General features: G+C 69.5%; 41 protein-coding genes. 17 read left to right on the plus strand and 24 right to left on the minus strand.

Going from position 1 to position 46,154, the window contains the following annotated elements; genetic code table 11:
• Positions 1 to 330: 330 nt before the first annotated feature.
• From tyrS to NA8_RS11805, 5 genes are all read right to left on the minus strand, one after another.
• A complete protein-coding gene (gene tyrS / locus NA8_RS11780) occupies positions 331 to 1,617 on the minus strand; it encodes a tyrosine--tRNA ligase (RefSeq protein ID WP_063050433.1) in 1,287 nt (428 codons plus the stop codon).
• Positions 1,618 to 2,074: 457 nt separating this feature from the next.
• A complete protein-coding gene (locus NA8_RS11790) occupies positions 2,075 to 2,716 on the minus strand; it encodes a DNA-3-methyladenine glycosylase (protein WP_063050435.1) in 642 nt (213 codons plus the stop codon).
• A 191-nt stretch (positions 2,717 to 2,907) separates the two neighbouring features.
• Positions 2,908 to 4,053: a low temperature requirement protein A gene (locus NA8_RS11795; protein ID WP_063050436.1), complete on the minus strand. Its 1,146-nt coding sequence runs from the start codon at positions 4,051 to 4,053 to the stop codon at positions 2,908 to 2,910.
• A gap of 24 nt (positions 4,054 to 4,077) precedes the next feature.
• Complete coding sequence (locus NA8_RS11800) at positions 4,078 to 4,968, minus strand: RNA polymerase sigma-70 factor (protein WP_063050437.1); 891 nt, start codon at positions 4,966 to 4,968, stop codon at positions 4,078 to 4,080.
• 2 nt (positions 4,969 to 4,970) lie between these two features.
• Positions 4,971 to 6,143 carry an NAD(P)/FAD-dependent oxidoreductase gene (locus NA8_RS11805; protein WP_063050438.1) on the minus strand — a complete coding sequence of 391 codons (1,173 nt, stop codon included), beginning with the start codon at positions 6,141 to 6,143 and terminating at the stop codon, positions 4,971 to 4,973.
• Positions 6,144 to 6,387: 244 nt separating this feature from the next.
• Here NA8_RS11805 and NA8_RS11810 point away from each other — a divergent pair, with 244 nt between their 5' ends.
• The 4 genes from NA8_RS11810 to NA8_RS11825 all read left to right on the plus strand — a co-directional run bounded on the left by NA8_RS11810 (position 6,388) and on the right by NA8_RS11825 (position 10,156).
• Positions 6,388 to 7,905, plus strand: coding sequence for a multicopper oxidase family protein (locus NA8_RS11810; RefSeq protein WP_063050439.1), 1,518 nt, complete (start codon positions 6,388 to 6,390; stop codon positions 7,903 to 7,905).
• Between the two features lie 87 nt (positions 7,906 to 7,992).
• Positions 7,993 to 8,724 (plus strand): ABC transporter ATP-binding protein, encoded by a 732-nt coding sequence (locus tag NA8_RS11815; RefSeq protein WP_063050440.1) that lies wholly within the window; start codon positions 7,993 to 7,995, stop codon positions 8,722 to 8,724.
• Positions 8,721 to 9,515 (plus strand): ABC transporter permease, encoded by a 795-nt coding sequence (locus tag NA8_RS11820; RefSeq protein ID WP_084466715.1) that lies wholly within the window; start codon positions 8,721 to 8,723, stop codon positions 9,513 to 9,515. Before NA8_RS11815 ends, NA8_RS11820 begins: the two co-directional genes overlap by 4 nt.
• Positions 9,512 to 10,156, plus strand: a complete 645-nt coding sequence (locus NA8_RS11825) for a TetR/AcrR family transcriptional regulator (RefSeq protein ID WP_063050441.1) — start codon at positions 9,512 to 9,514, stop codon at positions 10,154 to 10,156. The genes NA8_RS11820 and NA8_RS11825 overlap by 4 nt, the downstream gene beginning before the upstream one ends.
• A gap of 31 nt (positions 10,157 to 10,187) precedes the next feature.
• Here the strand turns inward: NA8_RS11825 and NA8_RS11830 are convergent, their stop codons facing one another.
• The 6 genes from NA8_RS11830 to NA8_RS11855 all read right to left on the minus strand — a co-directional run bounded on the left by NA8_RS11830 (position 10,188) and on the right by NA8_RS11855 (position 16,701).
• Positions 10,188 to 10,697 carry a L,D-transpeptidase gene (locus NA8_RS11830; protein ID WP_063050442.1) on the minus strand — a complete coding sequence of 170 codons (510 nt, stop codon included), beginning with the start codon at positions 10,695 to 10,697 and terminating at the stop codon, positions 10,188 to 10,190.
• 199 nt (positions 10,698 to 10,896) lie between these two features.
• Complete coding sequence (locus tag NA8_RS11835) at positions 10,897 to 11,127, minus strand: Trm112 family protein (RefSeq protein WP_040866139.1); 231 nt, start codon at positions 11,125 to 11,127, stop codon at positions 10,897 to 10,899.
• 9 nt (positions 11,128 to 11,136) lie between these two features.
• A complete protein-coding gene (locus NA8_RS11840; RefSeq protein WP_084466716.1) occupies positions 11,137 to 11,721 on the minus strand; it encodes a GtrA family protein in 585 nt (194 codons plus the stop codon).
• Positions 11,718 to 13,970 carry a hypothetical protein gene (locus tag NA8_RS11845; protein WP_063050443.1) on the minus strand — a complete coding sequence of 751 codons (2,253 nt, stop codon included), beginning with the start codon at positions 13,968 to 13,970 and terminating at the stop codon, positions 11,718 to 11,720. The genes NA8_RS11840 and NA8_RS11845 overlap by 4 nt, the downstream gene beginning before the upstream one ends.
• Before the next feature lie 71 nt (positions 13,971 to 14,041).
• Entirely contained in the window at positions 14,042 to 14,533 is a 492-nt protein-coding gene (locus tag NA8_RS11850) for a GtrA family protein (RefSeq protein WP_369690251.1), read from the minus strand.
• Entirely contained in the window at positions 14,530 to 16,701 is a 2,172-nt protein-coding gene (locus tag NA8_RS11855) for a YfhO family protein (protein ID WP_245663788.1), read from the minus strand. The genes NA8_RS11850 and NA8_RS11855 overlap by 4 nt, the downstream gene beginning before the upstream one ends.
• Before the next feature lie 269 nt (positions 16,702 to 16,970).
• On the opposite strand from NA8_RS11855, the gene NA8_RS11860 reads away from it, so the two are divergent.
• Positions 16,971 to 18,071: a glycosyltransferase gene (locus NA8_RS11860; RefSeq protein ID WP_063050444.1), complete on the plus strand. Its 1,101-nt coding sequence runs from the start codon at positions 16,971 to 16,973 to the stop codon at positions 18,069 to 18,071.
• The gene (gene rffA, locus NA8_RS11865) at positions 18,061 to 19,200 is read left to right on the plus strand and encodes a dTDP-4-amino-4,6-dideoxygalactose transaminase (RefSeq protein ID WP_063050445.1); all 1,140 of its coding nucleotides are present in this window, start codon (positions 18,061 to 18,063) and stop codon (positions 19,198 to 19,200) included. Before NA8_RS11860 ends, rffA begins: the two co-directional genes overlap by 11 nt.
• A 31-nt stretch (positions 19,201 to 19,231) precedes the next feature.
• Here rffA and NA8_RS11870 read toward each other — a convergent pair whose 3' ends face one another.
• Both NA8_RS11870 and NA8_RS11875 read right to left on the minus strand, forming a co-directional pair.
• Complete coding sequence (locus NA8_RS11870) at positions 19,232 to 19,831, minus strand: class I SAM-dependent methyltransferase (RefSeq protein ID WP_063050446.1); 600 nt, start codon at positions 19,829 to 19,831, stop codon at positions 19,232 to 19,234.
• Between the two features lie 56 nt (positions 19,832 to 19,887).
• On the minus strand, positions 19,888 to 22,839 hold the full coding sequence (locus NA8_RS11875; protein WP_063050447.1) for an acyl-CoA synthetase: 2,952 nt from the start codon (positions 22,837 to 22,839) through the stop codon (positions 19,888 to 19,890).
• Positions 22,840 to 23,549: 710 nt separating this feature from the next.
• Between NA8_RS11875 and NA8_RS11880 the strand changes: the two genes are divergently transcribed.
• The 6 genes from NA8_RS11880 (at position 23,550) to ilvA (ending at position 30,249) form a co-directional block, all read left to right on the plus strand.
• Positions 23,550 to 24,956, plus strand: coding sequence for a family 2B encapsulin nanocompartment shell protein (locus NA8_RS11880; RefSeq protein ID WP_063050448.1), 1,407 nt, complete (start codon positions 23,550 to 23,552; stop codon positions 24,954 to 24,956).
• A gap of 14 nt (positions 24,957 to 24,970) precedes the next feature.
• Positions 24,971 to 26,530 carry a family 2 encapsulin nanocompartment cargo protein terpene cyclase gene (locus NA8_RS11885; protein WP_157106655.1) on the plus strand — a complete coding sequence of 520 codons (1,560 nt, stop codon included), beginning with the start codon at positions 24,971 to 24,973 and terminating at the stop codon, positions 26,528 to 26,530.
• A 41-nt stretch (positions 26,531 to 26,571) separates the two neighbouring features.
• Positions 26,572 to 27,444 carry a geranyl diphosphate 2-C-methyltransferase gene (locus NA8_RS11890; protein ID WP_063050449.1) on the plus strand — a complete coding sequence of 291 codons (873 nt, stop codon included), beginning with the start codon at positions 26,572 to 26,574 and terminating at the stop codon, positions 27,442 to 27,444.
• Complete coding sequence (gene idi, locus NA8_RS11895) at positions 27,441 to 28,016, plus strand: isopentenyl-diphosphate Delta-isomerase (protein WP_245663787.1); 576 nt, start codon at positions 27,441 to 27,443, stop codon at positions 28,014 to 28,016. The genes NA8_RS11890 and idi overlap by 4 nt, the downstream gene beginning before the upstream one ends.
• Positions 28,017 to 28,308: 292 nt before the next feature.
• Positions 28,309 to 28,659 carry a hypothetical protein gene (locus NA8_RS11900; protein ID WP_063050451.1) on the plus strand — a complete coding sequence of 117 codons (351 nt, stop codon included), beginning with the start codon at positions 28,309 to 28,311 and terminating at the stop codon, positions 28,657 to 28,659.
• A gap of 369 nt (positions 28,660 to 29,028) precedes the next feature.
• On the plus strand, positions 29,029 to 30,249 hold the full coding sequence (ilvA, locus tag NA8_RS11905; RefSeq protein WP_063050452.1) for a threonine ammonia-lyase: 1,221 nt from the start codon (positions 29,029 to 29,031) through the stop codon (positions 30,247 to 30,249).
• 137 nt (positions 30,250 to 30,386) lie between these two features.
• Here the strand turns inward: ilvA and NA8_RS11910 are convergent, their stop codons facing one another.
• Positions 30,387 to 30,710, minus strand: coding sequence for a DMT family transporter (locus tag NA8_RS11910; RefSeq protein WP_040866129.1), 324 nt, complete (start codon positions 30,708 to 30,710; stop codon positions 30,387 to 30,389).
• A 123-nt stretch (positions 30,711 to 30,833) separates the two neighbouring features.
• Between NA8_RS11910 and NA8_RS11915 the strand changes: the two genes are divergently transcribed.
• Positions 30,834 to 32,099, plus strand: coding sequence for a cytochrome P450 family protein (locus tag NA8_RS11915; RefSeq protein WP_157106656.1), 1,266 nt, complete (start codon positions 30,834 to 30,836; stop codon positions 32,097 to 32,099).
• Positions 32,100 to 32,187: 88 nt separating this feature from the next.
• On the opposite strand, the gene argH is transcribed toward NA8_RS11915, so the two are convergent.
• The 9 genes from argH to NA8_RS11960 form a co-directional block, all read right to left on the minus strand.
• A complete protein-coding gene (gene argH / locus NA8_RS11920) occupies positions 32,188 to 33,603 on the minus strand; it encodes an argininosuccinate lyase (RefSeq protein WP_063050454.1) in 1,416 nt (471 codons plus the stop codon).
• A gap of 345 nt (positions 33,604 to 33,948) precedes the next feature.
• Positions 33,949 to 35,151 carry an argininosuccinate synthase gene (locus NA8_RS11925; RefSeq protein ID WP_040866126.1) on the minus strand — a complete coding sequence of 401 codons (1,203 nt, stop codon included), beginning with the start codon at positions 35,149 to 35,151 and terminating at the stop codon, positions 33,949 to 33,951.
• A 339-nt stretch (positions 35,152 to 35,490) separates the two neighbouring features.
• The gene (locus tag NA8_RS11930; RefSeq protein ID WP_063050455.1) at positions 35,491 to 36,006 is read right to left on the minus strand and encodes an arginine repressor; all 516 of its coding nucleotides are present in this window, start codon (positions 36,004 to 36,006) and stop codon (positions 35,491 to 35,493) included.
• Positions 36,007 to 36,127: 121 nt separating this feature from the next.
• Positions 36,128 to 37,072 carry an ornithine carbamoyltransferase gene (gene argF, locus NA8_RS11935; RefSeq protein ID WP_063050456.1) on the minus strand — a complete coding sequence of 315 codons (945 nt, stop codon included), beginning with the start codon at positions 37,070 to 37,072 and terminating at the stop codon, positions 36,128 to 36,130.
• The gene (locus tag NA8_RS11940; protein WP_063050457.1) at positions 37,069 to 38,271 is read right to left on the minus strand and encodes an acetylornithine transaminase; all 1,203 of its coding nucleotides are present in this window, start codon (positions 38,269 to 38,271) and stop codon (positions 37,069 to 37,071) included. The genes argF and NA8_RS11940 overlap by 4 nt, the downstream gene beginning before the upstream one ends.
• A complete protein-coding gene (gene argB / locus NA8_RS11945) occupies positions 38,268 to 39,203 on the minus strand; it encodes an acetylglutamate kinase (protein WP_063050458.1) in 936 nt (311 codons plus the stop codon). The genes NA8_RS11940 and argB overlap by 4 nt, the downstream gene beginning before the upstream one ends.
• Entirely contained in the window at positions 39,200 to 40,417 is a 1,218-nt protein-coding gene (gene argJ, locus NA8_RS11950; RefSeq protein WP_063050459.1) for a bifunctional glutamate N-acetyltransferase/amino-acid acetyltransferase ArgJ, read from the minus strand. The genes argB and argJ overlap by 4 nt, the downstream gene beginning before the upstream one ends.
• Positions 40,414 to 41,472 (minus strand): N-acetyl-gamma-glutamyl-phosphate reductase, encoded by a 1,059-nt coding sequence (gene argC / locus NA8_RS11955; protein ID WP_084466718.1) that lies wholly within the window; start codon positions 41,470 to 41,472, stop codon positions 40,414 to 40,416. Before argC ends, argJ begins: the two co-directional genes overlap by 4 nt.
• Before the next feature lie 136 nt (positions 41,473 to 41,608).
• Positions 41,609 to 42,316, minus strand: a complete 708-nt coding sequence (locus NA8_RS11960; protein ID WP_063050470.1) for an ArsR/SmtB family transcription factor — start codon at positions 42,314 to 42,316, stop codon at positions 41,609 to 41,611.
• A 64-nt stretch (positions 42,317 to 42,380) separates the two neighbouring features.
• On the opposite strand from NA8_RS11960, the gene NA8_RS11965 reads away from it, so the two are divergent.
• From NA8_RS11965 to NA8_RS11980, 4 genes are all read left to right on the plus strand, one after another.
• The gene (locus NA8_RS11965) at positions 42,381 to 43,217 is read left to right on the plus strand and encodes an isocitrate lyase/PEP mutase family protein (protein WP_063050461.1); all 837 of its coding nucleotides are present in this window, start codon (positions 42,381 to 42,383) and stop codon (positions 43,215 to 43,217) included.
• A gap of 91 nt (positions 43,218 to 43,308) precedes the next feature.
• The gene (locus NA8_RS11970; protein ID WP_063050462.1) at positions 43,309 to 43,893 is read left to right on the plus strand and encodes a dihydrofolate reductase family protein; all 585 of its coding nucleotides are present in this window, start codon (positions 43,309 to 43,311) and stop codon (positions 43,891 to 43,893) included.
• A 13-nt stretch (positions 43,894 to 43,906) separates the two neighbouring features.
• A complete protein-coding gene (locus tag NA8_RS11975) occupies positions 43,907 to 44,242 on the plus strand; it encodes a YciI family protein (RefSeq protein WP_063050463.1) in 336 nt (111 codons plus the stop codon).
• Between the two features lie 3 nt (positions 44,243 to 44,245).
• Positions 44,246 to 45,487 carry an RNA polymerase sigma factor gene (locus tag NA8_RS11980; RefSeq protein ID WP_174550070.1) on the plus strand — a complete coding sequence of 414 codons (1,242 nt, stop codon included), beginning with the start codon at positions 44,246 to 44,248 and terminating at the stop codon, positions 45,485 to 45,487.
• A 15-nt stretch (positions 45,488 to 45,502) separates the two neighbouring features.
• On the opposite strand, the gene NA8_RS11985 is transcribed toward NA8_RS11980, so the two are convergent.
• On the minus strand, positions 45,503 to 46,154 hold a 652-nt coding region (locus NA8_RS11985), incomplete at its 5' end, for an SDR family oxidoreductase (protein WP_157106657.1).

Raw genomic sequence — 46,154 nt, forward strand, 5'->3', positions numbered from 1 at the left:
AAACCGGACTGAACCGGACCTTCTGTGAGGCAACTTTTCCAGTCTAAGCAAGTAGTCCACCGAAGTCAAGACCATCGGATGATCTACATTGCACTGATCTACCAGGCGCTCCTCGTCCTACCTCGTTTCCCAGTCCATCCACTCGGCGTCTCCGCCTCGCTTCTCGGCTCCGGGTCGGTGTCCGTGTCGCTCTGACTTGGATAAAGTTACGCGGCGGAAAACGCTACGTCAAATCGCCTGGACAAGCTGGCGTTTCCGCAGGTCAAGAGCATGTGATCGCAGTGATGAGGGGCTTGAATCACACAGATGTGATTCAAGCCACCGCGATCTTCATGCACCTGCCCGCAGAACCCCCGCGAGGTTCTTCTTCCCCCGCCGCAGGACGAGCCAGCGTCCGTGCAGGTAGTCGGCATCCGCCGGGGTCCATTCGATATCGGAGATCTTCACGTTGTTCACCGAGGCGCCGCCTTCGTTCACCGCGCGCCGCGCGGCGCCGCGGCTTTCGGACAAGCCGGTGGCGACGAGCAGATCCACGATGGTGCTCGGCTCGCCTGCTTTGACCTGCGCGACCTCACCGTCGACCGCCGCTTCGCGCAGGGCCGCGCCGAGCGTCGCCTCGTCGAGCTCGCGGAGTTCACCGCGACCGAACAACGCCTGGCTGGCCAGCTGCACCGCGCGGGTATCGGCCTCGCCGTGCACCAGGGTCGTCATCTCGGCGGCGAGCCTGCGCTGAGCTTCCCTGGCATGCGGGCGCTCTGCGGTCGCCCGCTCGAGTTCGTCGAGTTCCTCGCGGGACAGGAAGGTGAACCAGCGCAGGTACCGCACCACATCGGCGTCGGCCGTGTTCACGAAGTACTGGTACCAGGCGTAGGGGCTGGTCATCTCGGGATCGAGCCACAGGCTGCCGCCGCCGGTGGACTTGCCGAACTTCTTGCCGTCCGCGGAGGTCACCAGCGGAACGGTCAGGGCGTGCACGGACGCGCCGTCCACCCGGCGGTTGAGTTCGACGCCCGCGATGATGTTGCCCCACTGGTCGGAGCCGCCTACCTGCAGCGTGCAGCCGTAGTCGCGGCGCAACTGCAAGTAGTCGTTGGCCTGCAGGAGCATGTAGCTGAACTCGGTGTAGGAGATGCCCTCGCCGTCCAGCCGCCGCTTGATGGTGTCGCGCGCCAGCATGACGTTCACCGAGAAGTGCTTGCCGATGTCGCGCAGGAAGTCGACCGCGGTCAGCCGCCCGGTCCAGTCCATATTGTCGACGATGACCGCCCCGGTCGGCGAGTCGTCCAGGTCGACGAAACGCTCCAGCTGGGAGCGGATTCGCTCGGCCCAGCCCGCGACGGTGTCGGTGGAATTCATGGTCCGCTCGCCGACGTCGCGCGGGTCACCGATCAGCCCCGTGGCGCCACCGGCCAGCACGATGGGGCGGTGCCCGGCGCGCTGGAAACGCTTCAGGGCGAGCAACGGCACCAAGTGGCCCGCGTGCAAGCTGGCGGCGGTGGGATCGAAGCCGGCATACAGGGTCAGCGACCCGGCGGCCGCCGCACGCAAGGCGTCCAGGTCGGTGGACTGCGCGATCAGCCCGCGCCAGGTCAGTTCGTCGATGATGTCGCCGCTCACGCTGTCCTATCTTTCCGCACGGGGTCCGTTGCCTCGTGCGCACCTCAGTGTCGTGGCGCGGACGTTCTCAACGCGACAGGATTTCCCGCACCCCGGCGGGGCTGCCGCGCCGCTGGTAGGCGATCCAGGCGAACAACCCGGCAAGCACCAGGGGGAACGGCGCCAAGGCGGGGGCGCCCACCGATCTCGTGGAAGATTCGCACGGCGTCGGACTGGCCGACCAGCTTCGGCAGGCCCGAGGCGATGATCAGGAACAGGCCGAGCAGGATCTGCAGTGTCCACAGGGCGCGATCGAGCCCTTGCCCGGGCGGGCGGCGGCAGGGGCGGTGCTGGTGGCGGCGATGGCGGTCATGTTCCTGTCTTTCAGGTCGGTCGCGCCGCGTCGGTGGCGCGTTCGACCGATAGGACGAGGCGTCGCGTGAACTCATCGCGCCGCGGTGAAACTTGCGGCGAGCGGTCAGGCCGGCTTCGCGGCGGGCAGTGGAGCACGCGGACTGCGCCGGTAGACCGACACCGCCCGCGAGCCCGGAAGCCAAAAACGCCACGGCAGGTCCGCCGCGCTGCTGACGCCGACGCGCGGACCACTCGCGATTTCGGCGGGTTCGACCGGGCTGTGCAGCTCGAGCCGGATCGGCGACGCCGGATCGAACAGCGGGGTTCCGTAGTCGCTCAACGTGATTCCCAGCGCACTGCCGAGATTGCCCGGCCCACGGGCCGAGTCGAGATCGGAGCGGGCGCCGGGGCGGCGCTCGCGCACCGTCTCCAGTCCCTCGATCACCTCGCCGGAGCGGATCAGGGCGGCGCTGGCGATCCCATCCGGTCCGCTCGTCACATTGATACAGGTGTGCATGCCGTAGCTGAGGTAGACGTAGAGCACACCGGCGGGGCCGAACATTACGTCGTTGCGCTTGGTCCGGCCGCGTCCGGAATGCGAAGCCGGGTCCGGCCACGGTCCGGCCGGGTCTCCCCCGTAGGCCTCGACTTCGACTATCCGGACACCGACCGGGCCCGACCACAAGGTCGCCCCGAGCAGACGCCGGGCGGCAGCGGGTGGTTCGACGGCGAGCTCCTCGACAGGCTGGGCACACACAGCCGCCATTGTCCTCGACGGCTACGACAACGGTTCGCCCAGCCGCCCGGCGACCGTACCGCCCTCGGCGCGGGCAATCGCGCGGGTAGAAGCAACGCCGAGTGCGCGGCACGCGCTCGCGCGCGCAGGCCAGGACGCACGGCTACGAGCCGAAAACGCAAGTTCGCCCGAGGAAGCCGGACGGACGGCGACCACGGCACTCAGAAGTACGTACTGTGCTCGCCGGACCGCAGCGTGAGCAGGTCGTCGGCGATGACCGCGGCGTAGCCCACGACGACGATCGCGACCAATTGGGCCCACGACACCCAGAAGACGCCGATCGGCGTTGTCGCCGCCACCGCGAGCGCCGCGAGCAGCCGAGCCCATGGGCGCGGCAGCCGCAGGGTCAGGCGGAAGAAGAACTGGCCGAGGAAGTACAGCGCGACGCCGCCGGAGAGCGCGGCGGCTACGGCGACCGAGGTCGCTTCATCGCCGTGGGCGACGCTCATCTGAATGCCCGCCGCGGCCACGATGACGCCGATCAGCAACGGGTACAGGGAGTAGCCGTAGGCCAGCAGGGCGGGCCGGGAACGTTCCCGGTCGGGCACCGCGGCCAGCGCGTGCTCGCCACGTTCGTCGTCGACACCGAAATACGCCCACCACAGGACGTAGGCCAGGCATAGGCCGAGGCCGACGGTGGCGATCAACTGCGGGGTGATCTTCTCCCCGGCCAGCCCGGCGCCGACGGCGACGATGGATTCGCCGATCGCGACGATCACGACCAGTCCGTGCCGCTCGCAGAAGTGGCCCGCTCGGACCACGAAGTCGCGTGTGTCGACCAGATAGGGGCTGATCACCTGCACCATGAACGCCACGGTCCAGCAGGCGTACTGCATCCAGCCGTGGACGAATCCGCCGGCCAGTACGAGCGCGGCGGCCAGGGCGTTGAGCGGCGCGAGCCGGCGGATCGCGATCGTCGCCGATGCGCCGCCCGCCGAGCCGAACAGCGCGGTGTGAACGGCGGTGACCAGGACGTATCCGAACCCGAACGCGATGCCGGTGCCGTGGAACGCATCCGGGATCGCCAAGGCGAGAACGAAGAACGCGAACATGCCCACCAGCAGCCAGGTCCGCCTGCTGGAACTGTTCGGAGCGACCTCGTTGGTGAGCCAGACGTAGCCGGAATACATCCACCAGACCAGTCCGAACAGCAACGCGACCTGGGCGAGCGCCTGGAAACCCGGATGATGCGTGTAGACGTGCGAGAGCTGGGTGATGGTGAGGACGAAGACGAGATCGAAGAACAGTTCGAGCGTCGAGGCCCGCAACTGCCCGCCGTCGGCGGACAGGGCGCTCTGGTCGGTCACGTGTGGAGCCTAGAACGACCGCCGTCACCCCAGCGTGTCGGTGCCCATGGAGAGACCCTTCAGCTTGTACGGGTTGACCTGGAATCGGAGGTTCTGGATCCGTCCGTCGGCGATGTCGTAGGTGAACACGGCCACGGGATTCCCGTCGATGAGCGCCAGCGCGCCGAGTTCACCGTTGATGTGCGCGGGTTCGAGCACGAATCCGGCGACGATCGGCTTGGCCAGCACGCCGAGTATCCAGCGCGCCACGTGATCGGGGCCGTACAACGGCCGCCGCGCCGCGGTGACCACGCCGCCGCCGTCCGACCACGAGGTGACATCCGGGGCGAGCAGGTCCATCAGCGCGTTGAGGTCGCCGCCGGAACACGCGGCCATGAACCGGGCGGTGACATGGTCGCGCTCGGCCTTGTCGGTGTCGAAACGCGGTCGGCGGGATTGCACGTGCCGCTTGGCGCGGTGCGCGATCTGCCGGATCGCGGGCTCCGGCCGGTCCAGGGTCTCGGCGATCTCGGCGTGCGTGTAGCCGAAGACCTCGCGCAGCAGGAAGACCGCCCGTTCGACGGGACCGAGTGTTTCCAGGACCACCAGCATCGCCGTGGAGACGGTGTCGGCCAATTCGGTCTCCTCGGCGATGTTAGGTGAGGTGAGCAACGGCTCGGGAAGCCAGGGCCCGACATAGCTCTCGCGGGTGGCCCTGGCCGAGGTGAGCCGGTTGAGCGACAGGTTGGTGACCGCGCGCACCAGGTAGGACTTGGGCTGACGCACCATGGAGTGGTCGGTCTCGTTCCACTTCAGCCAGGCGTCTTGAAGGACGTCCTCCGCGTCGGTGACGGTGCCCAGCATCCGGTACGCGGTGGCGAACAACAGACGCCGGTGCTCGAGAAAAGGGTCCTGCTCGGATGTCGGGTCGGCCATGGCTAGATTCTCCTGGTTGCGCGGCCACCTTCGGACAGCGTGACCGACACCGTCATCCGCTTGCTCAGCATGAAGACCGGCACCGGGCTGCTGCTGACGGTCTCCTTGTAGCGGACGGCGGCGCGTCCGGTCAGGTAGCCGCGGCGCGGACGGTCGTCGGCCTTGGTGAACTGGATGATCGCGTCCCCGCGGCCGAGGCTGACCGGCTGGTGGAAATAACCGAAGCGGAACGGCCGCACCCGCTTGCCGCGCAGCTGCCGCGCGATGACGTCCGCGGTGTAGGCGGCGGTCGGCATCCCGCTCTGGCAGGTGCCGTGGATCCGCCCCCACGCCTGGCGGACCGCGGCGGCGTCGCCGATGGCGTGGATCGTCGGGTGCGACACCGACTTCAGGGTCGGGTCGACCACGATCAACCCGTGCGGGTCGGTCTCGATCCCGGCCTGCGCGGCCAATGGGGAGACGCGGACACCGGCCGTCCACAGCGTCAGGTCGGCGTGCACGAGTTCGCCGCCTGCCAGTTCGACCGCGTCAGGCAGCACCTTCACCACGGCCCGGCCGGTCTGCCGGGTGACACCGAGCCGATCGAGTGCCCGATGCAGGTAGGCGCGGGCCTTCGTGCCCATCATGGCGCCGGGCTCACCGTTGCTGATCAGGGTGACGCGCGCATCGGGATGGCTGTCGGCGATCTCGGCTGCCGCCTCGATGCCGGTCAAGCCGCCGCCGCAGACCGCGACCGTGCCGCCGCGCGCCGCCACCTCGGCGAGGCGCTCGGCGAATCGGTGTGCGGTGGCGGGGTTGTCGAGGGTCCACGCATGGTCGGCGGCACCGGGCACGATGCTCGTGTCCGCGGTGCTGCCCAGCGCGTAGATCAAATCGTCATAGGAAAGGCGAGTCGTACCGTCGACGGTCACCTCGCGACCCACCGGATCGATGGCCGTGGCCCAGCCCTGGACGAAGGCGACGCCGGTGCCTTCCAGGAGCGCGGGGATCCGGTGGTCCGCCAGCTCTTGGCCCGCGGCCACCTGGTGCATGCGCAGGCGCTCGGTGAATCGCGCCGAGGGGTTGACCAGCGTGATCCGGACGTCCAGCGCACGGGTGCGCCTGGCCAGCCGCACGGCGGCCAGCATGCCGGTGTAGCCGCCGCCGAGGATGACGATCCTATGTGCGGTGTTCATGACAGTGCTCCAATGGTCGGGTCACCGAAACAGGGTTGGCGGATGGTGACGACCAGGGGACAGCTGACCGCCCCGGAACGTGACACTCCATGATGTGTTCCGAGTCACATTCGACGGGCGCGGCCGGCCGAACGAATCCCGCGCGCACCCTGAGATCGCGGCACGGGTGTCAGGGGCGGGATCGGGGAGGAAATCGGGACGCTTCCGGATGTGTTGCGGCCCCGCGGATTTCTACTGTCGGTCCATGTCTTCGGATTCCCGGCCGCGCAGGCGGTTGTTCCTCGTTCTCGGCTGCCTCGCGGCATTGCCGGTCCTGCTCCTCGGTGGTGTCGCCTGGGTGTACACCGGGGCGGCCGTATCCACCGTGGGCAAGACGGAATTCCGGAACGAACTCGCCGTCCCCGCGCTGGCGCCGTCGCGGGTCGGCGCCGACGGCACGCGCACGTTCGAACTCGACATGCGCGCCGGGCAACGGGAGTTCCTTCCCGGCCGGGCCACGCAGACCTGGGGGTTCAACGGCGACTATCTCGGTCCGACACTGCGGGCGCGGCGCGGGGAGAAGGTGGCGGTGACCGTGCGCAACACCCTGCCGGAGGCCTCCACCGTGCACTGGCACGGCATGCACCTGCCCGCCGCGATGGATGGCGGCCCGCACCAGATGGTGGCGCCGGGCGCCGCTTGGACGCCGCAGTGGACCGTCGATCAACCCGCTGCGACGCTGTGGTACCACCCGCATCCACACGGCGCGACCGAAACCCACGTGCGCCGCGGACTTGCGGGCATGTTCCTGCTCGACGACGACGTATCCACCACCCTGGCGCTCCCCTCCACCTATGGCGTGGACGATCTGCCGGTGATTGTGCAGGACGTGAAGTTCAACGGCGCGGCGCTCGACTCCTCCCACGGGATGTTCCGCGATATCGGTTTCCTCGGCGACCGGACCATGGTCAACGGCACGCTCGCGCCGTACCGGAACGTCGGCGACGAACTCGTCCGGCTGCGCCTGCTCAACGCCTCCACCGCGCGGATCTACACCTTCGAATTCTCCGACGGGCGACCGTTCGCCCTCGTCGCCACCGACGGCGGCTTGACCGAACGGCCGAGCACCCAGGATCGGCTGCGGTTGTCGCCGGGTGAGCGCGCCGAGATCGTGGTGCGGATGCGACCGGGCGAGCGCACCGTTTTGCGCTCCGGCGAACTCGACGCCGGACTCGATTTCTGGACACAGCGTTTCGCCGGGGGCGACGACACCTTCGACATCCTGGAACTGCGCGCGGCCGAGACGCTGCGGCCGTCACCGGAACTGCCCGCGGTGCTGGCTCCTCCCAGCACCCCGGACGGCGGTGATTCGGTCCGGGAACGGAATTTCGACCTGAACCTCGCCGGGATCAACGGCACCCCGATGGTTATGGACCGGATCGATTTCGCGGTGACGCGCGGCACCACGGAGACGTGGGTGGTGCGCAACGGCGACGGCATGCTGCACAACTTCCACATCCACGACGTGCAATTCCGCGTGCTCGCGGTGGACGACGCCCCGCCACCGGCGGCGGCGTTGACCGGCCCGAAGGACACCGTCTTCCTGCCGCCGGGCAGCACGGTGCGATTGGCCATGCGCTTCGACGGCCCGGCCGATCCGGACGCGCCCTACATGTACCACTGCCACCTGCTCTGGCACGAAGACCTCGGAATGATGGGCCAGTTCGTCGTCGTGAACCCGGGCCAGGCACCGGGGACCCCACCGGCGCACCACGGCCACTGACTCCCCGACCGACGCTCTTGCCTGTTCAGTGCGGGCGCGCTAAATTCATCACATAGTGAATTCAACGCTCGATGAATTGAGGCGACCGTGTCGCAAGACATCTCATCCCCCGCCGTCGAGGTACGGAACCTGCGGGTCCGCCGCGGCGGCCGCGAAGTACTGCACGACGTCTCGCTGACCATCCCTCGCGGCTCGATCACCGGGCTGCTCGGCCCGTCGGGATGCGGCAAGACGACGCTGATGCGCAGCATCGTCGGCACTCAGATCATCGACTCGGGCGACGTCAGCGCGCTGGGACGCCCGGCGGGCTCCGCGGCGCTGCGCCACCTGATCGGCTACGTCACCCAGGCGCCGAGCATCTACAACGACATCAGCGTCCGCGAGAACGTCGCGTACTTCGCCGCGCTCTACGGCCGCGACCGCGCCGACGCCGACGATGCGATCACCGCGGTCGGTCTGGCCGATCACGCCCACCAGCGCGGCGACGAGCTCTCCGGCGGGCAGCAGACGCGAGCGTCTCTGGCGTGCGCACTGGTCGCCCAGCCCCAGCTGCTGGTTCTGGACGAACCGACGGTCGGCCTCGATCCCGTGCTGCGCGTCGAGCTGTGGAAGCAGTTCCTCGAGCTGGCCGCGAACGGGACGACGCTGCTGGTGTCCAGCCACGTCATGGACGAGGCCGAGCACTGCGACCGGCTGCTGCTGCTGCGCGAGGGGCAGTTGCTCGCCCAGCTCAGCCCCGACGAGCTGCGCACGCAGACCGGCGAGCAGAACCTGGAGACCGCCTTCCTCACCCTGATCACGATGGGACAGAACGCATGACCGCCACCATGGAAGCCGCGCCCCGGCGGACGCCGACGCTGCGCCCCTACGCCGCTACCACCGGCCGCATCCTGCGTCAGCTGCGCAACGACCACCGCACCGTCGCCATGATCCTGGTGGTCCCCGCGCTGTTGATGGCGCTGCTGTATTTCATCTACAAGAACACCCCGACCAACCCGCTGAATCCCGTCCCGCTGTTCGACCGGGTCGGCATCAGCATGCTGGGCATCCTGCCGTTCATCGTGATGTTCCTGATCACCGCGATCGCCATGCAGCGCGAACGCACCTCGGGCACGCTGGAGCGGCTGCTGTCGACGCCGCTGTCGAAACTCGACCTGCTCGCCGGTTACGGCACCGCGTTCTCGCTGGCCGCGGCCGCGCAGGCAATCGTCGCCTGCCTGGTCTCCTTCGGGCTGCTCGGGCTCGGCGCGGCGGGCAGTCCCAGCTGGGTGGTGCTGATCGCGGTGGTCGACGCGGTGTGCGGGGTGGCGCTGGGACTGCTGGCAAGCGCGTTCGCGCGCACCGAATTCCAGGCCGTACAGTTCATGCCGGTCGTGGTCGCGCCGCAGATCTTCCTGTGCGGCCTGCTCGTTCCCCGCGGCCAGCTGCCCGATTGGCTGGAGGTGATCAGCAACGTGATGCCGTTGAGCTACGCGGTCGACGCCCTGCAGCAGGTGTCGACGCATCCGGAGGTCACCGGCCAGATGTGGCGTGATCTGGCCATCGTCGCCGGGTTCACGATCGTCGCCCTGTGCCTGGGCGCGGCCACGCTACGACGGCGGACCACGTGACGGCAGACAACGGCTCCGGCGGCGCCGAGCGGCCTACCCGCACGGGCCGCAGGCCGGGGCAATCGGGTGCCCGCGAGGCCATCCTCGCGGCCGCCCGCGCGCGTTTCGCCGACGCGGGCTTCGACAAGACCTCGGTGCGCGCGGTCGCCACCGACGCGGGGGTGGATCCGGCCCTGGTGCATCACTATTTCGGCACCAAGCAGCAGCTCTTCGCCGCGGTGGTGGAATTCCCGGTGAATCCCGAGGCGACATTGCGCATCATCGAGGCCGCGCCACTGGACCGCTTGGGCGAGACCATCATTCGCGCGGTGGTCGGGGTGTGGGACTCCCCCGCGGGGCCCGGCGTCGTCGCCGTGGTGCGCAGCATCCTGGCCGGCAGCGACGACCCGTCCCTGGCCAGGAGATTCCTGTTGGAGGTGGTGCTGGAGCGCGTCCGCCTCCGCATCGCCACCCCGGCGGACGACGGCCGGGTCCGCATCGGCCTGGTCGCGTCGCAGATGATCGGCGTGCTGGTGGGCCGCAAGATCGTCGGGGTCGAACCGCTGGCCTCGATGCCCGCGGCCGACCTGGTGACCGCGGTGGGCCCGACGCTGCAGCGCTATCTGACCGGAGACATCGGCCGAGGACCGGCGGACCGATGATCGCGGCGATCACCGGGGCACGCCGAAGCCGTCACTCCACGACTTCGACAACGTCACCGGGCCACAGGTATTCGTAGAACGCCTTGGCTCCCTCGTGGGTCATCCGGACGCAGCCGTGCGACTTCTTCTCGATCGGGCCGACGTGGAAGGCGATGTCGCCGTTGAAGAAGGTCGCGTACGGCATCGGAGCGTTGTGCATGGTGCTCCAATGGAATTCCTTCTTGAACGACACGTGGAAGACTCCGGGCGGCGTCTCGTATCCCGGCATCCCGTGCGAGATCGGCGTGGGGCCATAGACCACCTTGCCCTCGTCCATCAGCCAGGCTTCGTCGGTGGACAGCCGCATACACGCACGGGCGGCCGTGGAGCACGGCGCGACGGGCGGCGGGGGCGGAATCAGCGCGGGCATACCGGGGATGTCCGGGCCGCCCGGCCAGAGCGGTTCGGCCTGGGCGGGCACCGCCATGGTGAATCCCGCCGCCGCGACTCCGCAGGCGATCGCGCATCGAGCCGTCCAGTTACGTAAACGCGAGTCGCTCATTACGTTCCCGACCTCTCTCCCATACGCCACCGGCGCCGCTCATCAGGTCGGCCGTAGCGCCCCTCGTTGGAGCGCGTGGACCGTCTCGAAGTGCAAATGATCATGGCGGACCCGGCTTCAAACGGTCAATGGCCGCAAAACGACCGTGACGCATCCGTTGCCCGGCGGCGGGCGAGTCGTGCGAAGAGAGCTCGGCGAGTCAGGCGTCGGGCTGGGCGGTGAACGCGTCGTGCTCGGCGTCGGTGACGTCCCTGGCCTCGTCGACGAGCAGGACCGGGATACCGTTCTCGATCGGGTATGCCCGGCGCAGGCGCGGGTTGTAGAGCAGCGCGCTGCCGTCGGCGGCGCGGACCAGCCGCAGCGGGCCCTTGTCCTGCGGGCAGGCCAGCAGGCTCAGCAGTGTGGCGTCCAAAGTGGTGTGCTCAGGCATATCAGGAACCTACCTGCCTGCCTTGCCGGACCGGGAACCGTCCGCGTCGAGCGCGGGCGCGCGGCGGAACGAGATGTGGCGATGCCCGAAGAAGCTGGCGCCCGCCACCAGCGCCATCACGGCGACCGCCGACGGAATGCTCGGCAGGTGCAACAGCGACACCCCCAGCTGGAGCAGCACCATGTTCAGCACCAGCCCGCCGGAGTTCACCGCGACGAACGCGGCGAAATCCCGCATCAGCCGCCCGCGCACACGGAACACCAGGGTGCGGTGCAGGACGAACGCCACGACCACGCTGATGCCGTAGGCCAGGGCGGGCGCGATCGCGGCGGGCGCCCGGTTACCGAGCACCGCCAGCCACATCACCGTCAGAGCCATGCCCAGACCCGTGTTCACCACGCCGACGATGGCGAACGCGATCTCCTGGCGACGCACCAAGCGCAGCAGCGGGCCCGGGTCGGCGGGGAGTTCCGCGGCAGGGGGAAGCGGGGCATCCGCCTCGGCTGGCGGTGGCGTGCTCGTCGCGTCCGCGGCATCGGAGCGTCGCACCACCTCCGATGCCGCCCCGGCTCCGTCCGCCGCGCCCGCGCTCATCGGACGGCGTCGGCCGAATCGGTTTCCGGTGTCACCGCGGCATCGGGTGCGGACGGCTCGCCGCTCTCGTCGATCGGCCGGTCGAACCGCCGCCTGCTACGCAGGTGCGCCCACTCCAGCAGACCGAGGCCGAGCAGCCCGAGCAGTGCCGCGGCGAGGCCGATCCACCAGCCCGGCGGCTGCCAGGACAACTCCAGCTCACCGGAGGCGCCGGACGGCAGGTCGACGGCCACGAAGGTTTTCCCTACCAGCGTGGTGGGGATCTCGTGGCCGTCCAGCGTCGCCCGGTAACCGGGCCACCCGAGCCGGGCGAACACGAGCCGCCCACCTTCCGGGGAACTCACCCGCACCCGGCTGGTCGTATCCGATTCGCCGATCGATGTGGCTGTCACGCCTTGGGCGGCCGCCACCCGGCCGTCACGGGTCGAGATCAGGCCGTCGGCGCGTTCCAGCACCGAGATGTACTTCTCGTGCCCCGGATAGTCGACCCATTTCCAGCCGGGGGGCGCGGGCTGGTCGCGCGCGTCCGGGTACAAGGCGCGATGCAGCACCACCCGGTCGACCTTCATCAGATCGACGATCGTCCGGCCGGTGGTCGGCTCGGTCGCGAACGCGCGGCGGTAGGCATCGGGGCAGACGCTGGTGTCCCAGCGCATGCACAACGTCTCGCCGAACCAGTAGTGCCCGTTGGGGGTGTACCCGCTGACGTAGGTCAGCTCGAGATCCTTCGCGTAGTTGCCGAAGACCAGCGATCCGTATGCCCCGGAAAGGTTCCGTTCCGACGGCGGGATGAGCATACGGTCCGCGAGTTGCAGCGTGGTGCCGGGGAAATCCGGGAACGCGGCCTTCATCTCCGACCGCTTCTCCGGCAGATTCCACCCCATCGGGGTCGGTTGCGCGTCCCACACCTGCAGATACGCGATCGGGAACACCGAAACGACGATCAGCGCGCACACCGCGGCCGCGCCACGGTTGCGCCCGAGCCATACCGCGACGGCGCCGAGCGCTGCCACCCCGAGCGCCGCGATGACATGCCTGATCACCTCGTGCGGAGCGGCCGAGAAGGAGCGCACCCACAGCAGACCGATCAGCACCGCGGCCGCGATGCCGCGCCGCCGCCAGTCTCGAACGGTCGCGAAGCGGCCGAGCAGCACACATACGAGCACCAGCAGGCCGAGCGCGACCATAGGCAGCACACGGACGGGCCAGCGCAACGGGCCGATGGCGCCGGGACCGGCCGTCCACATCAGCGCCATCACCGCGAACAGCGCGGGCGCGACGAACTCGCGCGCCGAGCCCAGCGCCCTGCGCCAATCGACGAAGGCCAGCGCCGGAACGAGGAACCACGCGATGTAGACCACCGGCATCGGCTGCACGTAGCCCCACCAGGAATTGAACGCGGGCAATGTGCTGGGCAGGCTGGCGTTCAGCGACTCCGACCACGGCACCGTGAGGAACTGGTCGTTGTTGATCTGCGCGGTGCCGCGCCAGGTCACCTTCGCCGACAGCATGCTCGGCAGGTAGGTCGCCGAGCCGGCCACCGCGGCACACGCCGCGACCGTGAGCAAGCGCAGCGACGGGCGCCACGCCCTCTGATGGACGAGTTCGCCGATCGCGACGGCGCCCACCATCAGACCGGCCTCCACCGCGGGGAAGACGTATTGCACCGAAATGGCCAGATACAAGAAGACGAAGGTGGGAATCGGCCCGCTGCGCCCGCGGGCGTAGCGCACCCCGGAGGCCCACGCGTGCGCCATCCATGCCGTGCCGGTGAACGCCGTCATCCAGCTGGCCTCGTCGAAGAACAGCAGCCATCCGCTGAACGGTATGGCGACGCCCGCCACCGCCGCCCACGGCGCCTTCGCTCCGTAGGCCAGGCAGATCCGGTAGACCCCGAGCGCGAGGATGATCGCGAAGATCAGTTTCACCACGGTGGCGTACAGCGCGAGGTTGTCCACCGAAGGCGCGATCAGGTCGATCAGCAGCTGCGGCGGATTCAGCAGCCCGGCTTCTTCGATGGTGTAGTTGCCCGCCATCCAGTGTTCGGGCACGAGTGCCGGGAAGCGTCCTTCGCGGAGGTATCGCCCCAGCATCACCCACAGCGGCGCGTACTGCGATTCGGTGTCGTCGGTATAGAAGTGCCGGACGTTGGCCACTAGAACCGCACCGTATCCCGCGATCACCCCGAGCGCCGTGATGACGCCCCATGTGCGGACTTCTCGCGAAGAAATGGTGCTACGTTCGGCCACGAGTCCCAGACCCTACCCGCACCTGTCCGCCCGTCCGGCAAGCCAGTGCCGGGATGCGGTCCGCGACCGCGCTATCCGGCCCCGCGCGCGGACCCGGCCTCGGGCCCGCGGCGGAACGAGATGTAGCGATGACCGAAGAAACTGGCGACCGCGACCAGGCCCATCACCACGACCGCCGACGGAATCCGCGGCAGGTGCAGCACCGAGACGGCCAGCGACAGCAGCACCGTATTCATCAGCAACCCACCGGAATTCACCACGACGAAGCCCGCGAAGTCGCGCAACAGCCTGCCGCGGACCCGGAATACGAGGGTCCGATGCAGGACGAAGGCGACGACGATGCCCACGGCGTAGGCCAGCACCACCGCGACGGCGGGCGGCCACGCGTCACCCAGCACCGCCAGCCACGCGACGGTCAGCCCGATGCCGAGCAGGGTGTTGCACGCGCCGACCATGGCGAACGCGACCTCTTGGCGCCGGACCATCCGCAGCAGAAGCCCCGCCGCCGGCTTGTCGCCCATCGCGTCGGAATCCGCGGCGACCGGACACGCGTTCGTCTTCACGAAACGACGTCCGCCAGCTCACGATCCGGCTCGGCGCCCTCGGCGTCGCCGGGCTCCTCCGGCTCGTCACGCCGCCGCGACCGGACCTGGAACCATTGCAGAACGCCGATGCCGAGCACGCCCGCCACCGCGGCGGCGATGCCGATCTTCCACCCGGGCGGGCGCCAGGTCAGCACGAGCTCGGCGTCCTGGGTGCCCGCGGGAACCTCGACCGCGATGAACGATTTGGCGACCGTCGTGATCGGCAGCGACTTCCCGTTCAGCGTGACCCGATATCCCGGCCAGCCCAGCCGGGCGAACACGATCCGGCCGCCCTGGGCCGAGGACACGCGCACGCGGCTGGTGGTGTCGGTTTCGGAGATGGATGTCGCGCGAACCTTCGCCGCATCGGTCACGCGGCCGTTCGTCGTCGAGATGGGGCCGCCCACGCGTTCCAGCACCGCGATGAAACGCTCGTGCCCGGGGTAGTCGACCCACTTCCAGCCCTCGGGCGCCGCCTGGTTCGGCGCGTCCGGGAACAGCGCTCGTTGCAGCACCACGCGATCCAGGTTCATCAGGTCGACCAGCGGCCGCCCGGTGGCGGGCTCCGGTGCGAACATCCGCCGGTAGGCGTCCGGGCAGACGCTGCCGTCCCAGCGCATGCACAGCAGCTCACCGAAGTAGAAGTGGCCGCTGGGGGTGTAGCCGTTGACGTAGTCCAGTTCGAGTCCGCGGGCGTAGTTGCCGAAGACGAGCGATCCGTAGGCGCCCTCGATGCTCTTGTCCTGCGGCTGCAACAGTCCGCGATCGCCCAGCTGAATGGTGTTGCCCGCGAAATCCGGGAACGCCTCTTTCGCCACCGAGCGCTGCACGGGCAGATTCCACGACATCGGCGTGGGTTGCGCGGCTTCGACCTGGAAATAGGCGATCGGGAACATCGCGACGATGGTCAGCGCGCACGCCGCCGCGGTCCCTTTCGCGCGCCCGAGCCACACCGCGCCGGCCACCAGCGCGGCCAGCGCGAACGCCGCGATCACGTGCCAGATCGCGTCGTGCGGGTCGGCGGAGAACGAGCGCACCCACAGCAGCAGGATCAGCACGGCCGCCGCGACGGCGCGGTTCTTCGGATCCCGCACCGTCCCGTAGCGGCCGAGCAGCACGCACACCAGCACGAGCAGACCGATGGCCAGCATCGGGAGCACGCGCGCGGGCCAGCGCAGCGGTCCGATCGAACCGGGGCCCGCCGTCCACATCAGCATCATGATCGCGAAGATCGCGACGGCGCTCAGTTCCCGCCAGGCCGCCCTGGCCCGGCGCCAGTCGACGAACGCCAGCGCGGGGATCAGGAACCAGGCGATGTAGGTGACCGGCAGCGGCTGCACGTAGCCCCACCACGAGCTGAACGCGGGCAACGAACTCGGCAGGCTGGCGTTCAGCGACTCCGACCACGGCACCGTGAGGAACTGGTCGTTGTTGATCTGCGCGGTGCCGCGCCAGGTCACCTTTGCCGACAGCATGCTCGGCAGGAAGGTCAGCAGGCCCGCGAGCCCGGCGCAGCCCGCCGCGACGGTCAGCCGGAGCACGGGCTGCCACTTGCGCTGGTGGACGAGCTCACCCACGGCCACCGCCAGCAGCATCAGCACCGCTTCGACCGCCGGGAAGATGTACTGCGTCGAGATGGTCAGATACAGGTAGACGAAAACCGGGATGGGGCCGCCCTGCCCTCGCGTGTAGCGCACCGAGGCCGCCCAGGCGTGCACCATCCACGCGGTGCCGGTGAGCGCGGTCATCCAGCTGGCTTCGTCGAAGAACAGGAAGAAGCCCGACAGCGGCAGCGCGATACCCGCCACCGCCGACCACGCGGGCCGCCCGCCGTAGACCAGGCAGATCCGGTAGACCCCGAGTGCGGCGATGATCGAGAAGATCAGCTTCACGACAGTGGCGTACAGCGCGACGTTGTCCACCGAGGGCGCGATCAGATCGATCAGCAGCTGCGGCGGGTTGAACAGGCCCGCGTCGTCCATGGTGTTGTTGCCCGACATCCACTGCTCGGGCACCATGACCGGGAACTCACCTGCGCGCAGCGCACGGCCGAGGCCCACCCACAGCGAGGTGTACTGGGATTCGGTGTCGTCGGTGAAGAAATGGCGGGCGTTGGCGAGCAGGACAGCGAGGTAACCCGCGATCACTCCGAGCGCGGTGATGACCCCCCATCGGTAGACCTCTCGCCGCGAATAGACACCCGGCCGCGAGCCGGGCACTGCACTGTCCGTCACGAGTTCCAAACCCTACAGGGCGGCTCTCCGCTTGGCATGGGTCGTGGACGCCACCATGATGAGGGCATGATCAGCTGCTCCGGTAGCCGCATATCGCACCGTGCTAAAGTCCACACCGGTTCGGGCTCCGCAGTTCTGCGACGAGTACCGGCACGCACCGTCATCGAAAGTCGATCCAGCTGATGCCGATTCCCTCCGCCCGCGCACTCCGTTCCGGCGCCCCCGCGACGAACGGTGACCCGGCACGGCCCGGCGTGGACCGGCCGCACCGGTTGTCGGTCGTCGTACCGGTGTACCGGGGCGAGGACACGATCGCCGGTCTGGTCGCCGAGCTGCACGATCTCACCCGCCCCGCCGAGACCCCCGGCGGCACCACATTCGCCGTCACCGAGATCATCCTGGTGCACGACCACGGCCCCGATCGCTCCGATGTGGTCCTGCAGGAGCTGCAACGGACCTATCCCACGGTGCGCGCCGTCTGGCTCAGCCGCAATTTCGGTCAGGACGCCGCGACGATCGCCGGCATGTCGGTCGCGGCCGGTGACTGGATCGTCACCATGGACGAGGACGGCCAGCACGATCCCGGCTTCATCGGCGCGTTCCTGGACACGGCCCTGGCGCAGCGAGCCGATCTGGTCTACTCCAAGCCGACCAACACCAGGCCGCACGGATTCCTGCGCAATCTGACCTCGCGCGGAGCCAAGCTGGTGCTCGCGACGCTGTTCGCCTTCCCGGATTCCACCCGGTTCGAAAGCTACCGGCTGATCCGCGGGGACATCGGCAGGCAGCTGGCCGAGGTCGCCTCCAACGGCGTCTACCTGGACGTCGCGCTGACCTGGGTGGTCGGCGCCGTCGCGCAGGCGCCGGTGACGTTGCGCGCCGAGGGCAGGGAGGAATCCGGTTACAACTACCGCCGCCTGTTCTCCTTGTTCTGGAAGATGGTGCTGTGCAGCGGGACCCGCGGGCTGCGGCTGGTCAGCATGCTCGGCGTCACCCTCGCGCTGGCCGGTGGCGTGATGGCCGCGATCGTCGTGTTCGAAGCGCTGACCACCGACGGCTGGGCGCCCGAAGGCTGGGCGTCCACCATCGTGGTGCTGCTGCTGTGCTCCGGCGCCGTGCTGTTCTCCCTCGGGCTCATCGCCGAGTACTTGGGCGTCGCGTTGCACATCCTGGTGGGCAAACCGCTCTATCTCACCGTCGAGACGCCGACACCGCGTCCGGCCGACACTTCGGAACTGACCGCGACCACCGCCAGCAGGGGGACCGACCGGGTTGAGCACTGACCGCGTCATCTTCAGCCGCCCGTACCGGGCGCGCCGGGAACTAGCGAACCTGGAGGCCGTGCTCGCCTCCGATCACAGCCATGGCGACGGACAGTTCACCGCGTCGGCCACCGCGAAGCTGAAGGCGATCACGGGCGCGCCGCACGCCCTGCTCACCACCTCCTGCACGTCCGCGCTGGAAATGGCGGGACTGCTGCTGGAGCTGGGCCCCGACGACGAAGTGATCGTGCCCAGCTTCGCGTTCACCTCCACCGCCACCTCGATGGCGCTGCGCGGCGCGACCTGCGTTTTCGCCGACATCGATCCGGCCACCGGGAACCTGGACCCGCAGTCGGTGGCGGCCCTGATCACCGAGCGGACGAAGGCCGTGGTGGTGATCCACTACGGTGGCGTCGCCGCCGACATGGCCGGCCTGCTCGACCTGGCCGGCGCGCACGGCTTCGCCGTCGTCGAGGACAACGCGCACGGGCTCGGCGGCAGCTGGCGCGGCAGGAAACTGGGCACCATCGGCACGATGGGCACGCTCAGTTTCCACGACACCAAGAACGTGCACTGCGGCGAGGGCGGCGCGCTGCTGCTCACCGACGAGATCCTGATGGCGCGCGCCGAGATCATCCGGGAGAAGGGCACCGACCGGGCCAGGTTCCTGCGCGGAGCCGTGGACAAGTACTCCTGGCAGGACATCGGCTCGAGCTACCTGCCGAGCGAGTTGAACGCGGCCGTGCTCGACGCGCAGTTGGACGAGTTCGACACCATTCAGGCCGGACGGCACCGGGTGTGGGACGCCTACGCCGCCGCCCTGCCGGATTGGGCCCGGCGCAACGACGTGCGCCTGATGTCCGTGCCCGCCGATCGCGAGCACACCGCCCACCTGTACTACTTGCGGACCCCGACCGAGCGCCGCCGCGACGACCTCATCGCGCATCTCGCCGCACACGGCATCTCCGCGCCGTTCCACTACATCCCGCTGGACTCCAGCCCGGCCGGCTTCAAGCTCGGCCGCACGCCGCGCGCGTGTGTGCGCAGCGCCGAGTTCTCCGGAACGGTCGTACGCCTGCCGCTGTGGCCGGATCTGACCGACGCGCAGGTAGCCCGCGTCGTGGACGCGGTCACCGCGTTCACCGTGTGAGCGCGCCGGTCCGGCGCGCGACACCCCGGCCTCACGCGGTGAGGACGTAGAGCTTCTCCCTGCCGCCCGCGATCAGTGACTGCCGGGCAACCCGCGGCCGGTACGGCGCGAAGAACTCGTCCAGCGTCCGCTCGGTGAAGCGATGCGCCTGCTCGCCGTCGCCCGCGTCGGTGAACCGCTTGCCGATCGTGGCGAGGAACGGATTGGCGCTGCTGGCCAGGTTGCGCACCGGCTCGGCCACGATCACCCGCTCGGTGGCCGCCGCGAGCATCCGATCGAGCAGGGGGCCCGGCTCGGGCAGGAAATGATAGAGGCTGGCCTGCATGACGACATAATCGGCGGCGGGCAGCGCGTCACCGGAACGCAGGTTCCACACTCGCCCGCGCCCGCCCGCTTCGTTCACGCGCGCGACGAAGCGTTCGTTCAGATCGAGCCCGGTGTAGTCGACCGACTTGTGGCGCAGGTAGCGGGTGTAGAGCGTCGCGGGTCCGCAGCACAGATCGACCACGCTCGCACCCTCCGGGACGAGTTCCGCGATAGCGCGATACCGAGCCGCGTAGTGCCTGCCGTACAACCCGCGCATCAGGACCTCGTAGACGGTCCCGTTGCGATAGATGAGGCTCGTTCTCACAGGCACAAACTATGCCATCGGCCGGCGAATCCGGCGTTTCGGCAACAAGAATCGCATCAGCCGCCCAACAGCGTGCTCGCTCGGTCCTCGGTGAGGATCTCGTAGGCGTCCGAGGCGCGGTTGTACCACCAGGTGTCCGGTCCCGGCTCCGGCCGCTCGGCCGCCTGCACCGCACGGGCGGAGGGACGGAACGACGGGCTGCGCGGGATGTCGTCCACCACGTAGACCAGATCGGGCCGCTGGTCCGGTTCCAACACCCGCAACGCCTCGGTGACGTCCTTCGGTTCCAGGCGGAAGCCTTCGCGCACACTCACCGCGGCCACCGCGAGGCAGTGGTCGCCGACATTGAGCCCGTAGGTGACTTCCATGTCGACGGGGGTGATGTCGTTGAGCACGTCGACGATCGGCTGACCGAAGACCGGTCCGCGCCGGGTGTGGATGACCGTGTCCGTGCGGTCGACCAGCCAGTAGTCGCCGTCGCCGTCGCGGCGGAACAGATTCTCCGTCGGCATCCAGGAGTCGCCCGCCGTGAAGACCCCGCGCAGGCCGCCCGCGGAGATGTCGATGCCGTCGGACGCTTTGCCGATCAGCAGGCCCACCTCGTTGTCCGCGCAACGCCGGGCGAAGCCGGAGCCGTCCACCAGGATGCGTTCGGTGAGCGGGTCGTAGGCGACCAGCTCCACCTTCGCGGTGCCGGGAACCGGCCTGCCCTTGCACCCGCGCTTCACTCCGGCCACGTTGGCCAGCACCACGTCGCCCTCGATCGAGGCGTAGAACTCCAGCACGCGGGCCGGGTCGAACTGCTCGACGGTGCGCCGCCACAGCCCGGCGGGCATACCGGAGCCGATGAACAAACGGATCGGATGGCGATGGCCGACCGGGAACACCTCGGCGTCGAGGATGTCGCGCAGCATGGTCCAGGTGTAGGTGACCACGGTGACGCCGTAGCGGTGCACCTCCTCGGCGAAGCGCTGCGGGTCCAGCGACCGGGCCAGCGCGATCCGGCTTCCGCCCGCGACCGCCCCGCCGAGACTGACCAGCAACCCGGACGAATGGTGCAGCGGCGCAAGGCAGTACACCGTGTCCTTGCGATCGAGGTCGGCCGTGGTCGCGGTGCCGAACGCCGACAGCGCCCAGCGATGATTGCTGATGTACTTCGTCTCCAACCGCTCACCGGTGCCGGTGACGAGCACGAACGCCAGCTCCCGCGCCAGGCCGGGATCGGGGCGGTACCACGCGGGCACCCGCACCCGCGCCGGATCGATCTGCTCGAGGTCGATCAAGCGGTCGCTCGTGGGCAGCGCCAGCTCCCGGGTGTCGCCACCGCCGAGCACCAGCACCTTGGCGCCGGTCGCGGCGGCCCGCCGCAGATTCTCCGGATCGGCGATCAGGGTCTCCACGCCGGTCAGCTCGATCGCGCGGCTCAATTCTCCGTTCGGGGCCAGCAGGACCGCCACCGCGCCGAGACGCGACAGCGCCGCGACGGAGGCCAGCGCGCTGGGCCGGGTCTCCATCACCACGCCGACCCGCGTCGCCGGCCGCACGCCGACCGAGATGAGGCCGCGCACCACGTTGTCGATGCGTTGGTTGACCGCCTCGTTGGTGTGCACACGGTCGTCGAACAGGAACAGATCCCGCTGTGGCGCGCGTCGCGCCTGCTCGGCGAGCAACCGGCCGAGCGATACCCGGGTGTGCGGCTGGATCATGCCGAGACGGGTCAACCGGGGCAGTGCCCGCGCCGCTTCGCCTGCCAATTCGATCGAACCGCGCACCGTGCTGTTCGCGATGCCCTCGAGCGCCTTGCCCACGCCGGTGCCCGCCTCCGCCAGCGACGCGGCGGTGTGCACCACCCGGGTCGCCGCCGACCGGGGGCGATTGCTCGCCACGTGCTCGGCCATCGGCACGATCTCGGGGGGCAGCGGCTTGTCGCCGTTCATCCATCCGACCCACTGCCGCACCAGCGGCCAGGTGTGATTGGTGGCCGTGCTCCCGGCCACCAGGCCGAAGTGACCCGCGACCAGCGTCGCCTCGTAGACCTCCGCGTTCGGCGCGGCCCGCACGATGCCGCGCACCGCGGCGGGCTGTCCGATGTCGTCGACTTCGCCGACGAACGCCAGGATCGGGCACTTCAGTTCGGCCAGCGAGATCGGATGATCGCGGATCACGAAACCGCCGAGCATCAGCCGGTTGTGCGCGACGAACTGCTTGAGCAGATCCGCCGCGGCCGGGCCCGCGTAACCGACCCAGCCGTCGCTGTTGAGGAAGCGGCGCTGACGCTCCTTCGGCAGCAGTGCTTCACGATCGTGCAACTGCCGGAGGAAATCGATTCTGGACTTGGCCGTCTTGACCGGGTCGAGCAACTGGAAGCCGATCCGCACCATGGAATCGGTGATCGGCAGCCGGGTGACCACATGATCGGCCAGGAAGTCGGCGAGGTCGGAGACCATGCCGTAGGGCAGCCCGAACGGTATGCCCGCGACGATGTCGACCGGACTGCCGAAGGTCACGATGCTGTCCACGCCCTTGCCGTACCGGTAGGCGGCGGTCTGGTAGGCGAACATGCCACCCTGTGAGTAACCCATCAGGTGCACGCCGGAGCCGGTGGCCTCGTTGACGGTGTCGATGGCGCTGTTGACGGCCAGCACGTGATCGGCGAGGTCGCGCTGCCAGCCGCCCTCCTCGCTCGCGGGCGAGCCGAAGTCCACCACCCAGCAGTCGACTCCGCCGCGGTGCAGGATCCCGACCGCGCCGTCCTCGGCGTTCACATCCCAGATGTCGGCGTTGACCATCAGCGGCGGGACCAGCAGCGCCACCGGCCGCCCCGGGGTCGTGTCGTCGGGGAAGTAATGGCGCAGCCGGTACATGCGTCTGCGTTCGACGACCTCGAACGGCGAGGACGCGACGTCATGGGTCAGCCCGCCGAAGCGGATGACCTCCAGGCCGTTCTGCGCGGTCGCCATCAACCGCTGCACCGAGCCCACCACAACATTCGCGTTCAACTTCACCATCGCTCCTGGCCTACCCTACAACGTGACCCGCATCACACACCGCGAGGTGTTCAGACGAGCTTCCCATACCACCTGTCCATTATGTGTCCGCTGTGACACGTCGCATGCCAGGTTGCCACGGTCGGCTCCCATTCGGCATTCCCCACTCGACCCCGAACACACGTGTCCGTTCGGCACGTAATCGCGTACCCGGCTCGGCAGAGGAGCGACACCGCGCGCCCGGCTTCGGCCGAACATCTCATCGCGCGATCCGGCGGCCGGACGCGACGTCCTCGGCGACCGCCCAGCGTGGCTCCGATGGCTCGCCCCCGGCTTCCGGACCGATCGGCATGAGTATGGGACGAGCACCCTAGCGAGCAGGCCAGTGGACAATGCCGCGCGATAGCTGATTCATCGCTACCAGAATGCAATCGCGGGCTCACTCCGCAACGCCACCCGCCGTTACCGGAATCGACCGCGTGTCGTGATCATCCGCGGGCCACCGGGATAATCTTCGAAATTTTCCTGTGCACAGCCGCTTTCGGCGTCTACCATCGAACACGTCTGGAACGCCTTGGCGCGTAGGCAATTTCGTTCGATGAGCTCTCCGCGGGCATGCCCGCTGCTGTTTGATGTGAACACCCAGCGACTCTGAACTATCGACGACTTCGATTCCCCTGCCCCAAACCCGTCACCATGTCTCGGTGGCCGTCTCGAGGTGAGGACCACGCATGACCATAGAAATGCCAGTCCAAACGGAAAACAACGTGCGCAAGAGCCTGAGCACCAGCTCGGCCGGCCTGCTCGCGCACACCACCAAATCCGAACCGCAGATGCAGGGCATCAGCTCGCGGTGGCTCACGCGCGCGCTGCCATGGACGCAGGTCAACGGCGGTGTGTACCGAGTGAACCGCCGTCTGACCCACACGGTCGGCAACGGCGAGGTGGAATTCGTCATCGACGGATCCACCGCACGGGTCATTCCCCTCGAATTGCGAGAGCTTCCGGCGCTGCGCGGCTTCGGCGACGAGGACGTATTGCGCGGCCTCGCAGACCGTTTCGAACAGCGCGATCTCGAACCGGGCACTGTCGTAGCGGAATTCGGAAATCCGATGGATCAGGTCCTGCTGATCGTGCACGGAAAATTGAGCAAGATCGGGTCGGGTGAGTACGGCGAGCAGACGAAGCTCGGAATCCTGGGGGGCGGCGACTTCTTCGGCGACACGATACTCACCGAGCCATCGGCGATCTGGCCGGTCACGATCAAGACGGTCACGCCGACGACCATGCTGGTCCTCCCGCGGCAATCGCTGACCGAGTTCATCGACAGCGCTCCCGCACTGCGCGAGCAACTCTCCCGCGTCGCCTCCGCGCCCACGCGTCCGCAGAATCACAAAGGCGAGGCGGATATCGAGGTCGCCTCGGGTCACTCCGGCGAGCCGCTGCTGGAAGGCACGTTCGTCGACTACGACACCTCCCCGCGCCAATACGAACTCAGCCTCGCGCAGAGCGTGCTGCGCGTGCACACCCGCGTCGCCGACCTGTTCAACGACCCGATGAACCAGGTCGAGCAGCAGCTGCGCCTGACCATCGAAGCGCTCTACGAACGACGCGAATACGACCTGGTCAACAACCCCGACTTCGGCCTGCTGCACAACTGCGACCTGAAACAGCGCATCTACGCCGAGTCCGGCGCGCCCACCCCGGACGACATGGACGAACTGCTCAGCATGCGGCGCAGTACCAAATTGCTCCTGGCGCATCCGAAGGCGATCGCCGCGTTCGGACGCGAATGCACCAAGCGCGGGCTCTACCCCGACCCGGTCGAGGTGGACGGGCACCGCGTTCCCGCATGGCGGGGCGTGCCGATCTTCCCGTGCGGCAAGATCCCGATCAGCGACACCCAGACCACTTCGATCCTGGCCATGCGCACCGGAGAGAAGGACCAGGGCGTGATCGGCCTGCACCAGACCGGGATCCCGGACGAATACGAGCCGAGTCTCAACGTGCGCTTCAAGGGCATCGACGACCAGTCGATCATCTCCTACCTGGTCAGCTGCTATTACTCGGCGGCCGTCCTGGTACCGGACGCCCTCGGCGTGCTCGGCAACGTCCTGGTCGCCCGGCAGGCCGACTGACCGGGGTGATGAGCATGTCGGTGCTCTCCCGCGCCGCGGCGGCGCATGCCACCGATGAGGTGGCCGCCGCCGTCGTCGCGCTACTCACCAACACCCGGACGACCGCTCCGTCCGAGCTGTTCTCGTCGAAAGCGACCGAGCCGCACGTTATTTCGTCCTCGGACGTACCGCCGGGCGTGACGCCTCGCGGGCTGCTCGGCCCGTCCGGCCTGGGTGCCGCCGCCCTGCTGCTTCCGGGCGGCCCGCACCGTGCCACGACGCCCACCGTCGCAGCGGCCGCTGCTGCCCGCATCGTCGCCCCGGCGGCCGCCACCGACGGCGTGGGGGCAGCGCCGGGCAGCGCGCCGGGACCGATTCCGGCAGCGAGACGGGCACCGTCGCCGACCGCGCCACGCATTCCGGCCGGCCCCACCGGGCTCGGCACGGCGTCGGCGTTTCTCGGACGACACGGCATCGCGGCGCCGCCACGCACGGCCACGCACGCGGCGCCCGCCCCGCGAACCGGGTCGGACACCGCTCGCGGTCCCGCACTTGTTCCGCGGGGACCGAGCGGCCCGGGCACCGCGACGGTGCGCCAGGACCGCCCGGATCCGATTCCGCCGCTGTACTGCCCGCCGCCGCTGCGGGACGATCCGGCGCTCGCAGAGGCGGTCAACACCGGGATCGTGGACTGGGCCGGGGAGATCGGGCTGTACGAGGGCCGGCTGGACGAACTGCGGGACGCCGATTTCGGCCGGTTGATCATGCTCGCCCACCCGGACTGCGACGACGCCGATCGCCTGCTGGCGGCGGCGAAGTGCGCGGTCTCGGAATGGTCGGTCGACGACTACTACTGCGAGGAGGATGCCGACGACCGGGCCCCGGACGGCACCCCCTCCAGCGCCGAGGCGGAGCTGGGTCCCCGGCTCGAATTGGCCGCCGCGGCCATGGATCCGGTCCACCTTCCCGCGCGTTACGTCGTCGAACTCGAGGCGGCCCTCGAGGCCGATCCGATCCTGCGCGCGTTTCGCACGTCCTTCGACCATATGGCTCGCTACGCGCGCCCGGCGCAGCTGGCCCGGCTGCGCACCGAGATAGCGGGCTGGTTCATCGCGCTCGGTGCGGAGGCGGGGTGGCGCGCGGCCGGGCGGATGCCGCCGGTGTGGGAGTACCTCACCAACCGGCAACCGCACAGCTTCCTGCCGTGCATGGCACCGACCGACGTGGTCGGCGGCTACGAGGTGCAGGCCGCGGAGTACACCGCCCCCGCGGTGCGCCGCGTGGTCACCACGGCGGCGCTGGCCAGCCAGATGGTCAACGACCTGTACTCGATGGCTCGCGAGGACCTCTCCAACGGCAGGGAGTTCAATCTGCCGACCGTCCTCGCCGCCGAAGAGCGCTGCTCGCGCCGCGAGGCCGTGCTGCGCACCGCCGAGGTGCACGACGAGCTGGTGCACCGGTTCGAACGGGAGGCCGCGCCGTTGGCCGCGGCGGGGTCGCCCGAACTACGCCGCTTCCTCACCGGCCTGTGGGCGTGGATGGGAGGCAACCGCGCCTGGCACGCCGACAGCAAACGCTATCGCGACCCGCAGTGAAAGCAATGAAGCAGTACCGCACCGAGAGAGGATGATCGCGCATGACCATGCTCAACCCGGAGACCGGGACCGTTTTGCGTACCAGCTACCAGAAGTCCGTCGCCGCGTACTGGAACAACAACCCGAACGACGACCGGGTCAACACCAAACTCGGTGAGGTCGACGGGCTCTACCACCATCACTACGGCATCGGCGACCCGGACCTGTCGGTGCTGACCGGTCCGGAGGACACCCGGGAAGAACGTCTCGTCACCGAACTGCATCGACTGGAGACCGCACAGGCCGATTTCCTGCTCGACCATCTCGGCGACATCCGGCCCGGCGACCGTCTGATGGACGGCGGCTCCGGCCGCGGCGGCACCAGCTTCATGGCCAATCAGCGCTTCGGCTGTCAGGTCGACGGCGTGACCATCTCCGAGTACCAGGTCGGATTCGCCAACGACCAGGCCGTGCATCGCGGAGTCGCGGACAAGGTGAGGTTCCACTTCCGCAACATGCTGGACACCGGATTCGAGTCCGGTTCCATGCGCGGCATCTGGACCAACGAGACCACCATGTACGTGGACCTGGTCGATCTGTTCCGCGAGTTCTCCCGGCTGCTGGAGCCGGGCGGGCGCTATGTGTGCGTCACCGGCTGCTCCAACGACGTGACCGGTGGCCGATCGTCCTCGGTGAGCTGGATCGACGCGCACTACGGCTGCATGATCCATCCGCGTAGCGAGTACTTCCGCGCCATGGCCGAGAACAACCTGGTGCCCATCGCCGTGACCGACCTCACCGCGGCAACCATCCCGTATTGGGAGCTGCGCACGAAATCCGAACTCGCCACGGGTGTCGAGAAGCCGTTCCTGACCGCCTATCGGGAGGGCAGCTTCCAGTACCTGCTCATAGCCGCCGATAAGGTGGGATGGTGACCGACGCCCGCGCCCAACCGCACACCGACCGCGAGGCCCTGCCCGTCGAACTCGTCGACGACGCCGGCCGCGCGGTTGGCGCGTGCTCGGTCGCGGAGGCCCACCTGGCCCCGGGACGACTGCACCGCGCGTTCTCCGTGTTGCTGTTCGATTCGGCGGGCCGAGTGCTGCTGCAGCAGCGCGCGGCGGTGAAGACCCGATTCCCGTCGCTGTGGGCCAATACCTGCTGCGGCCACCCCGCACCGGGTGAACCGGTCGCCACCGCGGCGGGACTGCGGCTGGCCGAGGAGATGGGCCTGACCACCGCGCTCACCGAGGCGGGGATCTACCGCTACCACGCGGCAGACCTCCGCACCGGCCGCGTCGAGTCCGAATGGGACCACGTCCTCATCGGGCGGCTGGACCTCGGCGCGCCTCGGCCGGACCCGGCCGAGGTCGCCGATTTCGCCTGGATCCACCCCGACGCCCTACGCGACGCACTGGCCGACAATCCGGACGCCTACACACCATGGCTGGCCGGTGTCCTCGATGTCGCGGAGCACGCGCACGTCACGAGAACCTCGGCGCCCTGATCGTCGGCGTTCAACGGTTTGCCTGACCCGAGGCAGCCGAGCGCATCATCGACCGCGACGGCGCGGCTGCCTCGGCCCAGCCTCGAGGTCGGGAGGGACTCCCTTCCAGGCCGGCGTTGTCGGACGAGATTCGCCCCGTCACCCCGCCTCGCGGGGCAACATCCATAGATGCGCATATTTCTGTAACACCATGGACGGAAACTGAGAGAACTCAAAGGAACGGCACAGGCTGCGGCCAGGACCGTTCGGCATTGTTGACGCTGTAGGAGTTCTCGGTGAAGTGAGGTGCGTGATGGTGGAATTCGAAGTCACCGGAACGACGGTGACCGTGCACGTACTCGGTACCCATCAACTGCTGGCGCTGCGCGACCAGCTGACCTTCGACCTGTCCGACATCACCGCGCTCGGCGTGGCCGGAGTCGACCGTCGCCCGCCGTGGGTGCGCACACCCGGCACGTTCTTCCCCGGCGTGATCGCGGCCGGGACGTTCCGCGGCAAGGGCCGTAAGGAATTCTGGGACACGCGCTTCGACGGGCACGCCATCCGTATCGACTTGGCGGGCGCTGATGTCACACGGCTCGTGGTCGACGTGGCCGACCCGGACTCCGAGTTGCGCAAGCTCGCCACCGCGGTGGCTGCCTGACCCGTTCGAGCGTCGCATGCTCGCAGAGGGCCGGTGCGCGGTGGGGCGGACTCTCGCTCCGGCTCGCGCAGACGGTGAGCAGTGACGGTCGCTCGGCGTCCTGGCCACACCGTCTACCCACTGTCACACCGACCTCAGCGGGCATCTGCACCCACGGATCCGCCATGTCCGGGCGATTCGGGCCGATCGCGTTCGTCCGCCTCGACCGCTTCCGTGACGATCGCGCACGCGTCCCGCTCGTCCGCCACCGGTACGCGGACTTCAGCAAGTAGCCCCGCGCACAGAAATCGGCGGTGACGCTCCCACACTGCCTTCGAGCGCGTGAGCGGTTGCCTCCGGCCCCCGCCTGCCGGATGGCAGCATGACGGTATGGAGTCGGTCGACATGTCCCGGATCGAGGCGGCCGCGCGGCTGCTCGCCCCGGTGATCCGGCGCACACCGCTGCTGCCCTCGCGGGTGCTGTCCGAACGTACGGGTGCCGAGGTATGGCTGAAATGTGAGAATTTGCAGCGCACCGGTTCGTTCAAGCCGCGCGGCGCCTACAACCGGATCGCGAATCTGCCGCGGGAGGCGCGCGAGCGCGGCGTTGTGGCCGCGAGCGCGGGTAACCATGCGCAAGGGGTCGCATGGTCGGCGTCATCGCTCGGCCTCACGTCGACGGTGTTCATGCCGATCGGGGCGTCACTGCCGAAACTGATGGCCACCAAGGCGTACGGGGCGCAGGTCCGCCAAGTCGGCGAGACCATCGACGAGTCACTGGAAGCGGCGCTGGATTTCGCCGACCGGTCCGGCGCGACGCTCATCCACCCGTTCGACCATCGCGATATCGTGGCCGGTCAGGCCACTGTCGGCACGGAGATCGCGCAGCAGCTGCCGGAGGTGGGCACGGTCCTCGTACCCACCGGCGGCGGTGGGCTCTTGGCCGGAGTCGCGGTCGCGCTGCGACATCTGGCGCCGGACGTGCGCGTCATCGGGGTGCAGGCGGCGGAAGCGGCCGCCTGGCCGGGCTCGCTGGCGGCGGGGCGTCCGGTCCGGGTGGAGCGAATGGCGACGATGGCCGACGGCATCGCCGTCGGACAGCCGGGCGGGGTGCCCTTCTCCTATGTGGCGCAGCATGTTTCGAGCATCGTGACGGTAGACGAGGAAGCCCTGTCGCAGGCGTTGCTGCTGTGTCTGGAACGCGCGAAGCTGATCGTCGAGCCCGCGGGCGCCGCGGCGGTCGCCGCCCTGATGAGTCGCACGCCGGAGGAACTCGGCCTGCGCGGGCCGGTCTGCGCGATCCTGTCCGGCGGCAACATCGATCCGTTGCTGCTGACCAGGGTGATCGGGCACGGGCTGAGCGCGGCAGGCCGCTACCTCGCGGTGCGCGTGACGATTTCCGATCGCCCGGGTGCGCTGGGGGCACTGCTCGCGGTGATCGGCAAGACCAGCGCCAGCGTGGTCGACGTGGCGCACTCGCGCACCGGGACCTGGCTGGCGGTGGACGAGGTCGAGGTAGCGCTCACGCTGGAAACGCGCGGTTGCGACCATCGCGACGACGTACTCACCGCCCTCGCGAACGCCGGATACGCGGTCCGCACCTCGGATTGACCGGACACCACCCCGCAGGGCGACGGGGCGCGTTCGATGCTTAGGCAAGGCACCTCCCCCACCTCCATCGCGTGGCAGACCACCTTCTCGCGAAATGCCGCAGCCATATGCCACCGGTGCGCGCGGCGGGGGGGAAGTCAGTGCGCTCCCCCGAGTTCCAAGGCCAGTACGCCGAGTATCACCAGTGCGATGCCGCCGAGTTGCACGAGGGTGAGCCGCTCCTCCAGGAACAGCACGCCGATCAGCGCGATCGCGGCGACACCGACCGCCGACCAGATGCCGTAGGCCACGCCGATCGGCATGCCCCGCTTCAACGCCTGGGCCAGGAAGAAGAACGCGGCACAATAGCCGACGACCACCACGATCGAGGGGACGAGCTTGGCGAATCCGTCGGATAGTTTCAGCGAAACGGTCGCGGTCACCTCGGAAGCGATGGCCAAGGCGAGCAGGAGCAAGGTCATTTTCGCAGCGTAGTCAGAGTCGCAGGGCAGGCACAGCGGCACTCGGCCACCGGCGCAGCCGCTCCCCAGCCCCGGGGATTCACGGCCCGGTCGCCGTGGCCTGCGCGTCGATACGATCGGCCGATGCGTAGCTCGGGTGTTGCGGTGACCGGTTTTCCGTTCGATGAGGTGACGTGCAACGAGTTGCCGTACGCCGAGCGCGACGAACGGTATCGGCGATTGCACGAGTGGCCCGAGCCGAGCTATGCGCATCGGTCCGGGCTGCGGATGATCTGGAAGTACGCCGACGTGCGCGAAGCGCTGGAGGCGGCCACGCCGGGCATCTCGAATGCGAATTCGCTGGATCCGCTGGTGGGTTACGCGCGGATCGCGGCGACACCGCGAGCCATCCCGCCGTTCGTCCGGCACCTGATTCCGCCGCCCGCGAAGGCCACCGCCAACCTGGCCGACGACCGGTTGCACAGGCGCGTATGGAACACCATGGCCGGGCCGTCGGGACATTTCACCATCTCCCCGGCCGATCGGCCCGCCCGGGCCGCGGAAATGATCGAGCACTTCCACGAGGCTGTGCGAGAGACCGGATTCCGGAACGGTTCTCCGCTGGACGTTACCGCGCTTTCGATCGGCTACGCCGCACGGACCGTCGGTGCGGCGGTAGGCCTGCCCGCGGCGGACTGGCCGCACGTGGCCGCGTGGAGCGGAGCTCAATCGGGGCTGCTCGGTCGGGTGATGCGCGGACGCGAACTGGCCGACGCGGTGAGCGCGCTCGGCTGGTTGTTCACGGTGAGCGGAGCAGCGGTGCGAAAGGGCCGGGGCAGCGAGGCGACCGGATTCGCCCGCAGGCTGCGCGATGCCGGGCTCTCCCATCGGATCGCGGTATCCGCCATGGCGAATTCCCTTGCCGCGGGAGTGCACACGGTCAGCGGCAGCATCCAGCAAGGCGTCCAGCGGTTGCTCGGCGATCCGGACCGCGTGTGGTGGGACCTGCTGACCGAGCCGGACGGCGGCACCCGGGTGGCGGCGAAGATCCTGCAGCTGGATCCCGGGTTGGTGGCGTGGAAACGTCAAGCCAGGACGCCGGTCGTGCTGTCCAGCGGCACGCGGCTACCCGCCGGACCGGTACTCGTGCTGTTCGCCGCGGCCAACCGTGACCCGGAGGCCTTCCCCGACTGCCTGGCCCTGGACGGGACCGGCAAGTTGCCGTTGACCTTCGGCTTCGGCAGACACGTCTGCCCCGGCAAGAGCATGGCGACGTTGGCCGTCGAAGTGTTTCTCCGGCAGTTGCGCGAGCTGGCGCCGGAGGCCGAACTGCTGCCGGATTCCGGTCGCGGTCCCCGGCGGCGCAGCGATCTGTTGTTCAGCGGCGCCGATATCACTGTCACGAGGTAGGTTCGCCCACAGCGATTCCCGACCGGCCGGGCCCGCGCCGACGGCGGCGAACTGCTTCGAATCCGGCGGCCGCCCAGCCCGACCGGTGTCAGCCCAGCCAGTCCCGCGCCGCGGCCGCCGCAGCACGCACCTCGGCGAGCTGCGCCGCGACCCGAACACCGGCCGTGCCGCCCCGGGCGTTGCGGGACGCGATGGACCCCTGCACGGTGAGCACCTCGCGCACCTTCCCGGTCAGCGCCGGGTCGACGGCGGCGAACTCCTCGTCGGTGAGCTCGTCGAGGCCGACGCCGCGGGACTCGGCGGCGCGCACGCACGCGCCGGCCGCCTCGTGCGCGACCCGGAACGGAACGCCTTGGCGCACAAGCCATTCGGCGATATCGGTGGCCAGGGTGAACCCGGCGGGTGCGAGTTCGGCCATCCGGTCGGTGTGGAAGGTGAGCGTCGAGACCAGGCCCGCGATGGCCGGCAGCAGCAGTTCCAGTTGCGCGACCGAGTCGAAGAGGGGTTCTTTGTCTTCTTGCAGATCGCGGTTGTAGGCCAGCGGCTGCGCCTTGAGGGTGGCCAGCAGGCCGGTGAGGTTGCCGATCAACCGGCCCGCCTTGCCGCGGGTCAGCTCGGAGACGTCCGGATTCTTCTTCTGCGGCATGATCGACGAGCCGGTAGACCAAGCGTCGGCCAGCGTGACGTAGCCGAACTCCGGGGTGCTCCAGATGATCACCTCTTCGGCCATCCGGCTCAGGTCGACGCCGATCATGGCGAGCACGAACGCGGCCTCGGCGGCGAAGTCCCGCGCCGAGGTGGCGTCGATGGAGTTGGCGGCCGCCGCGTCGAAATCCAGTTCCGCGGCGATCGCCTCCGGGTCGAGTCCGAGCGAGGAACCCGCGAGCGCGCCGGAACCGTAGGGCGACACCGCCGCCCGGCGGTCGAAGTCGCGCAGCCGGTCGAGGTCGCGCAGCAGCGGATGGGCGTGCGCGAGCAGATGGTGCGCCAGCAGCACCGGCTGCGCCGCCTGCAAGTGCGTCTTGCCCGGCATCACCGCGTCCGGGTGCGCGGCGGCCTGCTCGACCAGTGCGTCGATCACCGCGAGCACGCCAGCGGCCACCCGGCGCACACCGTCGCGCAGCCACATCCGGAACAGCGTGGCCACCTGGTCGTTGCGGGAACGTCCCGCCCGCAGACGTCCACCGAGTTCCGCGCCGACCCGCTCGATCAGGCCGCGTTCGAGCGCGCCGTGCACGTCCTCGTCCGACTCGACGGGGCCGAACGCGCCGGAGGCCACGTCCGCAGCGAGGCGGTCCAGCCCGTCCAGCATGCCGGACAGATCGGTGTCCGACAGCAGGCCCGCTTTGTGCAGAACCCGCGCGTGCGCCTTCGAGGCACGGATGTCGTAGGGGGCCAGCGCCCAGTCGAAATGCGTCGACTTGCTCAGCGCGGCCATGGCCTCGGCCGGGCCGGAGGCGAATCGCCCGCCCCACAGCGCGCCTTGGTTCGTACCGCCACTCATGCTCGTCCGCCTCTCCGAGTTCTCAGGCCGTACCAGTCGGGTGACCGGTGGGTTGTGTTCAGGTCCTGCGTCAGATGTCGCTCTGGTTCTGGGCGTACCCGTCCCTGCGAGATCAATTGTCGTGGTCGTGGTCGTGCGCCCACGGCGGGGGTCGCCACACGCCGAAGGCTGTCGCCGAGCCGCGACCTCGCGCCCGGGCTGCGCCGCGCTGATCTCGGAGACCGACGTCTCCGGGATCGGCGTCGCTGGTATGAGCGGTGTCGCGCACGGCCGATGCCATCTCGAGGCAGCGGGCGCGGGCCGTCGGCGTGCCGGTGCGGGTCAGGGCACCGGCACGCCCGGTGCCTACTTCTGGTTGAGGTCGCGGCGGGCGGCGACCTTGGACGACAGGCCGTGGATCTGCACGAAGCCCTTGGCCAGCGACTGGTCGAAGGTGTCGCCCTCGTCGTAGGTGGCCAGGTTGAAGTCGTAGAGCGACTGCTCCGAGCGGCGGCCGTTGACCACGGCGGAGCCGCCGTGCAGGACCATCCGGATGTCGCCGGACACGTGCTGCTGGGTGTCGCCGATGAAGGCGTCCAGCGCCCGCTTGAGCGGGGAGAACCACAGGCCGTCGTAGGCCAGTTCGCCCCAGCGCTGTTCGACCTGGCGCTTGTAGCGGCCCAGCTCGCGCTCGATGGTGACATGCTCGAGCGCCTGGTGCGCGGTGATCAATGCGAGGGCCCCGGGCGCCTCGTAGATCTCGCGGCTCTTGATGCCGACCAGGCGGTCCTCGACCATATCCAGCCGGCCCACGCCCTGGCGGCCCGCACGCTTGTTCAGTTCGACGATCGCCTCCAGCACGCTCACCTGGCGGCCGTCGATGGCCACCGGCACGCCCTTGTCGAACGTGACGATCAGTTCGTCCGGGGCCTCGAAGTTGACGGTGGGGTCGGAGGTGTAGTCGTAGACGTCCTTGGTCGGGGCGTTCCACAGGTCCTCGAGGAACCCGGTCTCGACCGCGCGGCCCCAGACGTTCTGGTCGATGGAGAACGGCGACTTCTTGGTGACGTTGATCGGCAGCGAGTTCTCCTCGGCGAAGGCGATGGCCTTCTCCCGGGTCCACGCGTAGTCGCGGACCGGGGCGATCACGTTGAGGTCGGGCGCGAGCGCGCCGATGCCGACCTCGAAACGGACCTGATCGTTGCCCTTGCCGGTGCAGCCGTGCGCGACGGTGCTCGCGCCGTGGAACTTCGCGGCCTCGACCAGGTGCTTGACGATCAGCGGGCGGCTGATCGCCGACACCAGCGGATACTGGCCCATGTACAGCGCGTTGGCCTGGATGGTGGGCAGGCAGTACTGCTCGGCGAACTCGTCGCGGGCGTCGATCACGATCGCCTCGACGGCGCCGCAATCGAGGGCGCGCTGGCGCACCACGTTCATGTCCTCGCCACCCTGGCCGAGGTCGATGGCCACCGCCACCACTTCGGCGCCGGTCTCCTTGCCGATCCAGCTGATCGCGACGGAGGTGTCCAGCCCACCGGAGTAGGCGAGTACGACGCGCTCGGACATGTTCTGTGTGCTCCTCGATGGTTCGTGTGCGTGATACGGACCGGCTTCCCGCCACAGCGGCCCGCACGTCCTGCAAATGATTATGCACGACGATGCAAGCCCATTCATAATCGGGTGGGGCGTCGCCCTGTGCAGGGACAACAGCTCCGTCTACACCCTCGCACAGCCGCCGTCCCCCGCGCTCGCGATGCCTACCCGTGGGCGAAAAGGAGCCGAAACCGCACGCCCCGCCGGCAGGTCAGCGCCCGAAATTCAGGCCGAGCGAACCGCGCATCGGACTGCCTATCGCTGCACGTCGCGGACTCAGCGATGTAGGCGAGTCGCACGGACGCGCCCGACTCAGGCTAGTTGTTCGATCTTCGTGGCTACTTCGGCCCCGCTCAGCGGCTCGCGGGCGAAGACGGCGATGGTGTCGTCGCCCGCGATGGTGCCCACGATGTACGGCAGGGCGGCGCGGTCGAGAGCACTGGCCAGGTAGTGCGCGGCGCCGGGCGGAGTGCGCAGGACCGCGATGTTGCCGCTGGCGTCGGTGGAGACCAGCAGGTCGCCGAGCAGCTTGGACAACCGGTCGGTGCCGCCGGTGACGCCGCGGACGGGGCTGCCGTCCTCGGGCACCACGTAGACGCCCGCGCCACCGTCGGCGGCGCGCAGCTTCACCGCGCCCAGTTCGTCCAGGTCCCGCGACAGCGTCGCCTGCGTGGTCTCGATGCCTTCGGCCGCGAGCAGCGCCGCCAGCTCGGTCTGGCTGCGCACCGCGTGCGCCGACAGCAGTTCGATGATGCGCGACTGCCGCCCGGCACGGGTGCGTGCGATGGCCGGGCCGCTTCGTCCCGATTCCGACTGCGAGACGCTCACGACGACGCCTCGCCGGAGTTCGGCGGCATCATCCGCGACCGCGCGCCATCTCCGCAGTGCACCGTCCGGCCCGGTAAGCCGCGACGGGCAGGCGACGCGCCGGTTCGCCCGCCATCCTCGCTCACGCCGCTCCCCCGGATCGTCGCTCGAGCAGCCAGACCAGCAGCGCTTTCTGCGCGTGCAGGCGGTTCTCCGCCTCGTCCCACACCACGCTGTGCGGCCCGTCGAGCACCTCGTCGGTGACCTCTTCACCGCGGTGGGCGGGCAGGCAGTGCAGCACGACGGCGTCCGGCTTGGCGTGCGCGAGCAACTCGGTGTTGAGCTGGAACGGCCGGAACGGACCGACTCGGTCCAGGCCGTCGTTCTCCTGTCCCATGGAGGTCCAGGTATCGGTGACCAGCGCGTCGGCGCCCCACGCGGCGGCGACCGGGTCTCCGGTCACCGTGATGGTGGCACCGGTCTCGGCGGCCCGCTTGCGCGCGGCCTCCACCACCCACGGCTGCGGCTCGAAACCGGCGGGGGCGGCGATGGTCACGTTCAGGCCCGCCGTGACGCCGCCGAGCAGCAGCGAATGCGCCATGTTGTTGGCGCCGTCGCCGAAGTAGGCCAGTTCACGGCCGGTCAGGTCGCCCTTGTGCTCGGCGAGCGTCTGCAGGTCCGCGAGCACCTGGCAGGGATGGAACTCGTCGGACAGCGCGTTGACCACCGGCACCGTCGCGGTGGCGGCCATCTCGTCCAGCCGGGACTGCTCGAAGGTGCGCCACACGATGGCGTCCACGTACCGGGACAGCACCCGGCCGGTGTCGCCGAGCGTCTCCTCCCTGCCCAGCTGGGTGTCGCGGCCGTCGACGACCACCGCGTGCCCGCCGAGCTGGGCGATGCCCATCTCGAAGGAGAACCGGGTGCGGGTGGAGTTCTTCTCGAAGATCACGCCGACGCCGCGCGGGCCTTCGAGCGGGCGCCGCGCGAAGGGTGATTTCTTGAGTTCGGCGGCGAGGGCGAGGATCTCGGCCTGCTCGGCGGGGCTGACATCGTCGTCACGCAGGAAGTGCCTGATAAAACTCATTGCGCCGCAGCCCCTTTCGCGTCCACGAGCGCGGCGTCGAGGATCTCCGGCAGGTCGGCGACGAAGTTGTCCGCCTGGGTCTCGGTGAGCACCAGCGGCGGCGCCAGCCGAATCACGTCGGGCTTGGCCGGGTTGACGAGGTAGCCCGCCTCCCGCGCCCGCGCCTCGACGTGTGCGGAGACCTCGTCGGTGAGCACGATGCCCAGCAGCAGGCCCGCACCGCGCACCTGGCCGATGAGGGGGTGCTGCAGCAGCTCGATCCCGTCGCTGAGCCGCTTGCCGACCGACTCGACGTGCGAGAGCAGATCGGTCTCGTCGATCGTGCGCAGCACCGCGAGCGCCGCCGCCGCGCACACCGGATTGCCGCCGAAGGTGGTGCCGTGCATGCCGGGGGTGAGCAGATCGGCCGCGCGGCCGTTGGCCAGCACCGCGCCGATGGGCAGCCCACCGCCGAGGCCCTTTGCCAGCGTGATCACGTCGGGCACGATGCCGACGGCCTGGTGGGCATAGAACTTCCCGGTCCGGCCGATGCCGGTCTGTACTTCGTCGAGCACCAGCAGCGCTCCGTTGCGCGCGGTGATCTCGCGCGCCTTGGCCAGGTAGTCGAACGGCGGTACCACCACGCCGCTCTCCCCCATGATCGGTTCGAGGAACACCGCGGCGGTGTCCTCGTCGACCGCAGCCTCCAGGGCCGCGGCGTCACCGTAGGGCACATGCACGACGCCGGGGGGCATCGGTTCGAAGGGGGTGCGCTTGGACGGCTGGCCGGTGAGAGCTAGCGCGCCCATGGTGCGGCCGTGGAAGGCCTCTTCGCAGGCGACGATCTTGGGCCGCCCGGTGAGCCGGGCGATCTTGAACGCCGCCTCGACGGCCTCGGTGCCGGAGTTGCAGAAGAACGCCCGGCCCTCGCCGTCGCCGAAGTGCGCGAGCAACCGCTCGGCCAGCTCGACGACCGGCTCGCTGGCGTACAGATTCGACACGTGCCCGAGCGTGCCGAGTTGCTGGGTGACCGCCTCCAGGATCGCCGGGTGGGCGTGGCCGAGACTGTTGACCGCGATGCCGCCGAGGAAGTCGACGTAGCGCTTGCCGTCCGCGTCGTAGACCACGGACCCCGCGCCGCGCACCAGCGCGACCTTCGGCGTGCCGTAGTTGTTCATCAACGCGGCGGACCACCGCTTCTGCAGTTCAGCTGTGCTCATTGTTTCGTTCCGTTCGGTGCGCCGGACCCGTTCGGGATCAGCGGGGCGGGGGTCACCATCGTTCCGATTCCTTCTCCGGTGAACAGTTCCAGCAACACGGCGTGCGGGACCCGGCCGTCGATGACATGCGCGGTCGGCACACCGGCCGATACCGCGCGCAGACAGGCTTCCATTTTGGGCACCATGCCCGCATCCAGGCGCGGGAGCAACTCGGCCAGCGCGGCCGTATCGATGCTGGAGGTGAGCGAGGACCGGTCCGGCCAGTTCGTGTACAGGCCCTCGACGTCGGTGAGCACCACCAGTTTCTCGGCGCCGATGCCCTCGGCGAGCGCCGCGGCGGCGGTGTCGGCGTTGATGTTGTGCACCACGCCCTCGGCGTCGGGCGCGATGGTCGACACCACGGGGATGCGGCCAGCGCCGATCAGGTCCAGCACGGCGTCCGGGTTCACCTCGGTGACGTCGCCGACCAGGCCGATGTCGGTGGGCTCGCCGTCCACCTCGACGGTGCGTCGGGTCGCGGTGAACAGCCCGGCGTCCTCACCGGAGATGCCGACCGCGTACGGGCCGTGCGAGTTGATCAGGCCGACCAGTTCGCGACCGACCTGGCCGAACAGCACCATCCGCACCACGTCCATCACCTCCGGAGTGGTCACCCGGAAGCCGCCGCGGAATTCGCCTTGCAGGCCGAGCTTCTTCAGCATCGCGCTGATCTGCGGGCCGCCGCCGTGCACGACCACCGGGTGCACACCGACCGTGCGCAGGAACGCCATGTCGGCGGCGAAGGCATGCTTGAGGTGATCGTCGATCATGGCGTTGCCGCCGTACTTCACGACGACGATCTTGTCCCGGAACTTCTGCAACCACGGCAGGGCGTCGGCCAGGACGTGCGCCTTGTCCAGCGCGGAGAGCGAATGCAGCACCTGACTGGTCATGAGCTGTAGGCCGAGTTCTCTTCGACGTAACCGTGCGAGAGGTCGGTGGTGCGGATGCTCGCGCTCGCCGATCCGACGTTCAGCTCGATCAGCACCTCGATGTCGGTGCCGGACAGGTCGACCGCGCGGGCGCCGGGCGCGCCGACGCCATCGATGCACACCGGTTTGCCGTTGAACGACACCGAGATCCGGTTCGGGTCGAGGGTGATCGGCGCCATGCCGACCGCCGCGAGCACCCGGCCCCAGTTCGGGTCCGACCCGAACAGCGCCGTCTTGACCAGGCTGTCGCGGGCGACGGTGCGCGCCGCGGCGACGGCCTCGTCCTCGGTGGCCGCGCCCGCGACGGTGACCAGCACCCGTTTGGTGACGCCCTCGGCGTCGGCCATCAGCTGGGCGGCCAGGTCGTCGCAGACCGCGAGCACGGCGGCGTCGAGTTCCTCCTGGCTCGGCGTGACTTCGCTGGCGCCGTTGGCCAGCAGCAGCACGGTGTCGTTGGTGGAGCAGGAGCCGTCGACGTCGAGCCGGTCGAAGGTCCGCGCGGCGGCGTTGCGCAGCGCTTGGTCGAGCTGCTCGGCGGTCACCGCCGCGTCGGTGGTGAGCACCACCAGCATGGTCGCCAGCGAGGGGGCGAGCATGCCCGCGCCCTTCGCCATGCCGCCGACGTTCCACTTGTCGCGGTGGTGGAACGCCGCCTCCTTGGGCACGGTGTCGGTGGTCATGATGGCCCAGGCGGCATCCGAGCCGCCGGACAGTCCGCCGCCCATCTCGTGCACGATCTCGGTGACGGCGGGGAGCAGCTTGTCCATCGGGAGCCGGTCGCCGATCAGTCCGGTCGAGCAGACGGCGATCTCGCCCGCGCCGGTCTCGGTGCCCCAATTGCTCAGCGCGGCGGCGAGTTCCTCGGCGGTCTTGTGGGTGTCCTGGAATCCGCCCGGCCCGGTGCAGGCATTGGCGCCGCCGGAGTTCAGGATCACCGCGCGCAGCCGCTTGCCGGTCAGCACTTGCTGGGACCACTGCACCGGAGCGGCTTTCACCTTGTTGCGGGTGAACACGCCCGCGGCCGGGTACTCCGGCCCCTCGTTGAACACCAGCGCCAGATCGGGCTTGCCGCTGGCCTTGATGCCCGCGGCGATGCCCGCCGCGCGGAAGCCGAGCGGGGCGGTCACGCCCTGCGTCCGGACCAGCTTGCCGTCGGCGATGTCGACTGTCGTCACGGTGCCACTCCTACGGTGGAAAGTCCTTCGGTCTCTTCGAATCCGAGGGCCAGGTTCATCGATTGGACCGCGGCGCCCGCGGTGCCCTTGGTCAAGTTGTCGATCGCGCCGATCACCACGAGCAGGCCCGCGTCGGCGTCCACCGCCACCTGCAGGGTGACGGCGTTGGAGCCGAGCACCGAACCGGTCTGCGGCAGCGTGCCCTCCGGCAGCAGGTGCACGAAAGGCTCGTCGGCATAGGCTTTCTCGTAGACCGCGCGCGCCTGCGCGGCGTCCACGCGGGTCGGCGCGGTGCAGGTGGCGAGGATGCCGCGCGGCATCGGCGCGAGGACCGGTGTGAACGACACCGCGACATCCGTGCCGCTCGCCGCCGTCAGGTTCTGCGCGATCTCCGGTGTGTGCCGGTGCGCGCCCGCGATCCCGTAGGCCCGCGCCGAACCCATCACCTCCGACCCCAGCAGGCCGATGTCCAGCTTGCGGCCCGCGCCGGAGGCGCCGCTCACCGCGACCACGTGCACGGCGGGCTCCACGATGCCCGCGGCGACGGCGGGGGCCAGCGCGAGGCTGGCGACGGTCGGATAGCAGCCGGGGACCGCGATCCGCGTCGCACCGCGCAGTTTCTCCCGGCCGCCGGGCAGCTCGGGCAGACCGTAGGGCCAGCTGCCCGCGTGCGGGCTGCCGTAGTATTTCTCCCAGGCCTTCGGGTCGGTGAGGCGGAAGTCGGCGCCGCAGTCGATGATCACCGTGGACTCGGGGAGTTCGGCGGCGATGGCCGCCGACTGGCCATGCGGCAGGCCGAGGAAGACCACGTCGTGGCCGGCCAGTTCCGCTGTCGTGGTCGGCGTGAGCACCCGGTCGGCCAGCGGCAACAGATGCGGCTGCAACTCCCCCAGCGCGGTGCCGGCGTTCGAGCCCGCGGTCAGCGCCCCGATGACGAGGCGCCCGGTTCGGTAGGCCGGATGCCCCAGCAGCAGACGCAACACTTCGCCGCCCGCGTACCCGCTGGCACCGGCTACCGCGACCCGCACGACGGGTCCGACCGAGGAATCAACCATGTGATGATTATGCATGACTATGCAAGCTCATTCACAGCCTGGTCGCCGCGAGCGTGGTCACGAGAACCTGATACCCGCCCGGTCCGCGCGCAAACGGCACGGCGGACCGCATCCCGCCCGTCCGGGTCGTCGCAGGTCAGCGCAATGCGAGCGGGTCGATGTCCAGCGCTTGCGCTAGTCCGGCTTCGCCGAGCGCGGTGACGCGCACGGCGCGTCCGCTGCCGACGCTCTTGATCCACTCCAGATCTTTCAGGCGGCGGCACAGCTGCGCGCCCGCCGAGCCGCCCAGATGGACCCGGCGTTCGGTCCAATCGAGACAGGGCCGCGCCACCGGGCGGCGCGTGGCGCGCAATGCGGCAGGGTCGACGCCCATCGGCCCGGTCAGCCACGCCGAGCCGGACTCCGTCAGCGCGAAACCACCGTCATCGCTCAGCAGGCCGCGCGCGGTCATGGCGTCGGTGACGGTCACGCCCAGGCGGCCCGCGAGGTGGTCGTAACAAGTGCGGCCACGGACCAGCACGGCCGCGACGGTGGCGGTGCGCAGCCCGGTCACGGGGGCGGCGGGCGGGTCGAGATGAGCGACCATGGTCTCGAGCAGGTCCGCGACCTGCGGGCCGGCCAGTCGCAGATAGCGGTGCCTGCCCTGCCGGTGCTCGACCACCAGCCCTCCGTCGCGCAGGCGATCCAGATGCTCGGTCGCGGTGGACGGCGCGACACCGGTGTGGCGCGCGAGTTCGCCCGCGGTCCAGGCCCGCCCGTCCACCAGTGCAAGGCAGATGTCGGCGCGGGTGCGGTCGGCGAGCAGTGCGGCCAAGCCCGCCAGTTCGGTTCCTCTGGTCGCCACCACACCATCATGGCGGGCCGTCGTTTCGGCGCTCACCGAAATGTCCCGTGGCTACGGTCGCGGCATGACTTCGCCTTCTGCGGCGGCGACCCCGCCGGCCAAGTTCGAGATCTTCCGCGGCCTGCACCACCGCGACCGTCCCCTCGTCCTGCCGAACGCCTGGGACTTCGCCTCGGCCGCCCTGCTGGCCAACGAGGGATTCGCGGCGATCGGCACCACCAGCTTGGGCGTGGCCGCCGCGGCTGGGCGCACCGACGGCGCGGGCGTCACAAAGGCGGAGACGTTCGCCTCGGCCCGGCGCCTCGCGCGGCTGCCGATCCCGGTTACCGTGGACATCGAGGCCGGGTTCGACGAGCGGCCGGGCGCGGTCGCGGATTTCGCCGGACAGCTCGCGGCCTGCGGGATCGCGGGCGTCAACCTGGAAGACGGCCGCCTCGGATCGGCGCTCGCCGCACCCGAGCACCAGGCCGCGCTGATCGCGGCGGTCAAGGAGCGCACACCGGAACTGTTCGTCAACGCTCGCGTCGACAGCTACTGGCTGGGGCTCGATCACCGCTCCACCCACGATCGCGTACGCCGGTATGCCGCGGCCGGAGCCGACGGCGTCTTCGTGCCCGGCCTGACCGACCCGGCACGTATCGAGCAAGTCGTGGCGGCGAGTGAAGTGCCCGTGAACGTCCTCTATTCGGCCGATGGCCCGGGCCTCGCGACGCTGACCGAGCTGGGCGTGCGCCGGATCAGTACCGGGTCGCTGCTGTACCGGGCGGCGCTGTCGGCCGCGCTGGACGTCGCACGCGCCGTGCGGCACGACGCTTCCATTCCGCCGGGAATCGTCAGCTATGGCGAGATCCAACGTCTCTTGCCCGCACCCGTCGAGACTTCTCGCGGCTGTTCATCCTGAGCGAAGATTCTCGGCGACGCTGTCGATCCGCCGGGGGCCCGTTCGTATAGATGGTGCGACCGGCGCCGCGCCGGTCCCGGAAGGAGCGCAGATGAGCAAGATCATCGCGGTGGAGCACCTGACCCTGGACGGCGTCATGCAGGCGCCCGGGCGGACGGACGAGGACACCCGAGACGGATTCGCGCACGGCGGCTGGGCGCACCGGCACGACGACCCGGTGCAGGCCGAGGTCATGGGCAGGCACATGGCCGCGAACCGCGGCGCGCTGCTGCTCGGCAGGCGCACCTACGAGGACTTCGCGGGATACTGGCCGCGACAGGTCGGCAACCCGATGGCCGATGCGCTGGACAAGACCGAGAAGTTCGTCGCTTCCCGCACCGGTAGCGGGCCACTGGCCTGGCAGAACTCGACATGGCTCGGCGGTGACGCGGTGACGGCGGTCCCCGAGTTGCGGCGGCGGGAACCGGACCGGAATCTGGTGGTGCTGGGCAGTGGTGAGCTGTTGCGCTCGCTGATGCGCCACGATCTGGTGGACGAGTACCTCCTGCTGATCCACCCCTTGGTACTCGGTTCGGGCCGCCGATTGTTCGACGGCGTGGCGCTGGGCGGCCTGCGGATGACCGACACGGTGACAACCGGAACCGATGTCGTCATCACCACCTACCGGCGCGGATGAGGAGGACGACGCGATGAAGCACTACTTGCTCAGCATCTACCAGCCCGACACGGGCGTGCCGGAGAACCTGGACGAGATCATGCGCGAACTCGGCGCGCTGAACGACGAGATGCGGGCGGCGGGAACCTGGGTGTTCGCCGCCGGTCTGCACGCGCCCGGCACCGCGACCGTGTTGCACGCCCGCGGCGAGGACGTGCTGATCACCGACGGCCCGTACGTCGAAGGCAAGGAGCACATCGGCGGGTTCACCGTCATCCGCGCCGCCGATCTCGACGAAGCGCTGGAATGGGGCCGCAAGCTCACCGCCGTCGTCGGCCTGCCCGTCGAGGTCCGTCCGATCCAGGACTGACAGATGGGCGAACCCGTGACCGGCTCGGTGATCGAAACGGTCTTCGCGGAGCATTACGGGCGTGCGGTCGCGAGCCTGATCCGCGTCTTCGGCGACATCAACGTCGCCGAGGACGCGGTGCAGGACGCCTTCACCGCCGCCGTCCAGCGTTGGCCCGCCGACGGTCTCCCGCCGAGCCCGCCCGGCTGGATCATCACCACCGCGCGTAACCGGGCCATCGACCGCCTGCGCCGCGAGGCCTCTCGCGCGGACCGGCACGCGCAGGCCGCCCTCCTGCACGCCGAGGACGAGCCGGAGGAGGCGGTGAGCGCCGTGCGCGACGACCGGCTGCGGTTGATCTTCACCTGCTGTCACCCCGCTCTGGCACCGGAGGCGCAGGTGGCGCTGACTCTCCGGCTGCTCGGGGGGTTGAGCACCGCCGAGATCGCCCGCGCGTTCCTGGTCTCCGAAACCACCATGGCGCAGCGCCTCGTTCGCGCCAAAGGCAAGATCCGCGACGCCCGCATCCCGTACCGGGTGCCCGCCGACGCGGACCTGCCCACCCGGCTGCGCGCGGTACTCGCCGTCGTCTACCTGATCTTCACCGAGGGACACACGGCCTCCTCCGGTGCGCGGCTGGTCAAGGCCGATCTCTGCGCCGAGGCGATTCGCCTGGGGCGTCTCACGGCGGAGCTGATGCCGCACGAGCCCGAGGTGGCAGGCCTGCTCGCATTGATGCTGCTCAGCGAGTCCCGCCGGTCCGCGCGCATCGGCTCCGACGGCTCCCTGATCCCCCTCGCGGAACAGGATCGCAGCCGATGGGACCGCGACCTCGTCGCCGAAGGGCACACCCTCGTCCGGCAATGCCTGCGCCGCAACCGGCCGGGGCCGTATCAGCTGCAGGCGGCGATCAACGCGGTGCACGCCGACGCGGCGATCGCGGCGGCCACCGACTGGACCCAGATCCTGCGGCTCTACGACCAGCTCACCGCGTTCACACCGAGCCCGGTCGTCGCCCTCAACCGCGCGGTGGCGGTCGCCGAAGTGGACGGTCCGGCGACGGCATTGGCACTGGTCGACGCCCTCGCTCTCGAGCGATTCCATCTGTTCCACGCCATCCGCGCGAATCTGTTGGCCCGTCTCGGGCGCACCGCCGACGCCGTCGCCGCCTACGACGCCGCCCTCGACCGCACCGACAACGCGGCCGAACGAAATTTCCTGGCGCGTAGGCGCGCCGAACTCGGCAAAGGTGAACCGAACCGGTAGCGATGCGATCCGCGCTCAGGCCAGTCGGCCGCCCCCATCGACGTGCAGGGTCGTTCCGGTCAAGAAGGGATTGGTCAGCGCCAGCAGCGCCGCGGCGGAGATATCGGCGGGGCTGCCGACCCGGCGCGCCGGATTGACAGCCGCAACCTCACCGAAGAAGTGCTCTTTCCGCTCGCCCATGCCGTCCCAGACGCCCGAGTCGACAATGCCCGGCGACAGCGCGTTCACCCGGACCGGCGCCAGCTCGACCGCCAGCGCCTCGGCGAGGAAACTCACCGCGCCATTGGTCGTCGCCATCACCGTCCGTCCCGGCGCGGGCCGCCACGCGGCTACTCCGGAGAACAGCAGCAGCGCTCCGCCCGGCCTGATCCGGGCGCCGAAGTGCTTGCCGAGCAGAATCGGACCGATCACCTTGGCGTCGAAGGCCCGCATGATCGCCGCCCGATCCAGCTCGGCCACGAGCCCGTTCGCGTGGGACGCGGCCACTGACACCAGGTAGTCGAGCTCACCGACTTCCTCGGCTGCCCGGACGATGGAGTCCTCGGTACCGAGGTCGATCCGGATCGCTTCGACCGCCGCGCGGCGATCGCGGGCCGCGCTCATCACTTGCTCCCGCGCCGCGGCCACGGCGTGCTCGTCGCGGCCGGCGAGCACCACGGTCGCGCCC

The organism is Nocardia arthritidis NBRC 100137 (assembly GCF_001612765.1).
Taxonomy (GTDB): domain Bacteria; phylum Actinomycetota; class Actinomycetes; order Mycobacteriales; family Mycobacteriaceae; genus Nocardia; species Nocardia arthritidis.

What these genes read in the sequence shown, in the direction of transcription:
- NA8_RS11790 (WP_063050435.1), bottom strand. Translation starts at nt 2,716, where the DNA reads ATGGCGGCTGTGTGTGCCCAGCCTGTCGAGGAGCTCGCCGTCGAACCA.
- NA8_RS11800 (WP_063050437.1), bottom strand. Translation starts at nt 4,968, where the DNA reads ATGGCCGACCCGACATCCGAGCAGGACCCTTTTCTCGAGCACCGGCGT.
- NA8_RS11805 (WP_063050438.1), bottom strand. Translation starts at nt 6,143, where the DNA reads ATGAACACCGCACATAGGATCGTCATCCTCGGCGGCGGCTACACCGGC.
- NA8_RS11810 (WP_063050439.1), top strand. Translation starts at nt 6,388, where the DNA reads ATGTCTTCGGATTCCCGGCCGCGCAGGCGGTTGTTCCTCGTTCTCGGC.
- NA8_RS11820 (WP_084466715.1), top strand. Translation starts at nt 8,721, where the DNA reads ATGACCGCCACCATGGAAGCCGCGCCCCGGCGGACGCCGACGCTGCGC.
- NA8_RS11830 (WP_063050442.1), bottom strand. Translation starts at nt 10,697, where the DNA reads ATGAGCGACTCGCGTTTACGTAACTGGACGGCTCGATGCGCGATCGCC.
- NA8_RS11835 (WP_040866139.1), bottom strand. Translation starts at nt 11,127, where the DNA reads ATGCCTGAGCACACCACTTTGGACGCCACACTGCTGAGCCTGCTGGCC.
- NA8_RS11840 (WP_084466716.1), bottom strand. Translation starts at nt 11,721, where the DNA reads ATGAGCGCGGGCGCGGCGGACGGAGCCGGGGCGGCATCGGAGGTGGTG.
- NA8_RS11860 (WP_063050444.1), top strand. Translation starts at nt 16,971, where the DNA reads ATGCCGATTCCCTCCGCCCGCGCACTCCGTTCCGGCGCCCCCGCGACG.
- NA8_RS11875 (WP_063050447.1), bottom strand. Translation starts at nt 22,839, where the DNA reads ATGGTGAAGTTGAACGCGAATGTTGTGGTGGGCTCGGTGCAGCGGTTG.
- NA8_RS11880 (WP_063050448.1), top strand. Translation starts at nt 23,550, where the DNA reads ATGACCATAGAAATGCCAGTCCAAACGGAAAACAACGTGCGCAAGAGC.
- NA8_RS11885 (WP_157106655.1), top strand. Translation starts at nt 24,971, where the DNA reads ATGTCGGTGCTCTCCCGCGCCGCGGCGGCGCATGCCACCGATGAGGTG.
- NA8_RS11890 (WP_063050449.1), top strand. Translation starts at nt 26,572, where the DNA reads ATGACCATGCTCAACCCGGAGACCGGGACCGTTTTGCGTACCAGCTAC.
- NA8_RS11900 (WP_063050451.1), top strand. Translation starts at nt 28,309, where the DNA reads ATGGTGGAATTCGAAGTCACCGGAACGACGGTGACCGTGCACGTACTC.
- ilvA (WP_063050452.1), top strand. Translation starts at nt 29,029, where the DNA reads ATGGAGTCGGTCGACATGTCCCGGATCGAGGCGGCCGCGCGGCTGCTC.
- NA8_RS11910 (WP_040866129.1), bottom strand. Translation starts at nt 30,710, where the DNA reads ATGACCTTGCTCCTGCTCGCCTTGGCCATCGCTTCCGAGGTGACCGCG.
- NA8_RS11915 (WP_157106656.1), top strand. Translation starts at nt 30,834, where the DNA reads ATGCGTAGCTCGGGTGTTGCGGTGACCGGTTTTCCGTTCGATGAGGTG.
- argH (WP_063050454.1), bottom strand. Translation starts at nt 33,603, where the DNA reads ATGAGTGGCGGTACGAACCAAGGCGCGCTGTGGGGCGGGCGATTCGCC.
- NA8_RS11925 (WP_040866126.1), bottom strand. Translation starts at nt 35,151, where the DNA reads ATGTCCGAGCGCGTCGTACTCGCCTACTCCGGTGGGCTGGACACCTCC.
- argF (WP_063050456.1), bottom strand. Translation starts at nt 37,072, where the DNA reads ATGAGTTTTATCAGGCACTTCCTGCGTGACGACGATGTCAGCCCCGCC.
- NA8_RS11940 (WP_063050457.1), bottom strand. Translation starts at nt 38,271, where the DNA reads ATGAGCACAGCTGAACTGCAGAAGCGGTGGTCCGCCGCGTTGATGAAC.
- argB (WP_063050458.1), bottom strand. Translation starts at nt 39,203, where the DNA reads ATGACCAGTCAGGTGCTGCATTCGCTCTCCGCGCTGGACAAGGCGCAC.
- argC (WP_084466718.1), bottom strand. Translation starts at nt 41,472, where the DNA reads ATGGTTGATTCCTCGGTCGGACCCGTCGTGCGGGTCGCGGTAGCCGGT.
- NA8_RS11965 (WP_063050461.1), top strand. Translation starts at nt 42,381, where the DNA reads ATGACTTCGCCTTCTGCGGCGGCGACCCCGCCGGCCAAGTTCGAGATC.
- NA8_RS11970 (WP_063050462.1), top strand. Translation starts at nt 43,309, where the DNA reads ATGAGCAAGATCATCGCGGTGGAGCACCTGACCCTGGACGGCGTCATG.
- NA8_RS11975 (WP_063050463.1), top strand. Translation starts at nt 43,907, where the DNA reads ATGAAGCACTACTTGCTCAGCATCTACCAGCCCGACACGGGCGTGCCG.
- NA8_RS11980 (WP_174550070.1), top strand. Translation starts at nt 44,246, where the DNA reads ATGGGCGAACCCGTGACCGGCTCGGTGATCGAAACGGTCTTCGCGGAG.